Consider the following 56136-nt stretch of genomic DNA (forward strand, 5'->3'; position numbering starts at 1 on the left):
CGCGGCCGGCGTGTCGGTGCGCGCGCCGTGGGACGGCCTCGGCATGCGGGCCACGGCCAACAACGGCATCCGGCTGGACGGGGTGTTCATCCCCGCCGACGAGGCGATGACCATCCCCGGGGCGTTCACCCGGATGCTCCAGATGAGCCGCGGCAGCTTCGTCGGCAACCAGCTGGCCATCGCCGCCGTCTACACCGGGTGCGCGCAGAACGTCTACGACGTCGTGATCGAGCAGTTGACCCGCAAGACGTTCGCCGACACGGGCCGGCCGATCGCCTCCTCGCCGATGCACCAGGTGCTCATCGGCGAGATGACCAAGGACCTGGAGACCGCCTACCTGTGGGTGCGCCGCCAGCTGCTGCTGGAGACCTCCGAGCCGCCGCTGCGGCCCAAGCCGGAGGTCTTCCGGCAGTGGCGGCTGGGCAAGGGCGCGGTCACCGAGGCGTGCTTCCAGGTGGCGCTCGGCGCGTTCAAGGCCTCGGGCACCTCCGGCGCCATGATGGGCGGCGTCATCGGCCGGGCGCTGCGCGACCTGGCGATGGGCCTGGTGATGACGTTCCCGGCCGAGCGCGGCCGGCTGGAGGTCGCCCAGCTGGTCACGGAGGCCAGGCAGAACGAGCTGTTCGCCACCGCGGAGCGGTCGTGATCCGGCTCCCCGAGCCGGCCGACCTGGTCGACGGCGACTGGGCGGCCTGCGCCGACGACCTCGGCTTCGACCTGGAGGCGCCCGCCACCGGCGAGGTCGCGAGCCGCGCCCGGGGCTCGGCGGCCGGGCGGATCGAGACGGCGCTCGCCACCGCCGACCGCGTGGCCGCCTCGTGGGCGGCCACCACGCCCGAGCACCGCGCCGGCCTGCTCGACGCCGCCGCCGCCGCGCTGGCCGGGCGGGTCGACGAGATCGTCGCCCTGGAGTCCTTCGCCACCGGCGTGCCGATCCGGCAGACCGGCCCGCTCGGCGTGATCGTGCACGGCGCGTTCGCGCTGGCCGCCGCCCAGCTGCGCGAGGGGCTGCTGCTGCGCACCGCGACCCGCGAGGACGGCCGCCCGGTCGAGGTGCACCGGCTGCCGTGGGGGCCCGCGCTCTGCCTGACGCCGTGGAACGCCCCCGCGCCGATGGCCGCGCACAAGACCGCGAGCGCGCTGGCCGCCGGCTGCCCGGTGATCCTCAAGGTCAGCGAGTACGCCCCGTACGGCACCCAGCTGCTGGCCGAGACGCTGGCCGAGGTGCTGCCGCCCGGTGTCTTCCAGCTCGTGCGGGGCGGCGCCGAGACGGGCGCCCGGCTGTGCGCCGACCCGCGCGTCCGCGCGGTCTCCTTCACCGGGGGCCTGGCCGGGGGCCGGGCCGTCGCCGCGGCCTGCGCGGCCGGCCTGCGGCCGGCGCAGCTGGAGCTCGGCGGCAACAACCCGCTGCTGGTCATGCCCGACGCCGAGACCGGGGCCGCCGCCCGTGCCGCCGCCGAGCTGCTCACCTCGCTCAACGGCCAGTGGTGCCGCGCCCTCGGCCGGCTCCTCGTGCCGCGCGCACGCCTGGACGAGCTGGTCGAAGCCACCGGCGAGCGGCTGGCCGCCCTGCGCGCGGGCGACCCGCTGGCGGCGGACACCGAGTTCGGCCCGCTCGTCCACTCCACCCACCTGCGGCGGGTCCGGGCCGCGACCGAGGCGGCGGGCGGCCGGGCCACGGCGTACGGAAGCGTGCCGGACAAGGGCAACTTCCTGGCGCCCACCCTGATCACCGGGACCGACCTGGCGGAGGAGATCTTCGGCCCCGTCGCCGCCGTCGTGCCCTACGACACGGTCGACGAGGCCGTGGCACTGGCCAACGGCACCCCGTACGGGCTGGAGGGCTACGTCGTGGGCGGCGACGAGGAGCGGGCGCTCGCGGCCGCCCGGCGGATCCGCGCGGGCGAGGTCAAGGTCAACGGCTCCAGCGTGCTCAGCCTGCACCTGTTCACGCCGCGCCCTGCGTGGGGGCTGTCAGGGCTGGGCGAGGAGGGCACGGCCGAGACGATCCTGTTCTTCACCGGAGCCAGGGTCGTCGGAGTCGAGGGCGGCCTGTGAGCCGCGTCCTGGTCGCGGGGGCCGGGCCGGTCGGCCTGACCGCCGCGCTGACGCTGGCCCGCGCCGGCGTGCCGGTCACCGTGCTGGAGGCGGGGCCGGAGCTGGCCGCCGAGTCGCGCGCCTCCACCTTCCACCCGCCGACGCTGGAGATGCTCGCCGGGCTGGGAGTGCTGGACGAGCTGATGGAGCGCGGCCTGGTCGCGCGGACCTTCCAGTACCGCGACCGGTCGGGCGGCCCGATCGCCACCCTCGACCTCGGCGTGCTGACCGGCGACACCCCCTATCCGTTCCGGGTGCAGTGCGAGCAGAGCAAGCTCACGCCCATCCTGCTCGACCACCTGCGGCGGCACGGCGGCCAGGTGCTGTTCGGGCAGCGGGCCGCCGGCGTGCTTGCAGACGCCGGAGGCGTGGCCGTGACGACGGACGCGGGCGGCACCTTCACCGGCGACTGGCTGATCGCCGCCGACGGCGCCCACTCGGCGGTACGGCGGGCGCTGGACATCCCGTTCGAGGGCCTGACCTACCCCGAACGCTTCCTGGTCGCCTCCACCACCGAGCCCGTCGAGCGGCTGCTGCCCGGGCTGGAGCCGATCAACTACGTCTTCGACCCCGGGGAGTGGCTGGTGCTGCTGCGCACGCCCGACCACTGGCGGGTGCTGCTGCCCACTCCTCCCGGCACCTCCGACGAGGCGGAGCTGGCCCGGCTGCCCGCGCGGCTGCGCGCCGTGGCCGACCCGGGGCGCGACTGGGAGGTGGCGCACGCCTCGCTCTACCGGGTGCACCAGCGGGTGGCGGCCACCTTCGCGAGCGGCCGGGTGCTGCTCGCCGGTGACGCCGCGCACGTCAACAACCCGCTCGGCGGGCTCGGCATGAACAGCGGCATCCACGACGCGGTCCTGCTCGCCGCCTCCCTGCTCGGCTCCCTGCTCGGCGACGGTTCCCTCGCCGACTCCCCTGACGGCTTCATGGGCGGCTTCATGGGCGGGGGGTCGCCGGAAGAGGTCGCGGCCCGGCGGCGGCGGGTGGCGCTGGACCACGTCGGCGCCATCAGCCACGGCAACTGGGAGAAGCTGCGCTCGGCCGATCCGGCCGCCCACCACGCCGAGTTGCGGGCGCTGGCCGCCGACCCGGGGGCCGCCAGGTCCCACCTGCTGCGCGCCTGCCTGATCTCGTCCCTCCGGGAGCCCGTGTGATCTCCCGCGAGAACCCCGCCCGGATCGCCGAGATCGTCGGCCACGTCCCGGTCACCGGCCCGTCCGGGGTGGACGCCGCCGTGCGGCGGGCCGACGCGGAACGCCGCGACTGGTCGGCCCTGCCCGTCTCCGCCCGCGCGGACATCCTGCGGGAACGCGGCGAGACGCTGGCCGCCCGTCAGGAGGAACTGGCCACGCTGCTCGCCCGCGAGTCCGGCAAGCCGCTGGCCGACTGCCGGGGCGAGATCGGCTTCGCGCTCGCCTACCTGCGCTGGGTGTGCGACCACGCTCCCCGTGTGCTCGCCTCTTCCGAGGTGGACGACGAGGCGGGCCGGCTCGTGGTGAGCCGCGAGCCGTACGGCGTCGTGGGGTGCGTCACGCCGTGGAACGCGCCGGTCATCCTGGCGCTGCTCAAGCTGGCTCCCGCGCTGGTGGCGGGCAACACGGTGGTGCTCAAACCGTCGCCGCTCGCGCCGCTGGCGGTCGGCGAGGTCGCCGCCGCCCTGCCCGTCGTGTTCGCCGTGCACGGCGGCGCGGAGACCGGCCGGGCGCTGGCCGGTCATCCGCTGGTGCGCAAGGTGGCCTTCACCGGCGGCGACGTGGCGGGCCGGGAGATCGCGGCGAACGCGGGGGCGATGCTCACGCCCTCCGTCATGGAGCTGGGCGGCAACGACCCGGCCGTGTTCCTGCCGGACTTCTCGCTGACCACCGCCGACTACGAACGGCTGGTGATGGCGTCGTTCGCGACCAGCGGGCAGGTGTGCATGGCCGCCAAGCGGCTGTACGTGCCGCGCGGGCGGGCGGCGGAGTTCGCCGAGGCGTACGTGGCGGCGGCGGAGCGGGTCCTGGTGACCGGCGATCCCCTGACGCCCGGGGTGTCCATGGGCCCGGTCGTCTCCGCGGCCGCCGCCGACCGGATCCGCGCCCTGGTGGTCGCCTCGGCCGATCGCGGGGGGACGGCGGTGCCGCTCGGGCGGGTGGCGCCCGGCCACGACCCCGACGCCGGATATTTCGTGACCCCGGTGCTGGTGACCGATCTGGATGACGCGGCTCCGCTGGTGGCCGAGGAGCAGTTCGGCCCCGCCGTCCCACTGCTCGTCTACGACACCGAGGAGGAGGTCCTGGCCAGGGCCAACGCCGGCGAGCTGGGCCTCGGCGCCTCGGTCTGGTCGCCCGACGAGGAGCGGGCGTTCGCGCTGGCCGGGCGGCTGGAGGCCGGGTTCGTCTTCGTCAACACCCACAACCGCACCGGCATGTCCCTGCGCGCCCCCTTCGGCGGCGTCAAACGCAGCGGCTACGGCCGCGAGTACGGCGAGGAGGGGCTCCTGGAGTACGTCCAGACCAAGGTCGTGCACGCCCCGGCCGCCTTCCGCCCCGGCGGCCAGGGCATGGCCCCAGGCGCCTACCCGGGCACCGGCTGACCAGCCCGCCTCAAGGCCGGCCGCCCCGGCGAGTTCGACCCGGCGGCCGGGCACCATGACACTCATCTTGACCCTGGTCACTCGACTCGGGCGGTGGAACCATGTCGTTCGACTCGACTGCGAGAACTACACGCCATTACGCGACGATGTCACTACAGTGCGTTATATGCCTCCCGCACACGCACCCGCTTACACTCATGACATGAGTGAAGACGCCTTCGAGATCCCGCTGAGCGAGGCCGACGGACATCTTCCCGATGTCATCAGCACTGCCGCCCAGCGCCACACGATCGCGTATCTCACTGACCAGGGCCGCCGCGTCGCTGCGATCGTGCCGGCCGAGGAGGCGTGGTACTGGACCCCGGGATGGCAGTCCGCCGAAGCCGAAGCCGACGCCGACGCTCAAGAGGGGCGCACCCACGCCTTTGACAGCATGGACGACCTGTTTGCCGAGATCGACGCCGTCCGCGGAGAGCGCTCCGAGTGAGATACGAACGCACCGCGTCCTTTCTCCGGGATGTGTCACGGCTTCCGCCCGAGCACTACGCCATGTTCAAGGAAGCCATTTACAAGTATTTTCTCCCGGCCATCGAACAGGGAGCTCACACCGGCAGGGTCCCTTGGCCTGTACGGCTTCGCATTCACAAGCTCACCGGCACCGACGTCTACTCGCTGACGTGGAACTTCGCCTCCCCGGACGGCCGGGCCACGTTCCGCTTCACCACCTCGGACGACGGCGATCCGACCCTGCAGTGTCGCCGAGTCGGCGATCATTCGATCTACGACCACGCCTGATGGTCTGAGGCCCGGTCAGTCGAACATCGGCACCCGATGTGATGTAGTCTCCGGGAGATTTCTCCCCGCCCTCCTCCGGGACTGGCGGGGATTTTCTTGTTTGCGGGCCTCACCACCACGACTCCGGTGGGCACCATTGAAACGATTCTTTCCCTGTCGTCCTTACCTGGGCGACGCGGACGGTGTGCGCGGTCACGGGCTTCTCCTGGGGATTCATCATTCGGTCCGGGCAGATCAAGATCCAGGGTCCGGAGAAGCTGCCCGCCGACGACTGGGACCGGCACGGTGCCCGGCTCTCCGGCGCGTACCCCGGGTGGGAGTTCGCCCCGGGTTACCGCACGGGCTGAAGCCAGGTGTACCGAGCCACGTCAGCGTCTTGGGATGCCGTTAGCGGTAGTCAGGAGTACTGGTTCACTTCGTGACGTGCAGATCGGCGATCGTCTTGCCGAGCCGATCCCCTTCGTGCAATTTGTCTTAGCAGACACGCTCGGGGGTCTCCGCCTTCTCGGCCAAGCGCCGGGTCCGCTTGAGCGGCGGACCCGGCGGGCCGGTCAGGTGAGGTGGTCGACGACCGCGCGGGCGGCGAGCCTCGGCCGGAGCCAGGTCGCCACCTCCAGGTGTGCCGGGTGCTCCTGGTAGCCGCGCAGCGCCTCGGCCGAGTCGTGCGTGGTGGTCAGGCACAGGTCGTAGGAGACCTCCGACCCGATCACGTCGAGGCCGACCGACAGGTCGCCGATCTGCTCGACCCTGCCCCTCAGCCCTTCGAGCAGTTTCTTGGCCTCCGGCGCGTCGCCGGGGTCGGCGAACTTCATCAGCACCACGTGCGTCAGCACAACCGCCTCCTATGGACATCTGCTCCTGTTTCGCGAGATCCTAGTTCTTGGAAACGCTGTTTCTCCAGACGTAACGGAGGCCGCATGGTGCGCGTCGCGGCGGCGCAGTTCGACGTAGGCCAGGATGTGGACGCCAATCTCGCGACCTGCCTGCGCATGATCGATTCGGCTGCCGGGCAGGGGGCGGAGCTCATCGTGCTGCCCGAGTTCTGCAACCACCTGTCGTGGTACCGCGACCGCGAGCACGCCCGGGAGCTGGCCTGCCGCCATGGTGACGCCTTCCTGGGCGCGGTCGCCGAGCGCGCCGCCCGGCACCGCGTCCTGGTCAAGATCGGCGTGACTCTGGCCCGTGACGACGGCCGGACCACCGGCGCGTCCCTGCTCTACGGCCCGGACGGCGCCCTGCTGGGCGAGGCCGACAAACAGGTGCTGATGGGCGCCGAGAACGACCATCTCGACCCGGCGACGAGCGTGGGCCCGGTGGTCGCCACCGCGGCCGGCCGGCTCGGCCTGTACGCGTGCATGGAAGGCGTGATCAACGAGATCACCCGCGGGCTGGCGCTGCGCGGCGCCCAGGTGCTGCTCAACAGCCTCAACTCGTTCGCCACGGACGAGGCCTCGCTGCACATCCCGGTCCGCGCGGCCGAGAACAAGGTGTGGGTGGTCGCGGCCAACAAGGTCGGCCCGCTGATCCCCGCCGACCGGCTGCGCGAGGTCGGCGCCGCGCTGGGTGTGCCGCCCGAGTGGCTGCACGGCGCCGGTGAGAGCCAGATCGTCGCCCCCGACGGCACCGTCGTGGCCAGGGCGCCGCGCACCGGCGAGGCGGTGGTGGTGGCCGACATCGACCCGTCGGCCGCCGACGCCGAGCGGGCCCGCCATCTGGCGACCCGGCGGCCGGAGCGCTACGGCCCGATCGCGCAGCCACCCCGTGAGCGCACCGCTCCGGTTGGGGCGCCGTCGCTGCCGGTCGCGGTGGTGCGGGGCGACGCCTCGCTGGTGCGCCAGGCGATCGCCGAGGGGGCCCGGCTGATCGTGCTACCCGAGGGGTCGCCGGTCACGGCCGAAGAGGCTGCCCAGGCTTTACGGGACGCCACTCCGTCCCTGAAGGAGGCGTCTCCCGCCGTGCAGGACACCGCTCCGGCCGGACGGGACGAGGCCCCTGCCGTGCAGGGCACCGCTCCGGACGTACGGGAGGGCGGGGCGCACGTGGTGCTCGGCACCGGGGCGCTGGTCGGGCCGGACGGCGAGGTGCCGCCGCGCGAGGTGCACCAGCTCCCGTGGGGCAGGCTGGCGATCGTGGCCGGCGAGGACTCCCGGCATCCCGAGGAGTTCCGGCTGGCCGCACTGGCCGACGCCGACGTGGTCGCCGTGCCCTTCACCGCCCGTGAGCCCTGGGAGCTGCGGCTCGGACTGCCCGAACGGGCGGCGGAGAACCGGCTCAACATCGTCGCCGCCGGGCCCGACGGCCCGGACGGCCTGGCGGGCGCGATCCTCGACCTGCCCGCCGACTTCACCCTGTGGACGGCCTGGAAGGGACCGTTCACCGGGCAGATCAGTCATCCCGTGGTCACCCCCGTCAAGAACGCCGACGCGCTCGTGCTGGGCGCGGTGTCGCCGGCCCAGAGCGTCAACAGGTTCGTGTCCCGGGGCACCGACCTGGTCGGCGGCCGGCCGTGGCCGCTGGCCGGAGCACTTCTGGAAGGACCTCAGTGAAGGAAACGCTGCAGCACGTGGAGCAGATGCTCGACGAATCGCCGGTGATCGACGTCACCGAGACGTTCGAGCAGCTGCGGGGCATACTCGCGGAGCTCAAGGCCAAGATCGACGCCAGGTTCGAGCTGACTCCCGAGCCGAGCGCGCCCGGCGACTACGGGACCCACCCCGACGGGCCGGGCGGGCGGCTCGACGCCTACTCCGGCCCTGAGATCGACTGGATGGTCCACTCGTGGCTGGGCAACCCCTCCGCGAGCTTCGCCAACCTGCACCTGACGGTCTGGCTAGGCCCGCAGGTGAACGTGCCGCACCTGGGCATCGCCCTGCTGGTGTGGCCGGAGGGCTGGTTCTACCAGGACTTCATCCCTCGCGCGAGCCTCGTCCAGGACGGCGACTACTTCGACCGCCACTACGCGCCGCTGGACGCCGACTGGCTGGCGTTCAAGGAGAAGAACCCGGACTTCACCTGGTTCACCAGCCGCACCGGGTTCATCCGGGCGAGCCTGTCGCCCAACGCCTACTGCTACTCGTTCCCCCGCGCCCAGCCCAACATCGACACGGTCCGCGAGCTGCTGCACGCCCGCGTGGACCGCTGGCTGAGCTGGGTGGACGAGGCGGAGCCCGTGCCCGCCGAGGAGCGGCCGGCCCTGGCGGCGGGTGACCTGGCGATCCGCCGCAACATCGCCGAGCGCGATCCCGCGAACGTGATGGGCGTGCGCTACTTCGGCCAGGAGCTGACCGACAAGCTGGTCCGCGGCCTCTGGGGCGGCGACCGGACACTGCCGAGGCCGTCGTGATCAGGTCGCTGTGGTGGGCCGCCGCGACCGGTGGGGAGCCGCCGTTCGGCACCTCCCATCTGAAGGTCCACTACCCGGCCGCCGAGCAGGGCGACCGGCTGACCGGGGTCTTCCCGCCGGAGGGCGGGCCGTACCCGGTGGTGCTGTTCCTGTCGGGGATCAACGTGGGCCAGGACGCCTACCGGTGGCTGGCCGTCGAGATCGCCTCGGCCGGGTTCGTCTGCGTGACGTTCGACCGGGTGGGTGAGCTGTTCGGCGGCGAGTACGGGCTGACGCCCGGCGTGGACCTCGACGCGGCCCGGCCGGAGACGTACGGCACCCGCGCGACCTGCCCGGCCATCCCGGCGATCCTGGAGTCGCTGGCGGAGATCGAGCTGCTGAAGGGCGTCCTCGACCTCGACCGCGTCGCGCTCGGCGGCCACTCGGCGGGCGGGACGCTGGCCCTGCAGTCGGCCGCGCACGTCCCCTCGGTGAAGGCGGTGTTCGCGTACGGCGCGCACACGATGGTCGCGACCATGCTCGGCTGGCCGGCCGGCACGGTGCTGCCCGCCCAGGTGGACTGCCCCGTGCTGCTGTCGGTCGGCACCCGCGACGGCGTCATCATGGGCAGCTCCGACCGCTACGGCCAGGAGAGCCACGAGCGCGACCCGGTCACCCGCACGTTCGAGGAGGCGCTGTCCGATCGGGGCGGCGAGCACCTGCTGGCCGTGCTGGAGGGCGCCAACCACTTCACGATCGCCGACCCGGTGGACCGGACGGCCGCGCGCGCCTTCCTCGACCTGCCCGCCACCGCCGAACCACGCCCCGAACTGGCCGGTCTGATCACGGCCTTCCTGGGCACGCATCTGCACGAGGACGCGCGGGCGCGGACCGTGCTGGACGGCCTGCCGGACATCCGGCGCCGTTAGGAGGAGACATGCTCAAGAACTTCTGGTACGCGGTCGAGTTCAGCGAGGCCGTCGGGCGGCGGCCACGCAAGGTGACCTGCCTGGGGCAGGACTTCGTGCTCTGGCGCCGCCGCGACGGGCAGGTGGCGTGCCTGTCGGACCTGTGCGTGCACCGCGGCGGCGCGCTGTCGCTGGGCACGGTGATCGAGGACCGGGTCGTCTGCCCCTATCACGGCTGGGAGTACGAGCCGGACGGCGGCTGCGTCAAGATCCCGGCCAACCCGCCCGGCCGGGGCATCCCGAAGAAGGCCCGGATCGACTCCTATCCGGTGGTCGAGAAGTACGGGATGGTGTGGACCTTTCTCGGCGACCTGCCCGAGGAGGAACGGCCGCCGATCCCGCACATCCCGCAGCACGACGACCCCGCCTTCCGCGTCATCCACTGGGAGACCACGCTGGAGGCCAACTACGAGCGGGCGCTGGAGAACGTCGTGGACGCGGCGCACACGCCGTTCGTGCACGGCACCGCCTTCGGCAACCCCGACAAACCCGAGATCCCCGACTACGAGATCACCCAGACCGACTGGTACGCCGAGGCCGACATCCTGCTCAACCCGCCGCCCCCGAAGGGCCTGTGGGGGATGCTGGCCAAGGCGCGGATCGACCCGGTGATCGTCACCAACGGCTGGTACCTGCCCAACATCGTCAAGCTGCACGTCCGGCTGCCGTTCGGCGACCTCATCCTGTACGACTTCAACATCCCGGTCAGCCAGAACCGGACCCACGTGAAGATCCTCGGCTACCGCAACTTCTTCACCGGGAAGTGGGCCGACGCCAACGCGGCCAAGCGGATCACCCGGATCTTCGAGCAGGACCGGCTGGTCGTCGAGTCGCAGCGGCCCGAACTGCTGCCCTTCGACCTGTCGGCGGAGCTGCACCTGCGCAGCGACGCGCTGCAGGTGTCCTACCGGCGGCGCCGTCAGCAGCTCATCGACCGGGGCTGGTGGGTCGGCGGTGACGACATCGTGACGGGCGACGTGCCGCGCCGCGAGGCCACCGTCATCGCCTCCCCCGCCCGCCGCGACAACCCCGACCTCGCCCGCGCCTGGGTGCACAAGACCCGAGGAGAGAGCCGTAATGAGCCTGCCCACAGCGCTGAGTGACCGCACCCTGGACCGGCTGGTCACCGCCCTGGACCTGACCGCCGGCACGGACGTGCCGCTGACCAGCCAGATGTCACCGGAGCCGGTCGGCCGGTTGCGGGTGCTGCGCGGCGCCGGCACCGGTGACGCCCAGGTCGACAAGGTGGTCGCCGTCAGCCTGGTGGTGCCGATGATCGGGCTGGACAGCCACATGATCTTCGCGTTCACGCCGGCCGGGTCGGCGGTGCCGCACTTCACGCTCGACGCGGTGGCCACACCCGCCTTCCACGCCATGCACCTCGACCTGATCCCCCGCGTCGAGCTGGCCACCCATCTGGCCTATCTCGACGCCTGCTACCTGCCGCTGACCGAGCCGCTGGCGCAGGCCTGGACCCTCGACGGGCTCTCGGCGGCCGACGTCGGCCCGCGCCAGAAGGCGATGATGTCCCCCTGGATGCTGGTCTGCCGGGCCGGCGAGGAGGCGTTCGAGAAGCTCGGCCAGACCGTCGACACCTACCTCGGCCACTGGCTGGCCCTGATCGAGACGGGCGTGCCCGACCCCGGCGGCACCGACCTCGCCGCCCGCGACGCCGCGAACCGGGACAACCTGTTCAGTCCCGACGTGGACCCGGTCTGGTACCAGGTCACCCGCCTGCTCGGCGACGAGCAGTCCGAACGCGTCCGAGGGGAGCTGCTGCGTTGAGCGAGCCGAGCACCTGGCAGAAACGCATCGAGGGTGAGTGGTTCGGCAGGCCCTCGCTGTTCGACGCCACCGGCACCTGGCTGGGCTACGAGGACATCCGCCGCTCCTCGGTCTTCGAGAACGGCGTCACCACCTACTACATGGACGGCGGGCTGGAGGGCGGCGGGCCGATGGCCGGCCGGTTCCGGCTGGGCGCGCCGTTCGCGTTCGGCGTGGTCGACTCCGACGCGAGCCGGCTCTACACCGGTCCCGACTTCTACGGCACCGGCCAGCCGTACGGGTCGTTCGTCGACGCCCACTACTACGGGCCGGGCTGGCAGGTGGACCTCAACACCTGGAACCAGGTGCTGACCGACCGCGACACGCAGGTCTACTCCTCGGTCCTGTTCCAGGGCCCGGCCGTGGTCGGCTGCTTCAACGGCCTCTACACCCGCGACCCCGCCAAGGTGGAGGGCTGGCTGGCCGAGGAGACCAGGAACGGGCCGGTGCCGCACATCCTGCCGACCAAGGCCGCGGGCGCCTTCAGCGGCGCCTGCGAGGTCTACGGCGCCGACCAGAAGCCGCGCGGCACCGTACAGGTCACGATCGAGCTGGAGCCGCTCGACCTGCTCAGGACCCGGCAGCGGGTCACCTGGTCGGGCGCGCTGGACCGCGCCTACACCGTGGATTCGCGGCGCGACGGCTTCCGCTCGTTCTACGAGGGCCCGGACGCGTGGGGCAACGCCCAGGCGTTCGGCCGGGCGAACTATCCCAGCCTGCACTTCGCCGATGTGTGGAAGCTCAAGGGCCGGGAGTTCATGCTCGACGCGACGCCCGGCATGGGCGCCGGGACGGAGCTGGCGGTGGCCTACGAGCTGTTCGACGGCAACGTGCTGGGCGCCGTGGTGCACGGGGTGCTTCGATGGTCATCGTCGTAACGGGCGGCACCCGTGGCATCGGCCACGGGCTGGTCGGCCGGTTCCTGGAGACGGGCCACGAGGTGGCGTTCTGCGGGAGCCGTACGGAATCGGTGGAGAAGGCCGACCTGGACGGCGCGCTCGGGGTGGTCGCCGACGTGAGCGACCGTGAGCAGGTGCGCGGGCTGTGGGACGCGGCGGTGGAGCGGTTCGGCCGCGTGGACATCTGGATCAACAACGCCGGCGTCTCGCACGCCCGCCGGCCGCTCTGGGAGCTGCCCGAGGCCGAGGCGGCCGGCGTCGTCGGCGTCAACCTGACCGGCGTGATCAACGGCTGCGCGGTGGCGCTGGCGGGCATGGCGGCGCAGGGTCACGGTCACGTGTGGAACATGGAGGGCCTGGGCAGCGACGGCCGGGCGGTGCCCGGGCTGGCCGTCTACGGCTCCACCAAACGGGCGCTGCACTACCTGACCAGAGCACTGGCCAAGGAGGTGCCGGACGGCGTGTCGGTGGGGCTGCTCAGCCCCGGGATGGTCGTCACGGACCTGCTGCTGCACGACGAGATCAGCCCGGAGTCGCGGCGGGTCTTCGACATCCTGGCCGACCGGGTCGAGACCGTCACCCCGTGGCTGGCCGACCAGGCGGTGCGGCGCGTCGCCAACGGCGCCCACGTCCGCTGGCTCACCGGCGGCAAGATCCTCACCCGGTTCGCCACCGCTCCCTTCACCAAGAGGAAGGTGCTCCCGTGACCGACGCACTCGGCTGGCGCCGTAAGTTCGGGGTGATCGCCCCGTCCACGAACACGATCGTCGAGCCCGACTTCTACCGGATGACCGTGCCGGGGGTGACCTCGCACTTCAGCCGGATCCACATCAGAGATCAGAACATGTCCGGAAATGAGGGCATGGAACGGTTACTCGATCAGATCCGCGAGGAGATCGGCGCCGCCTGCGAGCGGGTGCTCACCTGCGAACCCGACTACATGGTGATGGGCATGTCCGCCGAGACGTTCTGGGGCGGGGTGGAGGGCAACCGGCAGTTCGTCAGGCAGATCCACGACCTCACCGGGCTCCAGGTGGCCACCGGCGCCGAGTCCTGCGAGCGGGCGCTGAACCTGTACGGCGCCCGCCGGATCGGCGTGGTCACCCCCTACCAGCCGGTCGGCGACGACAACGTGGTCCGCTTCTTCACCGAGATCGGCTTCGAGGTGGCCGCGATCCGCGGGCTGAAGTGCCCCACGGCGGTGTCGATCGCGCACGTCACCGAGGACGAGCTGCGCGAGGCCCTGATCGAGGTCGACTCCCCCGACGTCGACGCGCTCGTGCAGTGCGGCACGAACCTGTCCATGGTCGGCCTGGCCGACGAGGCCGAGCGCTGGCTGGGCAAGCCGGTCATCGCGATCAACGCCGCCACCTGGTGGATGGCGCTGCGCGACAACGGCATCGAGGACAAGGTCTACGGCGCCGGCCGCCTGCTGCGCGAGCACTGATCGGCACCGCGCGTCACCGCCGCGCCGACCGGCGCCGCGCGCCGGTCGGCGTACCGGTCGGCGCGGCGCGTCACCGCTGGGCCAGCGCGGCCTGGCGGTCGGCGTCGAAGCTCGTCCGTCCCCGGTAGGCCAGCAGCGCGCCGGCCAGCAGCGGAACGGCGAGGATGGCGTAGGCGGCGCGCAGCGAGCCGGTGGCGTCGGAGAAGGCGCCCACCAGCAGCGGGCCCGCCGCCCCCGCCAGCGAGACGAGAAACTGCAGCAACGCGAACCCCATCCCCCGGCGCGCGGCGGGCACCACGTCGGCGGTGGCCGCGGTCAGGGCCGGGATGGCCACCAGGAACGCGATGGACGACACGGCGAGGCAGGCCAGCTGGACGGGCAGCACCAGGATCGCCACTGAGCCGGCCAGGCTGAGGCCGCCGACCATCAGCCCGCCGGCGCCGAGCGCGACCCGCCAGCCGGGGCGGGTCAGGTGCCCCCGGTCGCCCAGGCGGGCGCCGAGCAGACTGCCGACGATCATGCCGAGCAGCCCGACGCCGCCCGCCAGGCCCGCCGCCATGCCGCTGGGCATGTCGAAGGTGCGCTGGTAGAACGTGGGCAGCCAGAACATCAGGCCGCCCAGCCCGAAGAACAGGGTGCCGAGGCCGGCCACGACCGCCCGCAGCGTCCTGATGCCGAGCAGGTCGCGCATCTCCTTCAGCACCGGGCCGCGCGGCGGCGCGGCGGTGGTCACGGGCATCACGGGCGCCGTCTCGCCGGTGCGGAGCAACTCGATGCGGTCGCCGGTGCCGCGCATCGGCTCACGCAGGCTCAGGCAGAGCATGGCGACGATCATGCCGGGCACCGCGATGAGGAAGAACATCGTGCGCCAGCCGTACGCCTCGGCCAGGGCGCCGCCGACGATGATGCCGACGGGCTGACCGGCGAAGTAGCCGAACCGTTCCAGGGAGAACGCCCGCGACCTGCTGCCGCCGGGGAAGTAGTCGGCCAGCAGGCTGGAGGCGGCGGGGTTGTAGAGCAGCCCCGCCCCGCCGAGCAGCACCCGGACGGCGAACAGCATCGCGTACGACATGACCAGGCCGCTGCCGAGGGTCAGCAGCGACCAGACGGCGACGACGGTGGCCATCGCCCACGTGCGGCGGCCCCGGTCGGCCAGCCGGCCCGCCGGGATCAGCAGGATGACGCCCGCCAGCGCGGCGGCGGTCGCGATGGCCCCGCCGGCCGTGTCGCCGAAGCCCAGCTCACGCTGGATGGCCGGCAGCGCGCCGGCCATCAGGTTGTACTCGACCCGGTCGACGAGCGCGACCAGTGCGATGCAGAGCGCGGGCCACCAGCCGAACGGCGCGGCGGCGTGCAGCCGCACCCGTAGCGGCGGCCGCCCCGCCATCTGGACCTCTACATGCTCGTCCGTGGTCATCCGCTCTCTCCTCGAGTCGATCGGCGACCGCGACGGCCTTCCCGCTCCGAGACGCTCCTGCGCGGTTGGGCACATCGTTATGGAAACGGCGTTTCCCGTCAATGGATCTCGGCTCTACGTTGGCGGAAACGACGTTTCCGACAAGGAAGGCCCCGTCGGTGGACTACCCCCTCGCTCTGGCACTCGTCGACTTCCTACCGGTTCTCGCCATGACCGCGGGCATCAGCCTGCTCGTCCCCTTCGTCCGCCGGATGGCCGGACCTTCCATCGCCACCGCCGCGCTGGCGGGCGGCGCGCTCACGGTGACCGGCGGCGCGCTCAAGGCCGTCTGGAAGCTCATCGTGGCCTCCGGCGGGCCGGACATCGTGTGGATGGCGAAAGCCCAGTTCTTCCTCCTCGGCCCCGGGTTCACGCTGCTGGCCTGGGCACTGCTGAGCACGGCGCCGAGCACGGCCGGAAGGCGGCCGCCGCTCTGGGCGTTCGCCGCCTTCGCGGTGGCCGGACTGGCGGCGGCCGCCGCCCTGGGCGGCACCTGGCCGCTGCTGATCGTGACCACCGTCTCGGCCACGATCCTGGGTGTCCGGCTGCTGCTGCTCTCCCGCCGCGCCAACCAGGTCGCGGCGACCTTCCTGTTCGGTTTCAACCTGCTGGGGACGTACGCGATGGGCATCCTGGCGGGGCAGCCCGAGCAGACGATCGCCCTGCAATGGGTCGAGGAGTCGCTCAACACGCTCACCTGGACGGCCTTCGCCATGGGAGTCTGGCGGCTCGCCCGGGCGAAGACGTTATTGACTGAACAGCTCTTCAGATGATTGATTGTGGAAACTCCGTTTCATTCTGAGGAACATCCGTGGAGGATCACTTGGAGTCGCTGATGCGGCCCATACGCGGCCCCGTCCTGCTGTCGGTGCTCGGCACGTGGCTCCAGGCACTGGCCACCACGGCGCTCCTGCTGCTGGTGGGGACCGCGATCGGGCAGATCTACCGGGGCGGCGCCCCCGAGACCGCGGTGATCGCGGGACTGTTCGCGGCGGCGGCGGCCCGCGCGCTGCTCGCCGCCGCCGTTCCGGCGATCACCGTCCGCGCGGGCGGCCGGCTGGAGGTCGGGCTCCGCGACCGGATCTACCGCCACCTGCTCAGGCTCGGCGCGCCGCTGCGCTCGCGGGAGCAGACCGGCAGGCTGGTCTCCACCGGCACCGAGGCCGTCGAGCTCGTCGCCACCTACTACGCGACCTTCCTCGGCCCGATCCTCGCCTCGATGACCGTGCCGATCCTCGTACTGGTGGCCATCGGGGTGTTCATCGACCCGTGGACGGCGCTCATCCTGGCCATCGTGGTCCCGGCCATCCCGCTGACCGTCGGCGTCTTCCAGCGCGGCTTCGCCAAGGTGAGCGACGGCTACCGCGACACGGCCAACCACCTCGCCGCCCGCTTCCTCGACGCCCTGCAGGGCCTGTCGACGCTCAAGCTCTTCAACCAGGGCACGGCGCACGGCAGGGCCCTCGCCAGGTCCTCGGAGGAGCTGCGCCGCGCGATCATGCGGCTGCTCGCCGGCAACCAGGTCATCCTGTTCGTCGTCGACACGGTGTTCTCGCTCGGCATGATCACCACGGCGACCGTGCTGGCGATGGCCCGGATGCGCGAGGGCGCGATCGACGCCGGCGAGGCGGTGGCCCTCGTGCTGCTCACCACGCAGCTCGTGGAGCCGCTGGACAAGGTCGGCCAGTTCTTCTACGTCGGCATGGGCGGCGCCGCGGCCGCCAAGGAGATCAGGGCCCAGCTGGCCGAGGAGCCCGCCGTCGCCGACCCCGCGACGAGCGCGCCGGAGAAGGCCACCTCCGACGTGTCCTTCGAGGGCGTGAGCTTCGCCTACCTGCCGGACACGCCGGTGCTGCGGGAGGTGGGCTTCACCATCGCCCCGGGCGAGAAGGTCGCGCTGGTCGGGCCGTCGGGCTCGGGCAAGACCACCGTCGCCGCGCTGCTCCAGCGCAACCTCGACCCCGGCGCGGGCGTGATCCGCGTCGGCGGCCACGACATCACCTCGGTGCCCGCCGCGTGGGTGCGCGAGCAGATCAGCGTCGTGGCGCAGACCACCTACCTGTTCACCGGCACGCTGCGCGACAACCTGCTGGTCGCCGCGCCGGACGCCGACGACGAACGGCTGTGGGACGCGCTGCGCACGGCCAACCTGGACGAGTTCGTCCGGGGGCTGCCGGAGGGACTGGACACACCGACGGGCGAGCGCGGCCTCATGCTGTCCGGCGGGCAGGCGCAGCGCACCGCCATCGCCCGCGCCGTGCTCAAGGGCTCACCCATCCTCGTCCTCGACGAGCCGACCTCCAACGTGGACCTGGAGTCCGAGGCGGCGATCCTGGCCGCCCTCGACCGGCTGACCGTCGGCCGTACGGTGCTGATGATCGCGCACCGGCTGTCCACGGTGCGCGACGCGGACCGGATCGTGGTCCTGGAGGACGGCCTCGTCACCGAGCAGGGCTCCCACGACGAACTGATGACCGGCGGCGGGCACTACGCCCGCGCGGTCCGGCGGACCGAGGTGGAGACGCGATGACCCGGACCCAGATCAGCCTGCGCCTGCTGCGCTTCGGCCGTCCGCTGATGACGCCGCTGGCCGTCTCGGTCACCTTCCGGGTGCTGCAGATGTGCCTCGGCATCGCGTTGTACGGCGTCGGCGCGTGGGGCGTGGTCCGCGTCGCGTCCGGCGACCCGTCGGTGATCACGCCGGTGGCGGTCGCGATGGTGGTCATGGCCTTCGCCAAGGGCCTGTTCCGCTACGTCGAGCAGTACGCCGGCCACTACGTCGCCTTCAAGCTGCTGGCCATGCTCCGCGACGACTTCTACCAGCGGATCGAGCCGCAGGCCCCGGCCGGGATCGAGGGCAGCAGGACCGGTGACCTGCTCGCCCGCGTCATGAAGGACATCGACCGGATCGAGGTGTTCTACGCGCACACGATCGCGCCGTCGCTGGCCGCCGTCATCGTCCCGGTGATCTCCCTGTCGGTGCTCGGCGCCGAGTACAGCCCGGTGGTGGCCCTCGTGCTGGCGCCGTTCCTGCTGGGCGTGGGCGTCGTGGTGCCGTGGCTGAGTCACCGCGCCGCCGCGACGGCCGCCACCGATCTGCGGCGGTCCCGCGGCGAGATCTCCCAGCACCTCACCGACGGCGTCCAAGGGGTCAGGGAGGTGCTCGCCTTCGGCTACGGCACCCGCCGCCTGGCCGAACTCGAGGCGCTCGGCTCGTCGGGCGCCTCGGCGATCGGCCGGCTGGGCACGCTGATCTCCATGCGCCGGGGCCTGAACGAGTTCCTGGTCGGCGCGGGCGTGATCGCGGTCCTGTTCACCGGCTGGGGACAGGGGCTGTCCTGGCAGGACATCGCCGTCACGGTGGCGATCGGGCTGGCGACCTTCGGGCCCGTGCTGGGGGTCGAGGAGTTCATGGCCGACCTGGAGCAGGCCTTCGCCGGCGCGCGCCGCATCTGGGAGATCACCGACCGGCCGCCGCTGGTCACCGACCCGCCCGCGCCCGCGCCCCGGCCCGCCACGGCCTCCATCGGCTTCGAGTCGGTCACCTTCGCCTACCCCGGCCAGAGCCCGCCCGCGGTGTCCGGCGTCTCCTTCACCGTGCCGGCCGGCAGCCGCTACGCGGTGGTGGGCGCCTCGGGCTCCGGCAAGTCCACTCTGGTCTCGCTCCTGCTGAGGTTCTGGGAGCCGGAGTCCGGCACGGTGCGCGTGGGCGGCACCCCGGTCGACCGGCTCGGCCTGGACGACCTGCGCGACCTGATCGCCGTCGTGGGCCAGCGCACCTACCTGTTCAACGACACCGTCGCCGCCAACCTGCGGCTGGCCCGGCCCGACGCCACCCAGGAGCAACTGGAGGCGGTCTGCCGCCAGGCCGCCCTGCACGACACGATCATGGAGATGCCCGAGGGTTACGACACCGTGGTCGGCGAGATGGGCGAGCGCCTGTCGGGCGGCCAGCGGCAGCGGCTGGCGATCGCCCGCGCGCTGCTCAAGGACGCCCCCATCCTCGTCCTGGACGAGGCCACCTCCGAACTGGACGTGCACACCGAGGCCGAGATCCAGCGGCAGATCGACGACCTGGCACAGGGCAGGACCCTGCTGGTCATCGCGCACCGGCTGGCCACGGTCACCGACGCCGACCGCATCCTCGTCATGGATCGCGGCCGGCTGGTCGAGCAGGGCTCCCACCGGGAACTGCTGGCTCGCCAGGGCGCATACGCCCGCCTGTACGCCCGCCAGGCCGACGACCTCGACCGGGCGGCGGGATAGAGAAACGGCCGTGAGAGGGATGCAGCCCCTCTCACGGCCAGAACCTTCGCGAAGGAAGGCCCGCCCATGCTACGTCCCCCCTCCCGCAAGCTGTCTCGGATCCTCACCGTGACGATCGCCACACTGCTGGCGCTGATCGTCGCCCTGCCGGCGTGGGCTCATCACACGGTGATCCTCACCAAGGCCAACACCCCGGGCAACGCGCCCCGGGTCGTCGACGGCGCGGTCTCCTTCGCCTTCTACGGCTGGATGAACAAGCCGCTCGACGTGCGCTCGTTCAAGCTCACCTTCACGGCCGGGCAGCGACTGTACTTCGAGGCGATCATGCCTGACCTCGCCCCCGAGAACACCATCCCCAACCACCACCTCCCGCAGATCCTGATCACCACGCCCAGCGGGAGCCTGATCGCCGTCCCGCCGACGCTCAGGGAGCCGTTCTACGAGGAGCACAGCCACACCACGCTGATCCGCTTCGCCAAGCTGGACCGGGTGGCCGAGGCCGGCACCTACCAGTTCGTGGTGATCGGGGCCCGGCAGCAGCGCTTCGCCCTGGCGACCGGGCTGCTGGAGACCCCCGGACAGCTCGAGAACGGCACCATCGGCAACTTCTACGACGTCATCCACTGGTACCAGACCCCCGCGCCCTACGACCCCGCCGGAGTCTGACCCCAAGCCGGTGCGGCGGGTCCGAGGGGTCCCGCCGCACCCCATTCGTGCTGGGATGGGACCATCGGGTACCTTCCGAGCATGACGCGAACCGAGATACCGTCATAGTCATGATTCGTGTGTTTCTGCTTGACGATCACGAGGTGGTCCGCCGGGGCGTGGCCGCCCTGCTCGGGTCCGAGGACGATATCGAGGTGATCGGCGAGGCGGGCACCGCTGAGTCGGCGATCGCCCGCATCCCGGCGCTCAAGCCGGACGTGGCGGTGCTCGACGTGCGGTTGCCCGACGGCAACGGCGTCGACGTGTGCCGGGAGGCGCGGTCCCGGCTGCCCGGGCTGGCGTGCCTGATGCTGACCTCGTACGCCGACGACGACGCGCTGTTCGACGCGGTGATGGCGGGGGCCTCGGGCTACGTGCTCAAGCAGATCCACGGCTCCGACCTGGTGGGCGCGGTGCGCACGGTCGCCTCCGGCCAGTCGCTGCTCGATCCGCAGACCACGGCCTCCATGTTGCAGCGGCTGCGCGACCAGGCGGCCCGGCAGGACCCTCTGGCGGCGCTGTCCGACCAGGAGCGGCACATTCTCGAGCTGATCGGCGAGGGGCTGACCAACCGGCAGATCGGCGAGCGGCTGTTCCTGGCGGAGAAGACGGTCAAGAACTACGTGTCCAACCTGCTGGCCAAGCTCAACATGCAGCGGCGCACCCAGGCGGCCGCCCTCTCGGCGCGGCTCAGGGCAGATCGGCGCGAATAAATGGGACCTTCGGCCCTGGGGGGTCCACCGGCCGAGCGGCGATCATAGAACGTATGCAACTGGATTCGTCTGGCCTGCGGGTTCTCAATCGTGAGGAGTGCCTGCGCCTGCTGTCAGCCACGCCGATCGGCCGGATCGTCTTCACCGACCGGGCGCTGCCCGCGGTGCAGCCGGTCACGTTCGCCCTCGACGGCGAGACCATCGTGATCCGCACCGGCGGCGGATCCAAACTGGCGGCGGCCACCCGGCACGCGGTGGTGGCGTTCGAGGTGGACGAGTTCGACACCGAGCTGCGCACCGGCTGGTCGGTGACCGCGGTGGGCAAGGCCCGGGCGGTGCAGGACCCGGCCGAGATCGGCCGGCTGGCGGAGCTGCCGCTGGCCGCGTGGGCGCCCGGCAGCCGCGACCACTACATCGTGGTCGAGGCCGAGCAACTGACCGGCCGCATGATCACGCGCACGCCCGCCACCGAAATGTCGCTCTCCATGTGTCCGGAGTGAGCCGGGCCGTGTTCAGATGGGCACCTGCCAGCGGAGCGTGGTGCCGCCGGTGTCGGGAGTGGTGATCTCGAAGGAGCCGCCGAGCCCGGTGGCGCGTTCCTCCAGGTTGCGCAGCCCGCTGCGGCGCCCGTCGGCGGACAGTCCCACGCCGTCGTCGCGGACGATGAGGGTGAGGATCTCGCCGGCCACCTCGACCGACACCTCGGACTTGGACGCCCTGGCGTGACGCACCACGTTGGACAGCGCCTCGCGCAGGACCGCCAGCAGGTGCTCGGCGATGGCCTCGGGCACGCGGTTGTCGAGCTGCCCCTCCATCCGCAGGCCGGGCATGAAGCCGAGGTGGCCGCGGGCGCCCTCGACCAGCTCGACGACCTGCGCGCGCAGGCTAGGGCCGCTGGCCTGGTGGGCGCCCTGCAGGGCGAAGATGGTCGAGCGGATCTGCCGGATCGTCTCGTCGAGCTCGTCGATCGCATGCTGCAGCCGCCCCGAGGCCTCGGGGTGCTCGACCAGCCGGACCGTGCTCATCAGCGTCATCGCGATGGCGAACAACCGCTGGATGACGACGTCGTGCAGGTCCTTGGCGATCCGGTCGCGGTCTTCGAGCAGGCCGAGGCGTTCGGCGTCCTTGCGGGTGTCGGCCAGCTCCAGCGCGATCGCGGCCTGACCGGCGAACGACTCCAGCATCCGCAGGTCGGCCACGCTGAACGGGAGCCGGCCCGACCTCTTGGCCAGGGCCAGCACGCCGCGCACGGAATGCCCGCCGCCCAGCGGCAGCAGCAGCTCGGGGCCGAAGCCCAGCTCGCGCAGCGGTGAGTCGGCGGCCGGCAGGTCACGCTCGGACATCGCCTCACCCCGGGTGAACACCTGCCCGACCGGGGTGGCGCCCACCTGGAAGACCAGGCCGCTCACGTCGTCGGCGTGCTCGCCCTCGGCGTACTCGACCGTCAGCCACTCCCCCGACCGGTCCGGCAGCAGGACCTTGGCCAGGTCGGCGTCGGCCATCTGCCGGGCCCGCCCGGCCATCAGGGTGAGCACCTCGCTCCGGTCTGCGCCGGACAGCAGGCTCGTGGTCACCTCGGAGGAGGCGTGCAGCCAGGTCTCGCGCCGTCGTGACTCCTCGAACAGGCGGGCGTTCTCGATGGCCACGCCGGCGGCGGTGGCCAGCGCGATGACGATCGCCTCGTCCTCCTCGTCGAACTCGCCGCCGCCGCGTTTCTCGGTCAGGTAGAGGTTGCCGAACACCTCGTCGCGCACGCGGAGCGGGACGCCGAGGAAGGTGCCCATGGGCGGGTGCCCCGGCGGGAAGCCGTAGGACTCGGGATGGTCGGCGATGCGGCCGAGGCGCAGCGGCCGGGCGTCCTTGATGAGCAGGCCGAGCAGGCCGAGACCGTGCGGCCAGTGCTCGATCTTGGCGATCTCCTCCTCGCTCAGCCCGACGGGGATGAACTGGATGAGAGTGCGCTCCTGGCCGATCACGCCGAGCGCGCCGTAGCTGGCGTCGACCAGCTTGGTGGCGGTCTCCACGATGCGGGCGAGCACCGTCTCCAGATCGAGGTCGCTGCCCACCAAGACCACGGCCTCGAGCAACGCGTGCACCCGGTCCCGCGTGGCGAGCACGGCGTTCAGCCGGACCTGGAGCTCAGCGAGCAACTCGTCCAGCCGCATGTTGGGCATCAACGGGTTGCCCTCGCCTTCCGTCATACGAGCAGTCTCGCATCAGCTGAGGCCGCTCGCCCACCCAGGTTGGACCTTCGCCCGCCCGGTTCCGGATCTTGTCCGATCCCGGGCGGGCGAGCCGGTTACGCGGGGCCCGAGCGGACGACGGCCACCGCGCAGCGGGCGTGGTGGAGGATGCCCCGGCTGACCGAGCCGAGCAGCACCGATCCCATGACGCCTCGGCCGTGTGAGCCCACCACGACCAGGTCGGACCGGTCCGAGGCGTCGGCGAGCGCGTTCACGGGATGCGCGGACCGCACGTCCTCGACGACCGTCACCTGGGGGTACTCCCTCCGGTACGCCGCCAGCCGGTCCGTGACGAGCTGGTGCTGTGCCGTACGGACCTCGTCCATGTCGTACGGGATGTCGGGCGCGAAGGCGTGCACCGGCAGCTGCCAGGCGTGCACCACCCGCAGCGTGCTGCCCCGCAGCCTGGCCTGCTCGAAGGCGTAGGCCAGGGCCGGTTCGCACTCGGGAGAGTCGTCGACGCCCACGGTGACCTCGCCGAGGGTCTCACGGCGCTCGCCGCGCACGACCACGACGGGGCACTGCGTGTGCCCGGCGACGTGCGTACTGACCGAGCCCAGCAGCGCGCCGGCGAACCCGCCCAGCCCGCGGCTGCCGACCACGATCTCGGTGGCCTCCTTGGACTGCTCGCGCAGCACCACGGCGGCGGGGCCTTCGGCCAGCTCCGTCGTCACCTCGACCTCGGGCTGGCGTTCGTGGGCCAGCGCGACCGCCTCGGCCAGGAACCGGTGCCCGGTGCGCACGAGCGCGTCCGGCCAGTCGTCGTTGGGGAACCTGGCGATCTGGTAGGGCGAGTGGTCCACCGCGTGCACGATCCGCAACGGCTGGTGCGCGCGGAAGGCGTCGTTCGCCGCCCACTCCACCGCCGCCCGCGAGGCCACCGAGCCGTCCACACCCACGATGATCATGATGTCTCCTCCTTCGTCACCTCTATGGGACCTCTTCGCACCGGGTTCGCTGCAGGGCCGTAGGTCCCGTCCGGGCAGGCCCTAGGGCCATGTCTGCCCTGGTGGCCTGGGGGTAGTTCGGGTGCATGGCCGTCATCGATGTCACGACCGTGAGCCGCCGGTGAACCCGTGGACCCTGGTCTTCGAGGGCTTCGACCCTGCCGCCGAAGGGCTCCGGGAGGCGCTGTGCACGCTGGGCAACGGCCGGTTCGCCACCCGAGGGGCGACACCCGACGGCGCCGGCCGGACACCCGGCACCTACGCGGCGGGCTGCTTCAACCGCCTCGACTCCACGGTCGCCGGGCGCGTGGTGTCCAACGAGGACATGGTCAACCTGCCCGACTGGCTGCCGGTGACCTTCGCCACGCCCGGCTCCGACTGGTTCGACCCGGCGACGGACGGCCCGCTCGACTACCGCCACGAGCTGGACCTGCGTCACGGGGTGCTGCTGCGGCTGCTGCGCTGGCGTGACGCGGCGGGCCGCGTCACGCGGGTACGGCAGCGCCGCCTGGTGTCCATGGCCGACCCGCGCCTGGCCGCGCTGGAGACCGAGTTCGTCCCGGAGAACTGGTCGGGCCCGATGCGGGTGCGGACCGTTCTCGACGGCCGGGTGGGCAACCAGGGCGTCGCCCGCTACCGCGAGCTGCGCGGCGACCATCTGACCGGCCACGCCACCGGCATCGAGGACGACCTGGCCTGGCTGACCGCCACCACCCGCTCCTCCGGCATCACGGTCGCCTACGCGGCCCGCGCCGACACCGCCTTCCCCGCCCGCGAGGCGACCCGCGAACCTGGCCGGATCACCGCGGAGTACCGGCTCGACCTGCTCGAAGGCGAGCCGGTGACGCTGTCCAAGGTCGTCGCCCTGGTGACCTCGCGCGACCCCGCGATCGGCGACGCCCGCTCCGCGGCGGTGCGGGCCGTACGGCTGGCGCCGGGCTTCGACACGCTGCTCGCCCGGCACCGGGCCGCCTGGGACCGCCTGTGGGAGCGCGCCCGGCTGGACGTCGACGGGCCGGAGACCTCGCAGATCGTCCACCTGCACGTCTTCCACCTGCTGCAGACGCTCTCCCCGCACACGGCCGACATCGACGCGGGCGTGCCCGCGCGGGGCCTGCACGGCGAGGCGTACCGGGGGCACGTGTTCTGGGACGAGCTGTTCGTGATGCCGTGGCTGAACCTCCGCTTTCCCGACATCTCCCTCGGCCTGCTGCGCTACCGGTGGCGGCGGCTGCCCGAGGCCAGGGCGGCGGCCCGCGCCGCGGGGTTCGCCGGCGCGATGTTCCCCTGGCAGAGCGCGAGCGACGGCACCGAGCAGACCCAGACCCTGCACCTCAACCCCGAGTCCGGGCGCTGGCTGCCCGACCACTCCCGCCTGCAGCGGCACGCCGGCCTGGCCATCGCCTACAACGTCTGGCAGCACTACCTGGCGACCGGCGCGATGCGGCCGTGGTGCGCGGAGCTGCTGATCGACATCGCCAGGTTCTTCGCCTCGCTGGCCGAGGCGGACCCGGAGTCGGGCCGCTACGAGATCCGCGGCGTCATGGGCCCCGACGAGTATCACGACGCCTACCCCGGGGCCGAGTCCCCCGGCCTGGACAACAACGCCTACACCAACGTGATGACCGTCTGGCTGCTGCTGCGCGCCGCCGACACGCTGGAGCTGTTCCCGGAGTTCCAGGGCACGGCCGAGGAGGCGGATCGCTGGCACGACATCACCCGGCGGATGCGGGTCGACTTCCACGACGGCGTGATCAGCCAGTTCACCGGCTACGCCGGCCTGGAGGAGCTCGACTGGGAGCGCTATCACGGCGTGCGGCGGCTCGACCGGGTGCTGGAGGCCGCCGGCGACGACGTCAACCGTTACCGGGCGTCCAAGCAGGCCGACACGCTGATGCTCTTCTACCTGCTGACCACCGACGAGCTGCTGGCTCTGCTCCTGCGGCTCGGTTATCCGTGTGAGCCCGGCCTCATCCACCGCACGATCCACTACTACCTCGCGCGCACCAGCCACGGCTCCACCCTGAGCGCCCTGGTGCACGCGTGGGTGCTCGCCCGATCGGACCGCGCCGGATCCTGGCGGTTCTTCCACGAGGCCCTGATCAGCGACATCCAGGACGTCCAGCACGGCACCACCGCCGAAGGCATTCACCTCGGCGCCATGGCGGGCACGCTCGACCTGCTGCAGCGCTGCTACCTGGGGCTGGAGCTACGCCGCGACGGGCTGCGGCTCAACCCGGTGCTGCCCGACCGGCTGGGCACGATGTCGCTGACGATCCGCTACCGGGGCGCGCGGTTCTTCATCGACGCCGACCGCGAGAGCGCCTGGATCAACGACAACATGCTCAGGTGCGGCGCCAGCCGTACGTTCACGAGCGATCAGGGGGGAACCACCATGGCCGCGACGGGCGACCTCGGACGCCGCATCATCTACCACCGCGAACGCCTCGGGCTGACCCGCGAGCAGCTCGCCGAGCGCACCGGCATGGCCGCCGGCTACGTCAAGTACCTGGAGGAGAATCCCGAGACGCTCGCCACGGGCGCGCTGGCGCGGCTCGCGGCCGCCCTGGAGACGACCGTCGAGAGCCTGCTCGGCGGCGGCCTGGACCGGCCGCCGGGACGCGGCCCGGCGGCGGCGCATCCCACGCTGGAGGCCCTCGGCCGTGACGAGTGCCTGCGCCTGCTCGCGCCCGGCGGCGTCGGCCGGGTCGCCTTCAGCGGCCTGCACGGGCCCACCGTGCTGCCCGTCAACTACCGGCTGCACGAGGGCGCGATCGTCATCCGCACGGCCCACGGCGGCCCGATGGACCGCGACCTGCGCACCGGTGTGGAGGGCATGGACATCAAGATCGGCTTCGAGGTCGACCGGATCGACGAGGCCAGGCGCGAGGGCTGGAGCGTGCTCGTCCAGGGGGCGGCCCACCACGTGCCGCCCGACGAGATCGACCAGGTGATCGGCTCCGGCGTGACCCCCTGGGCGGGCGGTGAGCGCGAGCTGTACATCCGCATCGTGCCGCAGCGGATCACCGGCCGCCGCATCCACGGGCTCTGACGCGGGCGGCCCCTGTCCCGACGAGGACGACGTCGGCTACCGGCCCCCTCTGAGCCGGAGCAGCGCCCGCACCGCGTCGCAGAGCACCGGCGTGAGCAGCGCGGCGCCCGCGGCCATCGCCCAGCCCAGCGGCGGGACCGGTGCGAGCGCGAGGAACGTGCCGAGGGCCGGCACCAGCGTCACCAGCGCCTGCAGCGCGGCCGCGCCCACGACGGCGAGCAGCACCGCCCGGCCGTGCCACCAGCCGCGCTCGAAGGTCCAGCGCCGGGCCCTGGCCACGTAGGCCAGGGTCAGCCGGGCGAAGACGAGAGCGAGTACGGCCTGGGTCCGCACCTGCGCCTCGTCCCAGCCGAGCCGCCGGGCGACCTCCACCGTGGCGAAGACCAGCAGCCCGACGATCAGCGAGCGGATCCCGATGCGGGCCAGCACGGCGCCGGACAGCAGCCCGTCTCGGCGCGGCCTGGCCGTCAGCGGGTCGCCGGCCGACCGGTCGACGCCCAGGGCGATGGCCGGGATGCCGTCCAGCACCAGGTTGATCCAGAGCAGTTGCACCGGAAGCAGCGGGATGACCAGGTCGGGCCAGGCGAACAGGCCCACGAGCACGAGGAAGATCTCGGCCAGGTTGCCGGCCAGCAGGTAGCCGATCATGGATTCGACGTTGTGGTGCAGGCGGCGGCCCTGCCGCACCCCGGTGACGATCGTGCCCAGCTCGCCGTTGGTGACGACCACGGCGGCGGCCTCCCTGGCCACGTCCGTGCCCTCGTCGCCGGCCATGGCGATGCCGACGTCGGCGTGCCGCAGCGCGGGCGCGTCGTTGACGCCGTCGCCGGTCATCGCGACGACCTCGCCGCCCGCGCGCAGCGCGCGGACCAGGTCCAGCTTGGTCGCCGGATCGACGCGGGCCAGCACGTTCGCCTCGCGCAGCCGCTCCTCACGGTCCTCGCCGTCCAGCGCGGCCCCGGTCACCACCGGGTCGGGCTCGATGCCGACCTGCTCGGCCACGGCCCGGGCGGTGTCGGCGTGGTCGCCGGTCACCATGATCACCCGGATGCCGCCCCGCCGGCAGTCGGCGACGGCCTGCCGCGCCGACTCGCGGATCTCGTCGCTCAGCGCGAGCAGCGCGACCGGCCGCAGCCCGGTCGCGTCGAGGTCGTCGGTGTCGTGCTCGGCCAGCGCCAGCACGCGCAGCCCCCGGCCGGCCAGCTCGGACACGGCCCGCTCCAGCCGGTCGACCTCCGGGCCGGGGGCGCACCGGGCCAGCACCACCTCCGGCGCGCCCTTCACCGTCAGCACCGGCCCCTCGGTGACGACCGCCATCGACCGTACGTCGGCGTCGAAGGGCCTGGTCGCCAGCCTGGCCCCGCCGTCGAGGGGCGTCGTCCCGTGGCGGGCGGCGGCGGCCAGCAGCGCCACGTCCACCGCGTCGCCCACGCCGTCGTGCGCGTCGTTGCAGCGGACGGCGGCCCGCCAGACGTCCGCGCCCGGCGCCGCGACGTGGTCGGCGACGGTCAGCCGCCCGGTGGTCAGGGTGCCGGTCTTGTCCGAGGCGATCACGGTGGTCGCGCCGAGCGCCTGGATGGCCGGCAACCGCCGGACGATGACGCCGCGCCGGGCCATCCGCTGCGAGCCGAGCGCCAGGGCGGTGGTGACCGCCGCGGCCATGCTCTCGGGCACCGCCGCGATGGCCAGCGCCACCCCGGCCAGCGCCAGGTCGAGCGGCTCGATGCCGCCCCGGGCCAGCCCGAGCGCCACCATCACCACGCCCGCGACGAGGGCCAGCAGGCCGATGCGCTTGGAGACGGTGGCGAGCTCCACCTCCAGCGGCCCCTTGACCTTGCCCTGCAGGGCGGAGGCGATGTGGCCCATCTCGGTGACGGCGCCGGTGCTCTCCACCACCGCCACGCCCGAGCCGCGCACCACCATGCTGCCGGAGAACAGCTGCCCGTCACGGTCGCCCAGCGGCCCCCGCGTCGTGCCCCGCGCCCGCTTGGCGGCCGAGTTCGACTCGCCCGTCAGCATGGACTCGTTCACGGCCAGCGAGGCCGCCTCCAGCACGCGGGCGTCGGCGGGCACCCGGTCTCCGGCCGCCACCTCGATCACGTCGCCGGGCACGACCTCCGCGGCCGGGATCCGCCGGACCACGCCGTCGCGGCGGACCTTGGCCATCGGCGCCGACAACGTCCGCAGGGCTCGTACGGCCCGCTCGGCCTTGACCTCCTGGGTGACGCCGATGACCACGTTCACCGCCAGGATCGCCATGATGGCCGCGCCCTCGGGCGCCTCGCCCAGCACGACCAGGGTGACCAGCCCGGCGACCAGCAGGAGGATCGACAGCGGATCGGCCAGCTGGCGGACCGCTCTGAGCGGGATCGACGGCTGCTTGGGCTCCGGTAACCGGTTCGGCCCATGCTCGGTCAGCAGGCGGGCCGCCTCGTCGTCGCCGAGCCCCTGCCGGGCATGCGTGATCACGTCCATGTGATTATCAGATCATTGACGACGTATGGGGCGCGGGTGCCGAAGGGCGCTGTCCGCTGTGACCTTCGTCCCAGACATCTGAGGGGCGCGAGGCGGGCCGCACCGGTGTCAGCTTGTTTCGCGGATGCCGGGCCCCTGCGACACCAGAGGTTCCCGGGCCTGCTCGGCGGCGGACCTGCGGGTGGACTCGCGGCTCATGCTGAAGGCGTGGGTGGGACGCCTCTTCCTCTGCCGTGTCAGCCCTGGCCCGGCAGGACGGGCTCCAGGTGGAACATCCCGGTGACGATCTCGCCCGGCTCCTCCTTGCGGGGGTCGATGCGGCCGGCCACGGCGGACAGGACGTCGCGGGCCGTGACCAGCCCGACCAGGCCGCTGCGGGACACCACGGGCACGGCGTCGCAGCCGCTGTCGACCATGACGGCCGCGACGCGGGCGAGCGGGGTGTCGGGCCCGACGCGCGGCCGGGGCTCTCGTCCCAGCAGGGAGCCGACCTGACGGTCGGACTGCTCCTGCGGCCCGCCGGACCAGGTGACGGCCACGTCCTCACGGGTGAGGACGCCCACGACGTGTCTCCCCTCGACGACCGGCAGGTGGTGGACACCGGACCGGCGCATCAGCTCCCAGGCCATCAGCGGCGACTCGTCCGCCCTGATGGCCACCAGGGCCCGGCTCATCACGTGCCGGGCGGTCAGGGTCTCGATCTTCATGACGCCTCCTTTCGCGGCCGGACCACGGCGACCGGGCAGCTCACGTGGTGCAGCACGCCGTGACTGACCGAGCCGAGCACCGCCGAGGCGAACCCGCCCAGGCCGCGCGAGCCGACCACCACGAGGTCGGCGGTGGCGGCGGCCTTGATGAGCGCGGACACGGGGTGCTCACAGAGCTGTTCGTCGGTGATCAGGACGTCGGGATCGTCCTCCCGCCAGGGGATCAGCCGTTCGCGGGCCGCCTGGGCCTGCTGCTGGAAGGCCTCCTGCATCAGGTCGCTGAAGGCGACGGCGTACGGCGAGTAGATCGGCAGCTGCCAGGCGTAGACGACGTGCAGTTGCGCGTCGCGGCTCCGGGCCTGCTCGATGGCGTACGCCATGGCCGCCACGGACGGCTCGGACCCGTCGTAGCCGACGACGACCCGGCCGTGCGTCACCACGGCGGGTCCGCGCACGATCACGACGGGTCCGGCGGCGTGCCCGGCGACGGCCATGCCGATCGACCCGAGCATCATTCCGGCGAATCCGCCGTGTCCTCTGCTGCCGAGCACCACGCTGTCGGCGCTCGCGGACTCGGCGACGAGCGCGCCGGCCGCTCCCCCGTGCAGCGCCTCGGTGCTCAGCTCGACGTCCGGCGCCAGGTCGTGGGCGTGGGCGGCGGCCGTCTCCAGGATCCGGGCGCAGTGCTCGGTCGCGCCGTCGGCGTGCCAGGGCTCGCACACGTGCACGATCCGCAGCCCCAGCGCCCGGTGCCGCGCGTCGAGGGCGGCCCACTCCACCGCCGCCGTCGCGGGCGCGGAGCCGTCGACCCCCACCACGATCCGTCCGGCCATCACGATCTCCTCCACGGTCGGCCCTTCCACCTCCACCTTTCCGGAATGGGCGGCCGGAATCCGGAGGACGAAGTCCTCGAACCGGGTGCCGTTGGTCCTTATGGATTTGCGAATATTCGCAATTGCCTACATAGTTGAGCTGTCATCTCGCGGGAAAGCGACCCGGCCGCCCGCGACGGGCTCTCACGGAAGGCGGAGGCGGCGTGCCGATTCCCCTGTACCAGGCGAAAGCCGAGTTCTTCCGGATGCTGGGGCACCCGGTCCGCATCCGGGTGCTGGAGCTGCTGCAGGACGGCCCGGTGCCGGTGCGTGACCTGCTGGCGGCGATCGACGTCGAGCCGCCCAACCTGTCGCAGCATCTGGCGGTGCTGCGGCGCTCGGGCATCGTCATGTCGGCCCGTGAGGGTTCCAGCGTGGTCTACCAGCTGGCCGGCGGCGACGTGGCCGACCTGATGCGCGCCGCGCGCCGGATCCTGACCGCCATGCTCACCGACCAGCACGACCTGCTCGAGGAGCTGCGCTCGTCGGAGGTCGGCACTCCGTGAGCCGGTGGCTCCACCGGGCCTGGAGCTCGGCCGGCTCGCTGCTGCCCGCCCGGAGCGACCTGGCCGCGATGCGCCGCCACCCGCGCCGCGACCTGCTGGCCGGGTTCACGGTCGCGATCGTGGCGCTGCCGCTGGCGCTCGGCTTCGGCGTCTCCTCGGGGCTGGGCGCGGAGGCGGGGCTGGCCACCGCGGTCGTCGCGGGCGCCGTCGCCGCCGTGTTCGGCGGCTCCAACCTGCAGGTCTCCGGTCCCACCGGCGCCATGACCGTGGTGCTGGTGCCGATCGTCGCCCAGTACGGTCCCGGGGGCGTGCTGACGGTCGGCCTGATGGCCGGCGTCATCCTGCTGGCCCTGGCCGTGGCCCGCGTCGGGCGATACATGCGTTATGTCCCCGCACCCGTGGTGGAGGGCTTCACCCTGGGCATCGCCTGCGTGATCGCCCTGCAGCAGGTCCCCTCCGCCCTGGGCGTGCCTCCACCCGAGGGTGACAAGGCGGTGGCCGTGGCCTGGCAGGCCGTGCTGGACTTCGCCGGGGCGCCCGACTGGACGGCGATCGCGCTGGCTGCCGGGGTGGCCGCGATCATGCTGGGCGGAGCCCGGCTGCGGCCGGCCGTCCCGTTCTCCATCGTCGCCGTGGTCGCGGCGACCGTCGCGACGCGGCTGCTCGGCCTGGACGCGACCACGATCGGCGCCCTGCCGGCGGGTCTGCCCGCCCCCTCGCTGGCCTTCCTCGACCTGTCCGCGATCGGCTCGCTGCTGACGCCCGCCATCGCGGTGGCGGCACTGGCCGCGCTGGAGTCGCTGCTGTCGGCGTCGGTGGCCGACGGCATGACCGTGGGCGAGCGGCACGACCCCGACCGCGAGCTGTTCGGGCAGGGCCTGGCCAACATCGCCGCGCCGCTGTTCGGCGGCGTCCCGGCGACCGCGGCCATCGCCCGCACCGCCGTCAACGTCCGCAGCGGCGCCTCCTCCCGGCTGGCCTCGCTCACCCACGCCGCCGTGCTGGCCGCCATCGTCTACACCGCCGCGCCGCTGGTCTCCCACATCCCGCTGGCCGCGCTGGCGGGGGTCCTGCTGGCCACCGCGATCCGGATGGTCGAGGTCGGCTCGCTGCGCGCGATCGCCCGGGCCACCCGCTCAGACGCTCTCGTGCTGGTGCTGACCGCCATGGCCACGGTGGTCCTCGACCTGGTCTACGCGGTCATCCTCGGCCTCGTCATCGCCGGCGCGCTGGCGCTGCGCGCCGTGGCCCGTCAGGCCCGGCTGGACCAGGTCGACTTCACGCCCGACCTGCCCGGCGAGCACGGCGACGAGGAATACGCCCTGCTCGCCGAGCACATCGTCGCCTACCGGATCGACGGACCGCTGTTCTTCGCCGCCGCCCACCGGTTCCTGCTGGAGCTGTCCGAGGTCGCCGACGTGCGCGTGGTCATCCTGCGGATGTCCCGCGTGACCACCGTGGACGCCACCGGGGCGCTGGTGCTCAAGGACGCCGTCGACCGGCTGCACCGGCGGGGCATCCTCGTGCTGGTCTCCGGCCTGCGGCCCGGCCAGGTGCCGGTGTTCGACTCGGTCGGCGCCCTGGATCAGGCGGCCGGCAGGCACCCCGGCACTCCGGAGGCCATCGAGCACGCCCGCGCGCACCTGCGGCGGACCGGAGTCCTGCCGCCCGCACCCGCGCCGGCCTGACCGCGCGGCGGGGTCAGGGGCGGTTGCTCGGCTCCCAGCCCCGCGATGGCCGGCCCGGGTGGCTCCCCGGGCGGTCGTCGCGGCCGCGGTAGACGATGTACGGGCGCGTGAGGTAGCCGAGCGGCGCGGTCAGCATGTGCACCAGCCGGGTGAAGGGCCAGATCGCGAAGAGCACGAGCGCGCTGAGCGCGTGGGCCTGGAAGAGCGGCGGCGCCCCGGCCATGAGCTCGGCCTTCGGCTGGAAGGCGAAGACCGACCGGAACCAGGGCGAGATGGTGGAACGGTAGTCGTAGCCACCGCCGATGATGTTGGCGGCGACGGTCGCGGCCAGGCCCAGCACGATCACCAGGACCAGGACGGCGTACATGAGCTTGTCGTTGCGGGTGGTGGCGGTGAAGACGGGGCCCACGGTGCGGCGGCGGTAGACGAGGATGGCGAGGCCGGCCAGCGTGCACACGCCCGCGACGGTGCCGAGCACGACGGCCACCACATGGTAGGCCTCCTCGGTGACGCCCACCGCCTCCGTCCAGGACTTCGGGATCACCAGGCCGCCGACGTGGCCGAGGATCACCACCAGGAGACCGAAGTGGAACAGCGGGCTGCCGACGCGCAGCAGCCGTGACTCGTACATCTGGGAGGAGCGCGTCGTCCAGCCGAACTTGTCGTAGCGGTAGCGCCACACGTGGCCGAGCACGAACACGGTGAGGGCCACGTACGGGGCGGCCACCCACAGGATCAGGTCCAGCGCGTTCATCGGGGTTCTCCGGGCATCGTGAAGGGTTCCAGGCCGACCTCTTCGACCGGCGGCCCCTCGGCCGCCAGCCGGGCCACGGCGGCGCGCTCGCGCGCGGTCGGCGGCGGCAGGGTGGCCAGGACGGCGGCGACCACGTCCTGGTAGGGCGAGCGTTCGTCCCGCAGGGCCGCCAGCAGCGTCTCCAGGCCCGCCCGGTGCTCGCGGAGCAGCCGTGTCGCCTGCTCGGTCGCGCCCCGGCCGGACAGCTCGCAGACGGCGGCCAGGTGGTCGGGCAGCTCGCCGTCGGCGAGCTCGAACCCGGCCTCCCGGAAGGCGTGCTTGAACCGCAGCAACGCCATCCCGCGCTTGCGGGTGTCGCCGTAGGCGTAGTAGCTGAGGTACAGGCAGCAGCGGCGCTTGAGGTCGAAGGTCGCCACGTAGTGCTCGGCCAGCTCGGCCACCGGGGTGACGGCCAGGTGGTCGAGGAAGGCGGTCAGGCGCCGGGCCGGCTCGCCCGGAGGCAGGCCGGCCACGGCCTCGGCCAGCAGCGGCACCGCCCCGGCCAGCCGCTCGTCGGGATAGCCGAGCAGCACCGAAGCCGTCAGGTGCACCGCGCGGTCACTCATGGGTTCTCCTCGCGCTTGGGGAACAGGCCGTCGGGCATCCCCTTGCCGTCCCAGTTGAGCAGGTTGACGCGGCGGGGACGATCGGCGGGATCGGCCAGGGCGCCGCTCCCCTGGCGGTCCTTGAGCGCGTGGAAGTTCTCCACCGCCACCGGCGCGGGCATGCCGCTCGCCTCGCCGAACGGGCCGCCCATGCCGGGACCGCCCTCGTAGTCGAGGCTGCACCCGGTGAACGACTCCTCCAGTTCCCCGGCCTGCTCGGCGTGCGCCTTGGGGATCACGTAACGCTCGGCGTAGGGGGCCAGGGCGAGCAGCCGGTGCATGCCCTCGACCTGTTCGCCGGTCAGGCCGGCCGACGCGGCGATGCTCTCGTCGGGGCTCTGACCGAGGTTGAGGCGGCGCATGTAGGAGCGCATGGCGGCCAGGCGGCGCAGCGAGGCCCGCACCGGCTCGGGATCGCCGGCCGTGAACAGCTCGGCCAGGTACTCGACCGGGATGCGCAGGGAGTCGATCGCGCCGAACAGGTTGCCCGCGTCCTCGCCGTCGTGGCCGGTGCCGGCCAGTGCGTCGACCATCGGCGACAGGGGCGGGATGTACCAGACCATCGGCATCGTGCGGTATTCGGGATGCAGCGGGAGCGCGACGCCGTACTCGAAGATCAGTTTGTGGATGGGCGACCGGCGGGCCGCGTCCAGCCAGTCCTCGGGGATGCCGGAGGCGCGCGCGCCCGCGATCACCTCGGGGTCGTTCGGGTCCAGCAGGACGCTCTTCTGCGCCTCGTACAGGTCCTTCTCGTCGGGCACGGAGGCCGCGTCCATGACGCGGTCGGCGTCGTACAGGATCAGGCCGATGTAGCGCAGCCGGCCCACGCACGTCTCGGAGCAGACGGTCGGGATGCCGACCTCGACCCGCGGATAGCAGAAGGTGCACTTCTCGGCCTTGCCGGTCTTGTGGTTGAAGTACACCTTCTTGTACGGGCAGCCGGTCACGCACATCCGCCAGCCGCGGCAGCGGTCCTGGTCGACCAGCACGATGCCGTCCTCGGAGCGCTTGTACATCGCGCCGGACGGGCAGGAGGCCACGCACGACGGGTTGAGACAGTGCTCGCAGATGCGCGGCAGGTAGAACATGAACGCCTGCTCGAACTCCAGCTTCACCTGGTCCGACAGCTTGCTCAGCACCGGGTCGGCGGAGGCCAGTTGCGGGGAGCCGGCCAGGTTGTCGTCCCAGTTGGCGCTCCAGGTGATCTTCGTGGGCAGGCCGCTGATGAGCGACCGGGGCCGGGCGACCGGCGTGTCCTCGGTGGCGGGGGCGGAGAAGAGCCGGTCGTAGTCGTAGGTCCACGGCTCGTAGTAGTCGCCGATGGACGGCATGAGCGGGTTGGCGAAGATGGTGAGCAGCTTGTGCAGCCGGCCTCCGGCGCGCAGCCGCAGCCGGCCGCGCCCGTTCAGCTCCCAGCCGCCCTTCCACTTCTTCTGATCCTGGTAGGTGCGGGGGTAGCCCTGCCCGGGACGGGTCTCGACGTTGTTGAACCAGACGTACTCGGTGCCGGCGCGGTTGGTCCAGGCCTGCTTGCAGGTGACCGAGCAGGTGTGGCAGCCGATGCACTTGTCCAGGTTCATCACCATGGCAAGCTGGCCCATGACTCTCATCAGTAGTCGACCTCCTGGGAGCGGCGCCGGATCACGGTGACCTCGTCACGCTGGTTTCCGGTGGGCCCGAGGTAGTTGAAGGCGAACGACAGCTGGGCGTAGCCGCCGATCAGGTGGGTGGGTTTGACCAGCAGGCGGGTGAGCGAGTTGTGGATGCCGCCGCGCCGCCCGGACGCCTCGGTCTTGGGCACGTCCACCACGCGTTCCTGCGCGTGGTACATGTACACGGTGCCTTCGGGCATGCGGTGCGAGACGACCGCGCGGGCGACGACGACCCCGTTGCGGTTGACCGCCTCGATCCAGTCGTTGTCGTCGATGCCCGCCTTGGCCGCGTCCGCCGGGCTCATCCAGATGGTCGGCCCGCCGCGTGACAGCGTCAGCATGAGCAGGTTGTCCTGGTACTCGGAGTGGATGGACCACTTGGAGTGCGGGGTGAGGTAGCGCACCGTGATCCCGTCCGCCCCCGACTCGCCCACGCTCGGCTCGCCGAACATCGCGGTCATGTTCAGCGGTGGCCGGTAGACAGGCAGCGCCTCACCCGCCTCCTGCATCCAGTCATGGTCGAGGTAGAAGTGCTGGCGGCCGGTGAGGGTGTGCCAGGGTTTGCGGTGCTCGACGTTGATGGTGAACGCCGAGTAGCGCCGCCCGTCCGTCTCGCTGCCCGACCACTCGGGCGAGGTGATCACCGGCACCGGCCGGGCCTGGGTGTCGGCGAACGTGATGCGCCGGTGCTCGTCGGCCAGCCCGTCGAAGGACGTCCCGGTACGGCGGCCCAGCGTGGCGAAGCCCTGGGCGGCCAGGTGGCCGTTCGTGGTGCCCGACAGGGCCAGGATGGCCTCGCACATCGCGATGTCGGTGGCCAGCGACGGCCGCCCGTCCGCCGTGACGCCGTTGGTCCGGCGCAGCCGTTCGACCTCGGCGGCCATGTCGAAGGTGAGGCCCTTGGTGGTGGCGCCGAGCCGTTCGGTCAGCGGCCCGAGCGAGGCCATCTTCGCCGCGACGGCGCCGTAGTCGCGTTCGACGGTGACGAGCTTGGGGAAGTCGACGCCGGGGGTCGGCCGCGTGCCCGTGGTGCGCCAGTCGCGCACCCGCCCGTGCGGGGTGGCCAGCTCGTCGGGCGTGTCGTGCAGCAGCGGCACGGCCACGACGTCCGTACGGGTGCCGAGGTGCCGCTCGGCCAGCGCGCTGAAGGACGCGGCGATGGCGTGGAACGCGGCGAAGTCGGTGCGGGTCTGCCAGGGCGGGTCGATCGCCGGGGAGAAGGCGTGCACGAACGGGTGCATGTCGGTGGAGGACAGGTCGTGCTTCTCGTACCAGGTGGCGGCGGGCAGCACGATGTCGGAGAACAGCGTGGTGGAGGTCATCCGGAAGTCCAGCGACAGCAGCAGGTCGAGCTTGCCCCTCGGCGCCTCCTCCGGCCAGGCGAGGCTCTCGGGCCGCTGCTCCGGTCCCGCCTCCTCGGCCCGCACCGACGAGTCGGTGCCCAGCAGGTGGCGCAGGAAGTACTCGTTGCCCTTGGCCGACGAGCCCAGCAGGTTGGCCCGCCACACGGTCAGCACGCGCGGCCAGTTCGCGGGCGCGTCGGGATCCTCGCAGGCCCAGCCGAGGCCGCCGGAGGCGACCTGCTCGGCGACGTACGGCCCGATGTCCCGGCCCGCCGCGGCGGCCTCGTCGGCCAGGTCGAGCGGGTTGCGGTCGAAGGTCGGGTAGGACGGCATCCAGCCCAACCGCGCCGACTGCGACAGCAGGTCCGCGGTGGCCTTGCCGGCGAACTCCCCGCCGCCGAGCGGAGAGGAGACGACGTCGGCGGAGTAGGTGTCGTAGCGCCACTGGTCGGTGTGCAGGTACCAGTAGGCGGTGCCGATCATCTGCCGGGGCGGGCGCGACCAGTCGAGGCCGCCGGCCAGCTGCGCCCAGCCGGTGACCGGACGGCACTTCTCCTGGCCGACGTAGTGGGCCCAGCCGCCGCCGTTGACGCCCTGGCAGCCGGTCAGCGTGGTCAGCGCCAGGAAGGAGCGGTAGATCGTGTCGGAGTGGAACCAGTGGTTGGTCCCCGCCCCCATGATGATCATGGAGCGGCCCTTGGACTCCTCGGCGTTGCGGGCCCACTCGCGCGCGATGCGGATCGCCTGGGCCGCCGGGACCGAGGTGACGCGCTCCTGCCAGGCCGGGGTGTACGGCTCGTCCGCGTCGTCGTAGCCGGCCGGCCACCTGCCGGGCAGGCCCTCGCGGGCCACGCCGTACTGGGCGAGCATCAGGTCGTACACGGTGGTGACCAGGTGGCCGCCGATCCGCCGGACCGGGACCCCGCGCTCCAGCACGCCGCCGCCGTCGCCGGTGTCGAAGCGGGGCAGCGCGACCGTGACGGCCTCGCCGCCGTAGACGGTCAGGGCCGGGTCGAGGTCGCCCAGGACGAGATTCCAGCGGCCCTGCCCCTGCTCGGCGAAACGGAAGCCGAGCGAGCCGTTGGGCACCGCCGCCTCGCCGGTCCGGGAGTCCAGCACGACCGTCTTGAACGCCTCCTCCTTGCCCTCCTGTCCCAGATCGGCCGCGGTGAGGAACTTGTCCGGCAGGTACGAACCGCCCTCGTGCTCGCGCAGCCGCACCAGGAACGGCAGGTCGGTGTGACGCTTGACGTAGCCGGTGAAGTAGGGCGTCGGGCGATCGGCGAAGAACTCCTTGAGGATCACCTGGCCCATCGCCATGGCCAGCGCGCCGTCGGTGCCCGGGTGCGGGGCCAGCCACTCGTCGGCGAACTTGGCCGCGTCGCTGTAGTCGGGCGAGAGCACCACGACCTTCTGGCCCCGGTAGCGGGCCTCGGCCATGAAGTGCGCGTCGGGGGTGCGGGTGACCGGCACGTTCGAGCCCCACAGCATGAGGTAGGCCGCGTCCCACCAGTCGGCCGACTCCGGGACGTCGGTCTGGTCGCCGAACACCTGCGGGGAGGCGACCGGCAGGTCGGCGTACCAGTCGTAGAACGACAGCATTGCCCCGCCGATCAGCGAGACGAAGCGGGAGCCGGCGGCGTGCGAGGCCATCGACATGGCCGGGATCGGCGAGAAGCCCGCCACCCGGTCGGGCCCGTACTCCTTGATGGTGTGCACGTGCGCCGCCGCGATGATCTCGGTCGCCTCGTCCCAGGTGATCCGGACCAGCCCGCCCTTGCCGCGGGCCGACTGGTAGCGCCGCCGCCTGACCGGGTCGGCGGTGATCTCGGCCCAGGCCGCGACCGGGTCGCCCAGCCTGGCCTTGGCCTCCCGGTACATCTCCACCAGCACGCCGCGCGCGTAGGGGAAACGCACCCGGGTGGGCGAGTAGGTGTACCAGGAGAAGGCGGCTCCTCGCGGGCAGCCGCGCGGCTCGTACTCCGGCCGGTCACCGCCCACGCTGGGATAGTCGGTCTGCTGCGCCTCCCAGGTGATCACGCCGTCCTTGACGTACACCTTCCAGGAGCAGGAGCCGGTGCAGTTGACGCCGTGGGTGGAGCGCACCACCTTGTCGTGGCTCCACCGGTCGCGGTAGAAGGCGTCGCCCTGCCGGCCGCCGATCTGGTGCAGGGTGCGCAGGTCGTCCGAGACCTGGCCGGGACGCAGGTGCCTGCCCAGTTGGAGCAGTGCGTCGCTGACCGGTCCGTCCATGCCCGACATGTAGATCCTTCTTTCTCGATCGATGGTTCAGTCGCGTGCGCGCAGGACGAACCAGCAGTAGACGAAGCCGCCGAGCGCCATGGCGGCCAGCAGCATCAGGCCGATGGAGTAGGAGCCGGTGGCCTGGAAGATGAGCCCCATCACGATGGGCGGCAGGAACCCGCCCAGGCCGCCGGCGGCTCCGACCACGCCGGTGGCGCTGCCCACCATCGTGCCGGGCACGGCGCGGCCCAGGATGGCGAAGACCGCGCCGTTGCCGAGGCCGAGCGCGGCGGCCATGGCCAGGAAGCCGACCGTGGCCAGGAGCATGCCCGGGGCGAACGAGACGATGATCGCGCAGCCGAAGACCGCGGCGAGCACCCAGCTCAGCACCAGCGGCCCGCCCACCCGGTCGGCCAGCCAGCCGCCGACCGGGCGGGCCAGGGTGGCCAGCACCACGAATCCGGCGGTCCGGGCCGCCGCGTCGGCGACGCTCAGCTCGTAGACGGCGCCCAGATACAACGGCAGGTAGACGCCGAACGCGACGAAACCGCCGAAGGTCAGCGCGTACATCGCGGCCAGTTCGCGGGTGACGCGCAGCCGGGCGGCGGCGGCGAACCTGGTCAGAAACGGCTCCGTGGCCGCCTGCGTGCCGGGGGCGTTGCGGCCCATCGTGAGGAAGGCCACCCCGACGGCCACCAGCGCCACGGCGACCGCGAAGAAGGGGGCGGGCCGGCCGAACTCGGTGGCCAGCCACGGGGTGGCGAACCCGGAGACGGCCGTGCCGATGTTGCCCATCCCGAAGATGCCCAGTGCCAGGCCGCGCCGCTCCGGCGGGAACCAGCCGTTGACGTACGGCACGCCGATGGCGAAGGTCGCGCCGGTGATGCCCAGCAGCAGGCCGCCGGCCAGCAGGGCCGGGTAGCTCTCGGCGAAGGCCAGGAAGAGCACGGGCAGCACGCCGATCAGGCTGCAGACGCCGAACACCAGCCGTCCGCCGTACCTGTCGGTCAGCGCGCCGAGCACCATCCGGCCGAGCGAGCCGACGATCACCGGCACTGCGACCAGGAGGGAGACGGCGAACGCGCTCAGCCCCAGCAGTTCCTTGTAGACCGGGCCCAGGGGACTCAGCAGCGCCCAGGCCCAGAAGTTCACCGCGAAAGCCGCGGTCGCCAGGGCGAGTGCCGTGGTCCGGCCACGGGTCTGCTCGCGGATCAGGGGAACGGCAGCCATCGTCAGGTCCTATCCCGTCGCGTCTCATACGTGGGCTCTGCCAGCTTTGTGGGGATCAGGGTGATCCTTTAAGGGTCTTTGGTCCCCTCTTTTCGGGCCCTAAACCCGCCGGGCGCCACAGGCGGGGCCTCAGGTGGCGGGCAGGGCGGTCGCCAGCAGGACGATGCCCACGGACCCCACCAGGGAGATCACGGCCAGCGCCCTGGCGATACCCGGCCGCCGCCCCGTGGCCCACCCGTGCAGGGCCGCGGCGACCATGACCACGCAGAACAGCAGCAGCTTGGCGGCGAGGGTCCGGCCGTAGCCGGGCTCCGCCAGCGACGCCCAGGTGACGCCCTTGTGGACGGCGATGGCGACGCCGGTGGCGAGTTGCACCGGCAGGAACACCGCGCCGGTGAACAGGCCGAACCTTCTGCCGACCGCCCGCAGCACGTCCGCGCGCCGGTCGGTGTCGAGCATCCGGCGGGCCAGCGGGAGCACCACGAGCGACACGGTGAGCTGCCCGCCGACCCACAGGGCCGCCGACAGTACGTGCAGGAACCTGACGACCGTCCACCACGTCATGGCGCGCTCACCTCGAAGATCCCGGAGGCGCCCGTCTCGGCTCTGCGCATGTGGTGGTCCACGAACGGATAGTGCCCGGTCTCGGGGAACACCAGCTCGGCGAAGCCGCCCTGCGCGGGCGCCAGGTCCAGCACCTGGGCTCCGCCCGGGTCGCCCTCGCGCAGCAGGTAGGCGCCCTCCTTGTAGACGGTGTCGAACGGGGCGCCCACCACGTGGAACGCCGTGCCCGTGCCCGGCCCGGCGGTCACCACCCAGATCCGGGCCCGCTCGCCCGCCTTGGCGGTGAGCGGAGCGTGCTTGTAGCCCGCCACGGCGCCGTTGAACATCCAGCCGTCCGGGCGCCCCTCGTTGACGGCGACGGCCCGGGCGTCCGGCGTGCCGAGGTAGAGCTCGCCCTGGACGAGCACGTACTCGCGGTCCACGGGCGGCAGGCCCGGCGGATCGATGATCACCGCGCCGTACATGCCGTTGGCGATGTGCTGGCTCATCGGCATCGTCGAGCAGTGGTAGAGCCACGCTCCGGCGTGGGCGGCGCGGAAGCGGTAGGTGAGCCGCTCCCCCGGGTCGATCGTGCGCATCGGCTCGTCGGGGGCGAGGGCACCCGCGTGGAAGTCGATGCCGTGCCCCATCGCCCCGTCGTTGACGAACGTCACCACGAACAGGTCGCCCACCCGGCCGCGCAGGACCGGGCCGGGGAGCGTGCCGTTGAACGTCCACATCCGCTGGCGGACGCCGGGGGCCACGTCCAGGTCGGTCTCCTTCACCCGGATCTCGACGTGGTGCTCGGCCCCGGAGGGCGCGGGTTCTACGGCGGCCTCGAACGGCTTCCAGCCGGACGGCATCGGCGCGGCCGGATCCAGCCGCGCGCCCTGGGTGTGCCCATGGTCGCCGCCCGGCGGCGAGGACTGTACGGGCCGCGCGGCCGCCGCGGTGGTGGGCACGATCCGCATGGTCATGCCCGCGGCCCGGTGCCCGGCGAGCGTGCACCAGCCGTCCACGGCCCCGGCGAGCGGAGCCAGCTTGAGCACGGCGCTCTCGCCGGGCGCCAGTTCCGGGGTGCGTTCTCCGGTGGACAGCCGCAGGTCGTGCCGCTGGGCGTCGGCGTTGACGACCTTCAGCGTCAGCACGGTGCCCGGCTCGGCCTCGATCACCCCGGGCTGCACGCGCATGCCCCTGAGCGTGACCTCCACCGTCTGCTCGGCGCCGGGCGCGACCCGCGTGCGCGCCGGCCCGCTCCCGCCGGACATCGCGCCCACCACGGCCAGGGCGGTCAGCAGGCACCCGATCACCACGCCGACGTGGGCGGGCGACACCCGCGACCGGCGGCCACCACCCGGCGGCCCCACGCCCGCACCGCTCGCGGCCGGCCCCGTACCGACCGCCGCGGTCCCGGCCGACCCCGTACCGGCGGCTCCGGTCCCGGCAGCTCCGGTCCCGGCGGGTCCCGTACCGGCCGACACGGTTCTGGTGAGCGCGGTCACGGCCAGGGCGACGAAGGCCGCCGCCGGAGCGAGGACGAGCGCCCAGCCGAGCAGGCGGAGCGGGACGGGCACCGGCAGCGCGAGCAGCGGCACGCCGAGGTTGGTCGCCGCCAGCCGGTACGCCCAGCCGCGCTCGATCAGTGCGGCGTTGCGCTTGAACCGGGGCGGCCCGCCACCGAGCACCGCCGGCAGCAGGTGCGTGAGCGAGCCGATCAGCACCTGGCCGGCGAACCCCGCGAGGATCAGCGGCAGCAGCGGCTCCAGCCCGGCCGCCACCCGCACGACGGGACGCGTGGCGACCACCACCACCTCGGCCACGAGCGCGACCTCGAACCAGACCACGCCGGCCGCCAGCGTCCAGGACGCCGCCGTGTGCGGACGGCGCCGCCGCAGGGTCTCGACCGGCGGGGCCAGCGCCACGGCCACGGCGACCGCGTACGTCACGAGCCCGGCGACCGCGACCCAGCGCAGGCCGGGAAGAAGTCCGGCCACCGTCACCGCGAGCCCCGCCACGGACAGCCACAGCGCGGCGCGCGACCAGCGCCGGGTCAGCTCGGAGATCCGCGTGCGCAGCACCGTCGGCCACAGCGTGAACAGCGTGCCGAGCACGGTCAGCCCCACCCAGCCGAGCAGGTTCAGCTGGGCGTGCGCGGCCTGCGCCCGCTCGTGCAGGGCACCGCCACCGGGCTGCGCGGCGAGCAGGCCGCCCAGCACGCCGCCCGCCACCAGCGCGCCCGCCGCGGCGACGTACCAGCCGACGACATGACCGAACCGGCCGGGCAGCGCCCGGCGGACGATCCCGACCAGCACGGCCGCGTGCCAGGTCACGGCGCCCACGGCCAGGGCGGCCCCGGCCGCCGCCACCGGCCACGGCCCCACGGCCACCCCGTACAGCACGGCCACCGTCCCGGCGTTGAGGGCCCCGAGCCGGGCGACGCTCCCCCGCGGATCCGGGGTCCGGGCGCGGAGCAGCACCGTGGCGAAGTGCTCGCTCCAGATGAGAATGGCGGTGCTGATCGCGCCGAGCAGGAAGACGTGGACCACCAGCCAGCGGGGCGCGGGCAGTTCGCCCTGGGCCAGCGCGGCCGCGATGGTCAGAGCCAGCCAGGCGAGCACGACCGCGTTCGCCCGGACGTGCCATGAGGCGCGGGAACGGACGGGCGGGACGGTCGGCCGGTTCTCCGGTCTGACTCCGATCTGCACCTCGACGGGCGGCATCCAGCGCCTCTCTTCCGGCCCGGCGAATCTCGTCCGGCCTGGCTGGTCCGGCGGGCATGTGACAGCCCGCTCTTGGACGGAACGGCCACGACAGGCTAGGCGCCGCCTCCTGCCCGGCGGAGGTGCGCAAAGTCCGTGATCGGTGGGACCAAAGTCCTCAGTCCCCGCGCTCCGGCGCGCGTGCCCGGAGGCGAAGGTACCCGCGCGGTGGGACCTTCGCCCCTACCCCGCCCCCACCGGCACCGGACAGCGTGGCAAGGAGGAGAACCACGAGGAGGCCACGATGAAGGCACTCATCTATCACGGACCGGGGCAACGCTCCTGGGAAGAGGCTCCTGATCCGCGGCTCACCGCGCCGACGGACGCGGTCGTCCGGGTGGACGCGGTCACCATCTGCGGCACCGACCTGCACATCCTCAAGGGCGACGTGCCGGCCGTGACGCCCGGCCGGATCCTCGGCCACGAGGCGGTCGGCACCGTGACGGCGACCGGGGACGCCGTCACCACCGTCAAGGAGGGCGACCGGGTGCTGGTCTCGTGCGTCTCCGCGTGCGGGCGCTGCCGCTACTGCCGCGAGAGCATGTACGGGCAGTGCCTGGGCGGCGGCGGCTGGATCCTGGGGCACCTGATCGACGGCACGCAGGCCGAGTACGTGCGCGTACCGTTCGCCGACACCTCGACCTACCTGCTGCCCGAGGGAGTGGAGGACGAGGCCGCGCTGATGCTGGCCGACATCCTGCCGACCGCCTACGAGGTCGGCGTGCTCAACGGCCGGGTGCGGCCCGGCGACACGGTGGTCGTCGTGGGCGCCGGCCCCATCGGCCTGGCCGCGATCGCCACCGCGCAGCTGTTCACACCGAGCCACATCGTGGCCGTCGACCTCGCGCAGTCCCGGCTGGAGGCCGCCAAGCAGTTCGGCGCGGACGTGGTCGTCGGCGCCGGTGACGACGCGTCCGCGGCGGTGGCCGAGCTGACCGGCGGGCTGGGCGCCGACGTCGCCATCGAGGCGGTCGGCGTGCCGGAGACCTTCGAGCAGTGCACCCGGCTGATCCGGGCCGGTGGCCACGTGGCCAACGTCGGCGTGCACGGCGAGTCGGTGCCCCTGCGTCTGCAGGACCTGTGGATCCGCAACGTCACGATCACCACCGGCCTGGTCGACACCTACTCCACGCCGGCGCTGCTCGACATGATCACCGCCAGGCGGCTGGACCCGGGGAAGTTCATCACGCACCGCTTCCCACTGGACGAGATGTCCGCCGCCTATGACACCTTCTCCGACCCGGAGGCGACGGGCGCGCTCAAGGTCGTCCTGACCCGCTGACCGCGCGTCAGGAAGGGAGCTCCGGGGCCGGGGGCACCTCTGGAACCGGGGGCGCCGCCGGAGCCGAGGGCGGCACCGGGGGCGACGGAGCCCGCACATCGGCCGATCCGGCCGCCCCCACCGCCACGATGAGCACCGTGGCGGCGAGAATCGCCCTGCTGATCTTTCCGGTTGCCATGGTGATTCTCCTTCTCTGCCGACAGGTCGTCGTGGCAGCCAGACAAGCCGGAAGCCGGTTACGGGGCGGGAACGGCGGTGGTTACCCCGCTGTTACCGGGCGCGGGGCATTCTGGGGGATCGTGAGAGTGCTGGTGGTCGAGGACCACGAGGAGCTGGCCCTGACCGTCGCCATGGGGCTGCGCCGCGAGGGCATGGCCGTGGACGTGGCGCTGGACGGTGAGGCCGCGCTCGATCGCACGGCGGTCAACGACTACGACGTCGTCGTCCTCGACCGCGACCTGCCGGGCCTGCACGGTGACGACGTGTGCGGGGCGCTGACCGGTGCGGGCTACCCGGCGCGAGTGCTCATGCTCACCGCCGCCGCGACCATCGACGACAAGGTGACCGGGCTGGGCCTGGGCGCCGACGACTACCTGCCCAAGCCGTTCGCGTTCGCCGAGCTGGTCGCCCGCATCCGGGCGCTGGCCAGGCGCTCACGGCCGGCCCTGCCTCCGGTGCTGGCCCACGGCGATCTGCGGCTCGACCCGGCCACCCGGATCGCCACCCGCGACGGGCGGCGGCTGCCGTTGAGCCCCAAGGAGTTCGCCGTGCTGGAGCTGCTGCTGTCCGCCCGAGGGGCCGTGATCTCCGCCGAACAGCTCCTGGAGCGGGGCTGGGACGAGTTCGCCGATCCGTTCACGCAGACCGTGAAGGTGACGATCAGCCGGTTACGCCGCAAGCTCGGCGACCCGCCGCTGATCGAGACGGTCCCCCAGGCCGGATACCGGATCTGATGCCCTCTCCGATCAAGGAGCCTCGATGAGATGGACGGTCCGGCTGCGGCTGACCCTGCTCTACAGCGGCCTGTTCCTGGTGGCCGGGGCGCTGCTGGTCGCCCTCATCTACCTCCTCGTCGAGCACTCCCCCTTCCCCGGCCCGCCGACCGCCCCCAACCCGCCCAGCCCCCTCAGCCCGTCACCGCTGAACCCGCCCAGCCCGCCCGCCGCGCCCGGCACGCCCGGTACGCCCGGTACGCCCGCGACGCCCGGCACGCCCGGCACCCCGGGCACACCCGAAGGACTCGACAGGCTCGACGGGTTCGAGCCTCCGGGCTCGACGCCGGGGATCGAGGCGGAGCAAGCCGCGAGCCTGCGCCGGTTGCTGGTCAACTCCCTGATCGCGCTGGTGGTCATGGCGTTCGCGTCGATGCTGCTGGGCTGGCTCATGGCCGGGCGGGTGCTGCGGCCGCTGGGCGACATGACCGCCACCGTACGGCGCATCACGGCCGATCGGCTCGACCGGCGGCTGGCCGCGCCGGGCCCGGACGACGAGCTGAAGGAGCTGGCCGACACCTTCGACGAGTTGCTGGACCGGCTGGAGGCCGCGTTCACGGCGCAGCGGCGGTTCGTCGCCAACGCCTCCCACGAGCTGCGCACGCCGCTGACGCTGCAGCAGGCCATGGCCGAGATCGCGCTCGCCGATCCGGAGGCCGACGCCGAGGCGCTGCGGGCCGTACTGGAACGTCTGCTGACCGCCGGCCGGCACCAGGAGCGGCTGATCGAGGCGTTGCTCACCCTGGCCCGGAGCGAGCAGGGCCTCCACCACCGGGAGCCCCTGGATCTGGCACTGATCACGGCGCAGGCCCTCGATCAACGGGAGACCACGCCCGAGGCCCCGCACGTTGAGCACGTGCTCGGCCCCGCCCCCGCCTCCGGGGATCGCGCCCTGGTGGAGCGACTGGTCTCGAACCTGCTGGACAACGCCGTACGGCACAACGTGCCAGGCGGCTGGATCTCGGTGTCGACCGCCATGCGGTCCGGCCGGCCCACTCTCAGGGTCGCCAACAGCGGCCCGGTGATCCCGCCCGACAAGGTCGGCACGCTCCTTCAGCCCTTCCAGCGCCTGGAGACGAGCCGCAGGGCCGACGGTGACGGCCTGGGGCTGGGCCTGTCGATCGTGGCCGCCATCGTCCAGGCCCACGACGGCGGCCTGGACGCCCGTCCTCTCCCGGAGGGCGGGCTTGAGGTGACCGTCACCCTTTGACCGGGGGTCAGCCGCGGCGGCGGGCGCGGTAGGCACTGGCCTTGGCGCGGTTCTGGCACGACAACCCGCAGAACCTGCGCGAGGCGTTGCGGGTGACGTCGAAGAACACCAGGTCGCAGCCGTCCGCCTGGCAGGACCGGAGCCGCGTCCCCTGCCCCACCCCGATCACCATGGCCAGGGCCGTGCCGGCGTCGGCCGCCCAGGCGTCGACCAGATCGGCCTCCAGCCGGTGGAAGCCCAGCTTGGGCGGGTCCCCGTACAGGGCGGGGACCGCGGCGTGCCGTACCAGCAACTCGTTGAGGCGGTCGACCTGCGGCGGCCCGTCGGCGAACAGCGGCCGGAGCCCGGCCGCCACCTCGGCCAGCCGGTCGGCGTCGGCGGCGGTCAGCGGGCCGGCGGGTGGGGTGAGGGCGGCGAGCAGCCGGGTGAGCCGGTCGGCGCCGTCCGCGGGTGGTGTGACGGTACGGCCGTGGGCACGGTCCGCGGCCAGTGTGTTCACCAGCAGCACGGCGAACTCCGCCCACCGCCCGACATAACTATCTATTTGGGATTGACCAGTGATGCGCCATGGGTCTATCGTCACCGTCATACCTTATCTAGGCAGTGATGATTTTTGAAGGGATCTTTGCGACATGTCCACCTATCGCAAGCTTGCCCGCCACATGTGGCACCACCTGGAGCCCGTCCACGCCGCGCTGTACTTCTCACCGCAGGCCTTCGAGGAGGCCGCGGCGCTCGGCTACGACGTGGGGTCACGCTGGCCGAGCTACTTCGCCTACCGCACCGCCCCGCTGGGGGCAGTGGGCACCCGCCTGGCCACCGCCACCTACTACAGTTTCGCGCCCGGAGTGATCGCCGAGCACGTCCCGTCGATCTGGGACACCGCCTCCCCCGAGCAGGTGCTGGCGGCCCGGTCGCGGGCGGTCGACCGGACCTATCGTGACCTGCTCGGACAGAAGGCGGCGGCCCCCGAGGTGAGCGAGGCGGCCGAGCTGGCCAGGCGGGCCGCGGAGAGCCTGACCGTGGCGCACCGGCCGTTCGCCGCCGCCAACCTCGACCTGCCCTGGCCCGACGAGCCGCACCTGGCCCTCTGGCAGGCCACCACCGTGCTGCGCGAGCACCGCGGCGACGGGCACCTGGCGGCGCTGCTGAGCGCGGGGCTCGACCCGTGCGAGTCGCTGGTGTCGTTCGCCGCCGTCGGCGCCGCCCCGGTGGCGAGCTTCGCCGGTCGCGGATGGAGCGAGCAGGAGTGGGCGGCCGCCCGGGACCGGCTGGCCGCGCGCGGCCTGGTCGACGCGGACGGCCAGGCCACCGACGAGGGCCGCGAGCTGCGTGACCAGGTGGAGCGGATGACCGACGAACTGGCCGCCGAGCCGTGGCGGAAGCTGGGCGAGGAGCGCGCGGAGCGGCTGACGCGGCTCGTCCTGCCGTTCATGGGCGCGGTCTTCGAGGCGGGCCTGCTGCCGATGACCAGCACGCTCGGCATCGCCACCGTCAAGGCCCCCGACTGACAGGCCCCGACGACCGGGTCAGGCGAAGCCGGGCGCGGGCTCCCACAGGCTGAGCTCGGTGCCCTGGTCGTCGGTGCAGGCACAGCCGCGTCCCGACTTGCTGTCCATCACCTCGCCGGTCGTGCCGCCCAGCTCGCGCACGCGGTCGACGGCGGCGTCGATGTCGTCGACGTGGTAGTAGAGGTTGGGCTGCGACGAGGGCCCTGTCGCGGTGAAGCCCATCGGCACGGTGGTGTTGGTGACGTGCAGGTAGGTCTCGTGCTCGCGCTTGAACTCCCAGCCGAACAGGGCGCCGTAGAAGGCGGCCGCCCGGTCGAGATCCCGGACGGACAGCGTGTAGTAACCCAGCTGGACAGCCATGAGCGAACCTCCGCAATAATCAGCGCTATCGTTAACGATTCAGAGTATAACGAAAGCGGTTAAAGGTTAACGCCAACATGAACGATGTGGACGCGACACTGGCCGCCCTCGCCGACCCCACCCGGCGCAAGGTGATCGACCTGTTGCGCGACGGGCCCCGGCCGGCCGGCGAGCTGGCGCAGGCCGTCCAGATGAGCCCGCCCGCGCTGAGCAGGCACCTCCGGGTGCTGCGGGCCGGCGGGCTGGTCCAGGCCGAGGCGGGCGGCGAGGACGCCCGTCTGCGGCTCTACACCCTGCGCCCCGAGCCGTTCACCGCGCTTCAGGCGTGGCTCGACCAGGTGCAGGCGTTCTGGGCCGAGCAGCTCGGCTCGTTCAAGGACCACGTGGAGCGCGGCCGGTGAGCTCCTCCGTGCGGGCGGGCGTCACGGTGCCGGTCGACCCCGCCACCGCGTTCCGGATCTTCACCGACGAGATCGACAGCTGGTACGTGCGCGGACCGCACAGCTGGGTCGACCCCGCCCGCGCGACCGGCATCCGGTTCCAGGACGGCCACCTGCGCGAGCTGTGGTCCGACGGCGGCCACGTCGACACCGGCCGGATCCTCACCTGGGATCCGCCGCGCCGCCTCGTCTGGGCCGACCTGCTCAACCCGACCGGCCGGATGGAGATCGAGGTGGCCTTCTCGCCCGTCGACGGCGGCACCGAGGTGCTGCTGGAGCACCGCGGCCTCGACACGCTGCCGCCCGACGTGGCCGGGCGGATCAGGCGCGGCTACTCCTGGAACATCGCGATCGGATGGTACGCCCGTCAGTGGTCCTGAGCCTCGCTCAGCCCCGCCCGTACTTCTTGTGCACGGCCTGCTTGCTCACTCCGATGGCGTGGGCGATCTGCGCCCAGGGCAGCCCCGCCACCCGGGCCCGGCGCACCTGCACCGCCTCCATCCGCTCCAGCTCGTGGCGCAGCGCCGTGGTGGCCTCCAGGGCCCGCAGCGGATCGTCGTCCTGCGCCTGCCGCATGAGGGTCGCCAGGTCGTTCGTCATACGGTCAAAGGTAGTCCAGCAGCAGGGCGGCGATCTCCCTCGGACGTTCAAGGGCCGGCAGGTGCCCGGCCCAGCCGAGCTCCAGCAGTTCGGCGCGCGGCAGTTCGGCGGCGACGTGGCGGGCGCTGCGCTGGAAGTACGGCAGGTCATGCGCGCCGCCGACGACCAGCGCGGGCGCCTCGACGGCGGACAGGACGTAGTCGGGTTCGAACTGCGACGGCTCCGGATCGGCGGCCAGCTGCATGGCGAACGCGTGGGCCTGCATGGCGACCAGCCGCTCCCGGGTGGCCGCGCCGGCCTCGGGACCGAGCCAGGTGCGGGCGTTGAGCTCGGCCGCGGCGGCCACGTCGCCCGCCTCCAGCAGCCGGTTCTCCTCCGCCCCGAACTCCTTCAGGTCGGGCGTCGCCGGCAGATCGGAGCCTGGGTTGAGCAGCACCAGCCGGTCGGCCAGATGCGACAGTTGCAGCGCGACCCGGCACCCGTAGGAGGAGCCGACCAGCGCCGCCCGGCCCACGCCCAGCGCGCCGAGCACCTCCAGCACGTCTCCCGCGTCACTGTACGGCTCCGCCGCCTCGTACGGCGTGCGACCGAAACCCCGGTAGTCGGCCCGGATGACCCGGAACCGCCCGGCCAGCGCCTCCCACTGGCCGTCCCACATGCCGGCGTCGGCCGCGCTCGACGCCAGCAGCACCACCGGATCGCCCGAACCCGCCTCTTCGTACCAGATCGTCATCGGGACTCCACCGCCAGCCGGACGCCGAGACCGATGAGGACGACGCCGGAGATCCGCTCCAGCCGTCTGCGCACCCGTGGCCTCGACAGGAACGCCTTGGCCGCGCCCGCCATCCAGACGAGCAGGCCGTACCAGAGCAGGTCGACCAGCACCCAGACGACGGCGAGCACGACCAGCGTCAGCGGAATGCTCTGCCCGGACGGCACGAACTGCGGCAGGAAGGACATCGCGAACACCGCGGCCTTCGGGTTGGCCAGGCAGGTGCCGAGCCCGGTGAGGTAGGAGCGGCGCCACCCGTCGACGCCCACGCCTGCCGGCTCGACCTGCGGCGAGCCCTTGCGAGACTGCCAGAGCGACTGGGCGCCCATCACCACCAGCACGGCCGCGCCGGCGATCCGCATCACGTCGTAGGCCAGTTGCGAGGCCAGCACCATCGCGGACAGCCCGAACGCGGCCGCCAGCCCCCACACCAGGATGCCGGTCTCGTTGCCGAGCGTGGCCGCCATGCCGGATCCCCTGCCCGCGCGGACGGTCTGGCGCAGGATGACCGCGGTGCTCACACCCGGGGCCATGGCCACCAGGACGCAGGCGCCGATGAACGCTATGAGATACATGACCGGCATGGTGGCAGAAATCGGCCGCGATCACCCGTACATTTTTCCGAGCTCGGCGACCGTCTCCACCATCGCCTCGCGCAGCTCAGGCGGCCCCAGCACCTCCACGTCGGTCCCCATGCGCAGCAGCAGCCAGCGGGCGTGGGTGATCGACTCGACCGGCACGGTCAGCGTGCGCCACCCCTCGGCGTCGGGCTCATCCGCGTCGGCCAGGGCCGCGGCCACCACGTCGTTGCCCATCGTGTAGGCGAGCAGGCCGTCGCGGCCGGGAGCCAGCCTGATGACGGCCTCGGCGGTGTGCATGCGCTCGCGGAACTCCTGGGAGTAGGAACGCCAGAACCGGGCCAGGTCGAAGCCGGCGGGCGGATCGAAGCGGCCGGGCAGCGTCTCGAGCGTCAGCACGCGCGAGACCCGGTAGGTGCGCGGGCTCTGCCCCTCGGGCGCGGCGATCACGTACCACGAGCCGCCCTTGAGAACCAGGCCGTAGGGGTGGACCACCCGCTCGACGTCCTGGTTGCCCCAGCGGCGGTAGGTCATCCGGAGCGGCCGCCGCTCCCACACCGCCTCGGAGACCTCGCCCAGGTGCGGCACGTCGTCGGCCCCGCGATACCAGCCCGGCACGTCCAGCAAGAACCGCTCGCGCATCCGGGAGACGTGCGAGCGCGGCTCGGGCGGCAGCGCGGCCAGCAGCTTCAGCTCGGCGTTGGCCGCCACCTCGGCCAGCCCCAGCTCGGCGGCCGGGCCAGGCAGCGCGGCCAGGAACAGTGAGGACGCCTCCTCGGCCGTCAGCCCGTTGAGCCGGGTGCGGTAGCCGTCGAGCAGTTGGTAGCCGCCGGCGGGACCGCGGTCGGCGTAGACGGGCACCCCGGCCGCCGACAGCGCCTCCACATCGCGGTAGACGGTGCGGACCGACACTTCCAGCTCCTCGGCCAGGTCGGGCGCCGTCATGCGGCCGCGCGTCTGCAGGAGCAGCAGGAGGGAGAGCAGGCGGCTGGCGCGCATGCCGCCATTGTAGGGATCCGTCCGTCAGGCGAACGGCCGTCAGGCGAACGGCCGTCAGGGAAACGGCCGGCGAGGGCGCGCCGGTGGATCCGGCGCGCCGCACCCGGTCGTCAGCGGGCCGGGACCAGGGTGCGCTTTCTCGACGCGTAGATGTCGTCGATCAGCCGGTAGGAGCGGGCCTGCTCGGCGGTGAAGATGCGGTCGCGCTCGATGTCGCGCCTGATCTCCAGCGTCGTGCGCCCGGTGTGCCGGGCCAGGATCTCCTCCTGCTGGTCGCGCATGCGCAGGATCTCGCGGGCGTGGATCTCCAGGTCGCTCGACTGGCCGCGCCCGCCCTCGGTGGCCGGCTGGTGGAGCAGCACCCGCGCGTGCGGCAGCGCGGCCCGCTTGCCCGGGGTGCCCGCCGCCAGCAGGACCGCCGCCGCCGAGGCGGCCTCGCCGATGCAGACGGTGTGGATCTCCGGCCGGACGAACTGCATCGTGTCGTAGATGGCGGCCATCGCGGTGAACGACCCGCCCGGCGAGTTGATGTAGATGTTGATGTCCTGGTCGGGGTCGATCGACTCCAGCGTGAGCAGCTGCGCCATCACGTCGTTGGCGGCCGTGTCGTCGATCGGGGTGCCGAGGAAGATCACCCGGTCCTCGAACAGCTTGTTGTACGGGTTCATCTCCTTGATCCCGTACGAGGTGCGCTCCGTGAAGGAGGGCAGTACGTAACGTCCGCTCATCTCAGTTGAGCCCTTCGGCGATGTGGTCGACGAAGCCGTACTCCAACGCCTCCTGCGCGGTGAACCAGCGGTCGCGGTCGGAGTCGGCCTGGATGCGCTCCAGCGGCTGGCCGGTGTGGTGGGCGATGAGCTCGGCCATCCGGCGCTTGGTGTAGAGCAGGTTCTCGGCCTGGATCTGGATGTCGGCCGCCGAGCCGCCGATGCCGCCGAGCGGCTGGTGCATCACGATCCGGGCGTTGGGCAGGGCGTAGCGCTTGCCCGGCGCGCCGGCGCACAGCAGCATCTGGCCCATGGAGGCGGCGAAGCCCATCGCCACCGTCGCCACGTCGCACGGGACGAACTGCATCATGTCGTACAGTGCCAGGCCGGCCGACACCGAACCGCCCGGCGAATTGATGTAAAGCGTTATGTCGCGCTTGGGGTCCTCGGCCGCGAGCAATAGCAGCTCGCCGCAGAGCCGGTTGCAAATGTCGTCGTCGACCTCCTGACCGAGAACGAGGATGCGTTCCCTCATCAGACGCTGACTGAGCTGGTCGGGCCATTGGGTGCGGGTGGTTTCGCTCACGGATCGCCTTTCTCCCGGACTATTTCTCCGACGCTAGACCCGGGCCGTACGCGCAGCCTCGCCTTTTCGCTGGGGGCGCATTTCTCTAAAGGCGCATTCTTCCGTGAGCGAATAACCGTCGACAGGCAAAGGCGAATGTGAGATTGGCGCCCACCGAAAGAGGTCTTCGCAGAAAGGGCTCCTCGCAGAAAGGGGTTCCTCGCCGAAGGGAGTCCTCGCCGAAAGGGCGGGGGTCAGAGCGGCGACTCGTTGCCCTGATCGTCGCCGGGAGAGCGGCCGGGGGTGCCCCCGCCGCTGTCGGTGGGCGACGGCGTGGTGCTGGACGAGGGCTGGCGCGGCTCCGGGCTGGCGGGGGTCGGCGGCGGCGTCGGCTCGAAGTTGGTCGGCGGCAGCGGCCTGGGCATCGGCTCGGCGTCCTGCCGGCCCACCAGCAGCAACAGCAGGATCGTCGCGAGCAGCAGCACCAGCACGGCGAGCGCGAGCGCGGCGTACAGCACCCGCCGCGCGGTCTCGGTCAGCGGGCGCCGTCCCGGCGGCGGGGCGGGCAGCGCGGGCGAGCGGTCGGTCAGCCAGTAGGGGACGAAGTCGGGGCCGTGCGCCTGGCCGATGAACGTCCCGCCGACCATGACCGGCTCCAGGAACCGCTCGGCTCCCGGCCGGCCCGGCGCGTACGGCACGGCCACCCAGGGCGCCCGGCCGGTGTCCATGGCGAGCACCTGGGGCGCCCCGTCGAGCACGGCGGCCCGTGACCGGGTGGCCCGTTCGAGCCAGCCCCGCACGCCGCCGCGCACGGCGGCCTCCCGGATCGCGGTGACGAACCGCTCGCGCGCCGCCGCGTCCAGCGCCGCCCCTCGGGTGAGCACCGCCAGCGAGACCGCGCGCCCGTCGGAAGCCTGGGCGAGGTACACGAACCCGGCCGCGCCGGTGTGCAGACGTGCCTGCACCTGGAAGGGCCCCAGCCGGGGCGGATCACCGTACTGCAGCGGAACTGCCACGTTCGCCATGAAAGCACAGACGTGGCGTCGTGCACGTTTGCGGCACGTTTGGTGGAATGGGCGTCATGAGCGTCGCCGAAGAGTTGCCAGGCGGAACCGACGCGGCCGTGCTGCGTCAGACCCTCGACGAGGTCCGGCGGGTGATCGTCGGGCAGGACCACATGGTCGAGAGGCTGATCGTGGCCCTGCTCGCGCGCGGGCACTGCCTGCTGGAAGGAGTCCCGGGCGTCGCCAAGACCCTTGCCGCCTCCACCCTGGCCACCGTGGTGGGCGGCACGTTCGCCCGCATCCAGTTCACCCCCGACCTGGTGCCGAGCGACATCGTCGGCACCCGGGTGTTCCACCCGTCCAACGAGAAGTTCGACGTCGAGCTGGGCC

At 72.5% G+C, this 56136-nt stretch carries 55 protein-coding genes (2 of these 55 cut by a window edge); 31 read left to right on the forward strand and 24 right to left on the reverse strand.

What is annotated here, in order from left to right:
* The 7 genes from AB0I38_RS04775 to AB0I38_RS04805 all read left to right on the forward strand — a co-directional run.
* On the forward strand, positions 1-646 hold the 3' portion of the coding sequence (locus AB0I38_RS04775) for an acyl-CoA dehydrogenase family protein (RefSeq protein ID WP_358461913.1). 632 nt of this gene lie to the left of the window's left edge; 646 of the gene's 1278 nt are visible here — the last part of the coding sequence; its start codon lies beyond the left edge, outside the window; it ends in the stop codon at positions 644-646.
* Positions 643-2058, forward strand: a complete 1416-nt coding sequence (locus AB0I38_RS04780) for an aldehyde dehydrogenase family protein (protein WP_358461916.1) — start codon at positions 643-645, stop codon at positions 2056-2058. Before AB0I38_RS04775 ends, AB0I38_RS04780 begins: the two co-directional genes overlap by 4 nt.
* Positions 2055-3251 carry an FAD-dependent oxidoreductase gene (locus AB0I38_RS04785; protein ID WP_358461919.1) on the forward strand — a complete coding sequence of 399 codons (1197 nt, stop codon included), beginning with the start codon at positions 2055-2057 and terminating at the stop codon, positions 3249-3251. Before AB0I38_RS04780 ends, AB0I38_RS04785 begins: the two co-directional genes overlap by 4 nt.
* Positions 3248-4672, forward strand: coding sequence for an aldehyde dehydrogenase family protein (locus AB0I38_RS04790; RefSeq protein ID WP_358461922.1), 1425 nt, complete (start codon positions 3248-3250; stop codon positions 4670-4672). Before AB0I38_RS04785 ends, AB0I38_RS04790 begins: the two co-directional genes overlap by 4 nt.
* 202 nt (positions 4673-4874) lie before the next feature.
* Entirely contained in the window at positions 4875-5159 is a 285-nt protein-coding gene (locus AB0I38_RS04795) for a hypothetical protein (protein WP_358461925.1), read from the forward strand.
* A 62-nt stretch (positions 5160-5221) separates the two neighbouring features.
* Positions 5222-5467, forward strand: a complete 246-nt coding sequence (locus AB0I38_RS04800; protein ID WP_358461928.1) for a hypothetical protein — start codon at positions 5222-5224, stop codon at positions 5465-5467.
* 182 nt (positions 5468-5649) lie between these two features.
* Complete coding sequence (locus AB0I38_RS04805; protein WP_358461931.1) at positions 5650-5814, forward strand: hypothetical protein; 165 nt, start codon at positions 5650-5652, stop codon at positions 5812-5814.
* A gap of 204 nt (positions 5815-6018) precedes the next feature.
* On the opposite strand, the gene AB0I38_RS04810 is transcribed toward AB0I38_RS04805, so the two are convergent.
* The gene (locus AB0I38_RS04810) at positions 6019-6300 is read right to left on the reverse strand and encodes a Dabb family protein (protein WP_358461934.1); all 282 of its coding nucleotides are present in this window, start codon (positions 6298-6300) and stop codon (positions 6019-6021) included.
* Between the two features lie 84 nt (positions 6301-6384).
* On the opposite strand from AB0I38_RS04810, the gene AB0I38_RS04815 reads away from it, so the two are divergent.
* From AB0I38_RS04815 to AB0I38_RS04850, 8 genes are read left to right on the forward strand one after another with little or no spacing between them, the layout of a single operon-like run.
* Positions 6385-8013 carry a nitrilase-related carbon-nitrogen hydrolase gene (locus AB0I38_RS04815; RefSeq protein WP_358461937.1) on the forward strand — a complete coding sequence of 543 codons (1629 nt, stop codon included), beginning with the start codon at positions 6385-6387 and terminating at the stop codon, positions 8011-8013.
* Complete coding sequence (locus tag AB0I38_RS04820; protein ID WP_358461940.1) at positions 8010-8810, forward strand: oxidoreductase; 801 nt, start codon at positions 8010-8012, stop codon at positions 8808-8810. Before AB0I38_RS04815 ends, AB0I38_RS04820 begins: the two co-directional genes overlap by 4 nt.
* Positions 8807-9718, forward strand: coding sequence for an alpha/beta hydrolase family protein (locus AB0I38_RS04825; protein WP_358461943.1), 912 nt, complete (start codon positions 8807-8809; stop codon positions 9716-9718). Before AB0I38_RS04820 ends, AB0I38_RS04825 begins: the two co-directional genes overlap by 4 nt.
* An 8-nt stretch (positions 9719-9726) precedes the next feature.
* On the forward strand, positions 9727-10860 hold the full coding sequence (locus tag AB0I38_RS04830; RefSeq protein WP_358461946.1) for an aromatic ring-hydroxylating dioxygenase subunit alpha: 1134 nt from the start codon (positions 9727-9729) through the stop codon (positions 10858-10860).
* Positions 10835-11542, forward strand: coding sequence for a hypothetical protein (locus AB0I38_RS04835; RefSeq protein WP_358461949.1), 708 nt, complete (start codon positions 10835-10837; stop codon positions 11540-11542). The genes AB0I38_RS04830 and AB0I38_RS04835 overlap by 26 nt, the downstream gene beginning before the upstream one ends.
* On the forward strand, positions 11539-12459 hold the full coding sequence (locus AB0I38_RS04840; RefSeq protein WP_358461952.1) for a hypothetical protein: 921 nt from the start codon (positions 11539-11541) through the stop codon (positions 12457-12459). The genes AB0I38_RS04835 and AB0I38_RS04840 overlap by 4 nt, the downstream gene beginning before the upstream one ends.
* Positions 12444-13187, forward strand: a complete 744-nt coding sequence (locus AB0I38_RS04845; protein ID WP_358461955.1) for an SDR family oxidoreductase — start codon at positions 12444-12446, stop codon at positions 13185-13187. Before AB0I38_RS04840 ends, AB0I38_RS04845 begins: the two co-directional genes overlap by 16 nt.
* The gene (locus AB0I38_RS04850; RefSeq protein ID WP_189127599.1) at positions 13184-13927 is read left to right on the forward strand and encodes a maleate cis-trans isomerase family protein; all 744 of its coding nucleotides are present in this window, start codon (positions 13184-13186) and stop codon (positions 13925-13927) included. The genes AB0I38_RS04845 and AB0I38_RS04850 overlap by 4 nt, the downstream gene beginning before the upstream one ends.
* A gap of 70 nt (positions 13928-13997) precedes the next feature.
* Here the strand turns inward: AB0I38_RS04850 and AB0I38_RS04855 are convergent, their stop codons facing one another.
* Positions 13998-15344 (reverse strand): MFS transporter, encoded by a 1347-nt coding sequence (locus tag AB0I38_RS04855; protein WP_358461958.1) that lies wholly within the window; start codon positions 15342-15344, stop codon positions 13998-14000.
* Positions 15345-15502: 158 nt separating this feature from the next.
* Between AB0I38_RS04855 and AB0I38_RS04860 the strand changes: the two genes are divergently transcribed.
* From AB0I38_RS04860 to AB0I38_RS04885, 6 genes are all read left to right on the forward strand, one after another.
* Positions 15503-16156 carry a hypothetical protein gene (locus AB0I38_RS04860; protein ID WP_358461961.1) on the forward strand — a complete coding sequence of 218 codons (654 nt, stop codon included), beginning with the start codon at positions 15503-15505 and terminating at the stop codon, positions 16154-16156.
* A gap of 38 nt (positions 16157-16194) precedes the next feature.
* Positions 16195-17913 (forward strand): ABC transporter ATP-binding protein/permease, encoded by a 1719-nt coding sequence (locus AB0I38_RS04865; protein ID WP_358461964.1) that lies wholly within the window; start codon positions 16195-16197, stop codon positions 17911-17913.
* Positions 17910-19649 (forward strand): thiol reductant ABC exporter subunit CydC, encoded by a 1740-nt coding sequence (gene cydC, locus AB0I38_RS04870; protein ID WP_358461967.1) that lies wholly within the window; start codon positions 17910-17912, stop codon positions 19647-19649. The genes AB0I38_RS04865 and cydC overlap by 4 nt, the downstream gene beginning before the upstream one ends.
* 66 nt (positions 19650-19715) lie before the next feature.
* Positions 19716-20315 (forward strand): hypothetical protein, encoded by a 600-nt coding sequence (locus AB0I38_RS04875; RefSeq protein ID WP_358461970.1) that lies wholly within the window; start codon positions 19716-19718, stop codon positions 20313-20315.
* Between the two features lie 110 nt (positions 20316-20425).
* Entirely contained in the window at positions 20426-21067 is a 642-nt protein-coding gene (locus AB0I38_RS04880; protein ID WP_358461973.1) for a response regulator transcription factor, read from the forward strand.
* Positions 21068-21120: 53 nt separating this feature from the next.
* Positions 21121-21567 (forward strand): pyridoxamine 5'-phosphate oxidase family protein, encoded by a 447-nt coding sequence (locus AB0I38_RS04885; protein ID WP_358461976.1) that lies wholly within the window; start codon positions 21121-21123, stop codon positions 21565-21567.
* Between the two features lie 12 nt (positions 21568-21579).
* Here the strand turns inward: AB0I38_RS04885 and AB0I38_RS04890 are convergent, their stop codons facing one another.
* Complete coding sequence (locus tag AB0I38_RS04890) at positions 21580-23268, reverse strand: sensor histidine kinase (protein WP_358461979.1); 1689 nt, start codon at positions 23266-23268, stop codon at positions 21580-21582.
* A gap of 98 nt (positions 23269-23366) precedes the next feature.
* Entirely contained in the window at positions 23367-24218 is an 852-nt protein-coding gene (locus AB0I38_RS04895) for a universal stress protein (RefSeq protein WP_358461982.1), read from the reverse strand.
* A 160-nt stretch (positions 24219-24378) separates the two neighbouring features.
* On the opposite strand from AB0I38_RS04895, the gene AB0I38_RS04900 reads away from it, so the two are divergent.
* Positions 24379-27309, forward strand: a complete 2931-nt coding sequence (locus AB0I38_RS04900) for a pyridoxamine 5'-phosphate oxidase family protein (protein WP_358461985.1) — start codon at positions 24379-24381, stop codon at positions 27307-27309.
* A 36-nt stretch (positions 27310-27345) separates the two neighbouring features.
* Here the strand turns inward: AB0I38_RS04900 and AB0I38_RS04905 are convergent, their stop codons facing one another.
* From AB0I38_RS04905 to AB0I38_RS04915, 3 genes are all read right to left on the reverse strand, one after another.
* Positions 27346-29784, reverse strand: coding sequence for a cation-translocating P-type ATPase (locus AB0I38_RS04905; protein WP_358461988.1), 2439 nt, complete (start codon positions 29782-29784; stop codon positions 27346-27348).
* 236 nt (positions 29785-30020) lie between these two features.
* Positions 30021-30491, reverse strand: coding sequence for a CBS domain-containing protein (locus tag AB0I38_RS04910; RefSeq protein ID WP_358461992.1), 471 nt, complete (start codon positions 30489-30491; stop codon positions 30021-30023).
* Entirely contained in the window at positions 30488-31354 is an 867-nt protein-coding gene (locus AB0I38_RS04915; RefSeq protein WP_358461995.1) for a universal stress protein, read from the reverse strand. Before AB0I38_RS04915 ends, AB0I38_RS04910 begins: the two co-directional genes overlap by 4 nt.
* Positions 31355-31527: 173 nt before the next feature.
* Here AB0I38_RS04915 and AB0I38_RS04920 point away from each other — a divergent pair, with 173 nt between their 5' ends.
* Positions 31528-31869 (forward strand): ArsR/SmtB family transcription factor, encoded by a 342-nt coding sequence (locus tag AB0I38_RS04920; RefSeq protein ID WP_358461998.1) that lies wholly within the window; start codon positions 31528-31530, stop codon positions 31867-31869.
* Between the two features lie 68 nt (positions 31870-31937).
* On the forward strand, positions 31938-33557 hold the full coding sequence (locus AB0I38_RS04925; protein ID WP_358462284.1) for a SulP family inorganic anion transporter: 1620 nt from the start codon (positions 31938-31940) through the stop codon (positions 33555-33557).
* A gap of 13 nt (positions 33558-33570) precedes the next feature.
* Here the strand turns inward: AB0I38_RS04925 and narI are convergent, their stop codons facing one another.
* From narI to AB0I38_RS04960, 7 genes are all read right to left on the reverse strand, one after another.
* Entirely contained in the window at positions 33571-34311 is a 741-nt protein-coding gene (gene narI, locus AB0I38_RS04930; RefSeq protein ID WP_358462001.1) for a respiratory nitrate reductase subunit gamma, read from the reverse strand.
* Positions 34308-34916, reverse strand: a complete 609-nt coding sequence (gene narJ, locus AB0I38_RS04935; protein ID WP_358462003.1) for a nitrate reductase molybdenum cofactor assembly chaperone — start codon at positions 34914-34916, stop codon at positions 34308-34310. Before narJ ends, narI begins: the two co-directional genes overlap by 4 nt.
* The gene (gene narH / locus AB0I38_RS04940) at positions 34913-36565 is read right to left on the reverse strand and encodes a nitrate reductase subunit beta (RefSeq protein WP_358462006.1); all 1653 of its coding nucleotides are present in this window, start codon (positions 36563-36565) and stop codon (positions 34913-34915) included. The genes narJ and narH overlap by 4 nt, the downstream gene beginning before the upstream one ends.
* Positions 36565-40212 carry a nitrate reductase subunit alpha gene (locus AB0I38_RS04945; RefSeq protein WP_358462009.1) on the reverse strand — a complete coding sequence of 1216 codons (3648 nt, stop codon included), beginning with the start codon at positions 40210-40212 and terminating at the stop codon, positions 36565-36567. The genes narH and AB0I38_RS04945 overlap by 1 nt, the downstream gene beginning before the upstream one ends.
* Before the next feature lie 27 nt (positions 40213-40239).
* Complete coding sequence (locus AB0I38_RS04950; RefSeq protein ID WP_358462012.1) at positions 40240-41424, reverse strand: MFS transporter; 1185 nt, start codon at positions 41422-41424, stop codon at positions 40240-40242.
* A 129-nt stretch (positions 41425-41553) separates the two neighbouring features.
* The gene (locus tag AB0I38_RS04955) at positions 41554-41988 is read right to left on the reverse strand and encodes a hypothetical protein (RefSeq protein ID WP_358462015.1); all 435 of its coding nucleotides are present in this window, start codon (positions 41986-41988) and stop codon (positions 41554-41556) included.
* Positions 41985-44687, reverse strand: coding sequence for a multicopper oxidase domain-containing protein (locus tag AB0I38_RS04960; protein WP_358462018.1), 2703 nt, complete (start codon positions 44685-44687; stop codon positions 41985-41987). Before AB0I38_RS04960 ends, AB0I38_RS04955 begins: the two co-directional genes overlap by 4 nt.
* A 283-nt stretch (positions 44688-44970) precedes the next feature.
* Here AB0I38_RS04960 and AB0I38_RS04965 point away from each other — a divergent pair, with 283 nt between their 5' ends.
* Positions 44971-46008: a zinc-dependent alcohol dehydrogenase family protein gene (locus AB0I38_RS04965; RefSeq protein ID WP_358462021.1), complete on the forward strand. Its 1038-nt coding sequence runs from the start codon at positions 44971-44973 to the stop codon at positions 46006-46008.
* A 7-nt stretch (positions 46009-46015) separates the two neighbouring features.
* Here the strand turns inward: AB0I38_RS04965 and AB0I38_RS04970 are convergent, their stop codons facing one another.
* Positions 46016-46186, reverse strand: coding sequence for a hypothetical protein (locus AB0I38_RS04970; protein ID WP_358462024.1), 171 nt, complete (start codon positions 46184-46186; stop codon positions 46016-46018).
* 121 nt (positions 46187-46307) lie between these two features.
* On the opposite strand from AB0I38_RS04970, the gene AB0I38_RS04975 reads away from it, so the two are divergent.
* Both AB0I38_RS04975 and AB0I38_RS04980 read left to right on the forward strand, forming a co-directional pair.
* Complete coding sequence (locus AB0I38_RS04975; protein WP_358462027.1) at positions 46308-46961, forward strand: response regulator transcription factor; 654 nt, start codon at positions 46308-46310, stop codon at positions 46959-46961.
* A 25-nt stretch (positions 46962-46986) separates the two neighbouring features.
* A complete protein-coding gene (locus tag AB0I38_RS04980) occupies positions 46987-48210 on the forward strand; it encodes a sensor histidine kinase (protein ID WP_358462030.1) in 1224 nt (407 codons plus the stop codon).
* Positions 48211-48217: 7 nt separating this feature from the next.
* Here the strand turns inward: AB0I38_RS04980 and AB0I38_RS04985 are convergent, their stop codons facing one another.
* The gene (locus tag AB0I38_RS04985) at positions 48218-48793 is read right to left on the reverse strand and encodes a CGNR zinc finger domain-containing protein (protein WP_358462033.1); all 576 of its coding nucleotides are present in this window, start codon (positions 48791-48793) and stop codon (positions 48218-48220) included.
* 49 nt (positions 48794-48842) lie between these two features.
* On the opposite strand from AB0I38_RS04985, the gene AB0I38_RS04990 reads away from it, so the two are divergent.
* A complete protein-coding gene (locus AB0I38_RS04990) occupies positions 48843-49721 on the forward strand; it encodes an SCO6745 family protein (RefSeq protein WP_358462036.1) in 879 nt (292 codons plus the stop codon).
* Between the two features lie 18 nt (positions 49722-49739).
* Here AB0I38_RS04990 and AB0I38_RS04995 read toward each other — a convergent pair whose 3' ends face one another.
* The gene (locus AB0I38_RS04995) at positions 49740-50081 is read right to left on the reverse strand and encodes a VOC family protein (protein WP_358462039.1); all 342 of its coding nucleotides are present in this window, start codon (positions 50079-50081) and stop codon (positions 49740-49742) included.
* 77 nt (positions 50082-50158) lie between these two features.
* Between AB0I38_RS04995 and AB0I38_RS05000 the strand changes: the two genes are divergently transcribed.
* A complete protein-coding gene (locus AB0I38_RS05000) occupies positions 50159-50482 on the forward strand; it encodes an ArsR/SmtB family transcription factor (RefSeq protein ID WP_358462042.1) in 324 nt (107 codons plus the stop codon).
* Positions 50479-50901, forward strand: coding sequence for an SRPBCC domain-containing protein (locus AB0I38_RS05005; protein ID WP_358462045.1), 423 nt, complete (start codon positions 50479-50481; stop codon positions 50899-50901). Before AB0I38_RS05000 ends, AB0I38_RS05005 begins: the two co-directional genes overlap by 4 nt.
* A 7-nt stretch (positions 50902-50908) precedes the next feature.
* On the opposite strand, the gene AB0I38_RS05010 is transcribed toward AB0I38_RS05005, so the two are convergent.
* The 7 genes from AB0I38_RS05010 to AB0I38_RS05040 form a co-directional block, all read right to left on the reverse strand.
* Positions 50909-51121, reverse strand: a complete 213-nt coding sequence (locus AB0I38_RS05010) for a hypothetical protein (protein WP_358462047.1) — start codon at positions 51119-51121, stop codon at positions 50909-50911.
* A gap of 4 nt (positions 51122-51125) precedes the next feature.
* Positions 51126-51854 (reverse strand): alpha/beta fold hydrolase, encoded by a 729-nt coding sequence (locus tag AB0I38_RS05015; protein ID WP_358462050.1) that lies wholly within the window; start codon positions 51852-51854, stop codon positions 51126-51128.
* Positions 51851-52468, reverse strand: coding sequence for a LysE family translocator (locus AB0I38_RS05020; RefSeq protein ID WP_358462053.1), 618 nt, complete (start codon positions 52466-52468; stop codon positions 51851-51853). The genes AB0I38_RS05015 and AB0I38_RS05020 overlap by 4 nt, the downstream gene beginning before the upstream one ends.
* Before the next feature lie 30 nt (positions 52469-52498).
* A complete protein-coding gene (locus AB0I38_RS05025; protein ID WP_358462056.1) occupies positions 52499-53470 on the reverse strand; it encodes a helix-turn-helix transcriptional regulator in 972 nt (323 codons plus the stop codon).
* Between the two features lie 110 nt (positions 53471-53580).
* On the reverse strand, positions 53581-54198 hold the full coding sequence (locus tag AB0I38_RS05030) for an ATP-dependent Clp protease proteolytic subunit (RefSeq protein WP_358462059.1): 618 nt from the start codon (positions 54196-54198) through the stop codon (positions 53581-53583).
* A gap of 1 nt (position 54199) precedes the next feature.
* Entirely contained in the window at positions 54200-54712 is a 513-nt protein-coding gene (locus AB0I38_RS05035; RefSeq protein ID WP_436838720.1) for a ClpP family protease, read from the reverse strand.
* A 284-nt stretch (positions 54713-54996) separates the two neighbouring features.
* The gene (locus tag AB0I38_RS05040; protein WP_358462065.1) at positions 54997-55767 is read right to left on the reverse strand and encodes a hypothetical protein; all 771 of its coding nucleotides are present in this window, start codon (positions 55765-55767) and stop codon (positions 54997-54999) included.
* 56 nt (positions 55768-55823) lie between these two features.
* Between AB0I38_RS05040 and AB0I38_RS05045 the strand changes: the two genes are divergently transcribed.
* Positions 55824-56136 carry the start of an AAA family ATPase gene (locus tag AB0I38_RS05045; RefSeq protein ID WP_358462068.1) on the forward strand. The gene runs 689 nt beyond the window's last position, so the window shows 313 of its 1002 coding nt (coding positions 1-313); its start codon is at positions 55824-55826; the stop codon falls past the right edge of the window.

Source organism: Nonomuraea cavernae (assembly GCF_040655715.1).
GTDB classification, from domain to species: Bacteria; Actinomycetota; Actinomycetes; order Streptosporangiales; family Streptosporangiaceae; genus Nonomuraea; species Nonomuraea cavernae_A.

Excerpts from the sequence above, each read along its gene's own strand:
- AB0I38_RS04795 (WP_358461925.1), top strand. The coding sequence starts at position 4,875 with ATGAGTGAAGACGCCTTCGAGATCCCGCTGAGCGAGGCCGACGGACAT.
- AB0I38_RS04800 (WP_358461928.1), top strand. The coding sequence starts at position 5,222 with ATGTTCAAGGAAGCCATTTACAAGTATTTTCTCCCGGCCATCGAACAG.
- AB0I38_RS04815 (WP_358461937.1), top strand. The coding sequence starts at position 6,385 with ATGGTGCGCGTCGCGGCGGCGCAGTTCGACGTAGGCCAGGATGTGGAC.
- AB0I38_RS04830 (WP_358461946.1), top strand. The coding sequence starts at position 9,727 with ATGCTCAAGAACTTCTGGTACGCGGTCGAGTTCAGCGAGGCCGTCGGG.
- AB0I38_RS04835 (WP_358461949.1), top strand. The coding sequence starts at position 10,835 with ATGAGCCTGCCCACAGCGCTGAGTGACCGCACCCTGGACCGGCTGGTC.
- AB0I38_RS04845 (WP_358461955.1), top strand. The coding sequence starts at position 12,444 with ATGGTCATCGTCGTAACGGGCGGCACCCGTGGCATCGGCCACGGGCTG.
- AB0I38_RS04855 (WP_358461958.1), bottom strand. The coding sequence starts at position 15,344 with ATGACCACGGACGAGCATGTAGAGGTCCAGATGGCGGGGCGGCCGCCG.
- cydC (WP_358461967.1), top strand. The coding sequence starts at position 17,910 with ATGACCCGGACCCAGATCAGCCTGCGCCTGCTGCGCTTCGGCCGTCCG.
- AB0I38_RS04875 (WP_358461970.1), top strand. The coding sequence starts at position 19,716 with ATGCTACGTCCCCCCTCCCGCAAGCTGTCTCGGATCCTCACCGTGACG.
- AB0I38_RS04880 (WP_358461973.1), top strand. The coding sequence starts at position 20,426 with ATGATTCGTGTGTTTCTGCTTGACGATCACGAGGTGGTCCGCCGGGGC.
- AB0I38_RS04885 (WP_358461976.1), top strand. The coding sequence starts at position 21,121 with ATGCAACTGGATTCGTCTGGCCTGCGGGTTCTCAATCGTGAGGAGTGC.
- AB0I38_RS04890 (WP_358461979.1), bottom strand. The coding sequence starts at position 23,268 with ATGACGGAAGGCGAGGGCAACCCGTTGATGCCCAACATGCGGCTGGAC.
- AB0I38_RS04895 (WP_358461982.1), bottom strand. The coding sequence starts at position 24,218 with ATGATCATCGTGGGTGTGGACGGCTCGGTGGCCTCGCGGGCGGCGGTG.
- AB0I38_RS04905 (WP_358461988.1), bottom strand. The coding sequence starts at position 29,784 with ATGGACGTGATCACGCATGCCCGGCAGGGGCTCGGCGACGACGAGGCG.
- AB0I38_RS04910 (WP_358461992.1), bottom strand. The coding sequence starts at position 30,491 with ATGAAGATCGAGACCCTGACCGCCCGGCACGTGATGAGCCGGGCCCTG.
- AB0I38_RS04925 (WP_358462284.1), top strand. The coding sequence starts at position 31,938 with ATGCGCCGCCACCCGCGCCGCGACCTGCTGGCCGGGTTCACGGTCGCG.
- narI (WP_358462001.1), bottom strand. The coding sequence starts at position 34,311 with ATGAACGCGCTGGACCTGATCCTGTGGGTGGCCGCCCCGTACGTGGCC.
- narJ (WP_358462003.1), bottom strand. The coding sequence starts at position 34,916 with ATGAGTGACCGCGCGGTGCACCTGACGGCTTCGGTGCTGCTCGGCTAT.
- narH (WP_358462006.1), bottom strand. The coding sequence starts at position 36,565 with ATGAGAGTCATGGGCCAGCTTGCCATGGTGATGAACCTGGACAAGTGC.
- AB0I38_RS04945 (WP_358462009.1), bottom strand. The coding sequence starts at position 40,212 with ATGTCGGGCATGGACGGACCGGTCAGCGACGCACTGCTCCAACTGGGC.
- AB0I38_RS04950 (WP_358462012.1), bottom strand. The coding sequence starts at position 41,424 with ATGGCTGCCGTTCCCCTGATCCGCGAGCAGACCCGTGGCCGGACCACG.
- AB0I38_RS04955 (WP_358462015.1), bottom strand. The coding sequence starts at position 41,988 with ATGACGTGGTGGACGGTCGTCAGGTTCCTGCACGTACTGTCGGCGGCC.
- AB0I38_RS04960 (WP_358462018.1), bottom strand. The coding sequence starts at position 44,687 with ATGCCGCCCGTCGAGGTGCAGATCGGAGTCAGACCGGAGAACCGGCCG.
- AB0I38_RS04965 (WP_358462021.1), top strand. The coding sequence starts at position 44,971 with ATGAAGGCACTCATCTATCACGGACCGGGGCAACGCTCCTGGGAAGAG.
- AB0I38_RS04970 (WP_358462024.1), bottom strand. The coding sequence starts at position 46,186 with ATGGCAACCGGAAAGATCAGCAGGGCGATTCTCGCCGCCACGGTGCTC.
- AB0I38_RS04980 (WP_358462030.1), top strand. The coding sequence starts at position 46,987 with ATGAGATGGACGGTCCGGCTGCGGCTGACCCTGCTCTACAGCGGCCTG.
- AB0I38_RS04990 (WP_358462036.1), top strand. The coding sequence starts at position 48,843 with ATGTCCACCTATCGCAAGCTTGCCCGCCACATGTGGCACCACCTGGAG.
- AB0I38_RS04995 (WP_358462039.1), bottom strand. The coding sequence starts at position 50,081 with ATGGCTGTCCAGCTGGGTTACTACACGCTGTCCGTCCGGGATCTCGAC.
- AB0I38_RS05000 (WP_358462042.1), top strand. The coding sequence starts at position 50,159 with ATGAACGATGTGGACGCGACACTGGCCGCCCTCGCCGACCCCACCCGG.
- AB0I38_RS05010 (WP_358462047.1), bottom strand. The coding sequence starts at position 51,121 with ATGACGAACGACCTGGCGACCCTCATGCGGCAGGCGCAGGACGACGAT.
- AB0I38_RS05015 (WP_358462050.1), bottom strand. The coding sequence starts at position 51,854 with ATGACGATCTGGTACGAAGAGGCGGGTTCGGGCGATCCGGTGGTGCTG.
- AB0I38_RS05020 (WP_358462053.1), bottom strand. The coding sequence starts at position 52,468 with ATGTATCTCATAGCGTTCATCGGCGCCTGCGTCCTGGTGGCCATGGCC.
- AB0I38_RS05025 (WP_358462056.1), bottom strand. The coding sequence starts at position 53,470 with ATGCGCGCCAGCCGCCTGCTCTCCCTCCTGCTGCTCCTGCAGACGCGC.
- AB0I38_RS05030 (WP_358462059.1), bottom strand. The coding sequence starts at position 54,198 with ATGAGCGGACGTTACGTACTGCCCTCCTTCACGGAGCGCACCTCGTAC.
- AB0I38_RS05035 (WP_436838720.1), bottom strand. The coding sequence starts at position 54,712 with ATGAGGGAACGCATCCTCGTTCTCGGTCAGGAGGTCGACGACGACATT.
- AB0I38_RS05040 (WP_358462065.1), bottom strand. The coding sequence starts at position 55,767 with ATGGCGAACGTGGCAGTTCCGCTGCAGTACGGTGATCCGCCCCGGCTG.